Annotated in this window: 59 protein-coding genes, 1 tRNA gene and 1 pseudogene (1 of these 61 running past the window's edge); 22 read left to right on the top strand and 39 right to left on the bottom strand. The window is 36.8% G+C overall.

Features of this window, described 5'->3' with window-relative positions:
• The 17 genes from CUU59_RS02100 to nagA all read right to left on the bottom strand — a co-directional run.
• Positions 1-7, bottom strand: the start of a protein-coding gene (locus tag CUU59_RS02100) for an S-layer homology domain-containing protein (protein WP_169922823.1). Its footprint begins 6,590 nt before the window's first position; the window shows 7 of its 6,597 coding nt (coding positions 1-7); it begins with the start codon at positions 5-7; its stop codon lies off the left edge, out of view.
• Positions 8-213: 206 nt separating this feature from the next.
• Positions 214-1,143, bottom strand: coding sequence for a carbamate kinase (locus CUU59_RS02095; RefSeq protein WP_099950361.1), 930 nt, complete (start codon positions 1,141-1,143; stop codon positions 214-216).
• A 155-nt stretch (positions 1,144-1,298) separates the two neighbouring features.
• A complete protein-coding gene (locus CUU59_RS02090) occupies positions 1,299-1,544 on the bottom strand; it encodes a GlsB/YeaQ/YmgE family stress response membrane protein (protein ID WP_099950360.1) in 246 nt (81 codons plus the stop codon).
• 106 nt (positions 1,545-1,650) lie between these two features.
• Positions 1,651-1,815 carry a hypothetical protein gene (locus CUU59_RS08120; protein WP_157884895.1) on the bottom strand — a complete coding sequence of 55 codons (165 nt, stop codon included), beginning with the start codon at positions 1,813-1,815 and terminating at the stop codon, positions 1,651-1,653.
• A 139-nt stretch (positions 1,816-1,954) separates the two neighbouring features.
• The gene (locus CUU59_RS02075; RefSeq protein WP_099950357.1) at positions 1,955-3,313 is read right to left on the bottom strand and encodes an L-cystine transporter; all 1,359 of its coding nucleotides are present in this window, start codon (positions 3,311-3,313) and stop codon (positions 1,955-1,957) included.
• Positions 3,314-3,322: 9 nt separating this feature from the next.
• Complete coding sequence (locus tag CUU59_RS02070) at positions 3,323-3,868, bottom strand: hypothetical protein (RefSeq protein WP_099950356.1); 546 nt, start codon at positions 3,866-3,868, stop codon at positions 3,323-3,325.
• Between the two features lie 136 nt (positions 3,869-4,004).
• Complete coding sequence (locus tag CUU59_RS02065) at positions 4,005-4,859, bottom strand: PSP1 domain-containing protein (RefSeq protein WP_099950355.1); 855 nt, start codon at positions 4,857-4,859, stop codon at positions 4,005-4,007.
• A gap of 51 nt (positions 4,860-4,910) precedes the next feature.
• Positions 4,911-5,765 carry a hypothetical protein gene (locus CUU59_RS02060; protein ID WP_099950354.1) on the bottom strand — a complete coding sequence of 285 codons (855 nt, stop codon included), beginning with the start codon at positions 5,763-5,765 and terminating at the stop codon, positions 4,911-4,913.
• The gene (locus CUU59_RS02055; protein WP_099950353.1) at positions 5,765-6,091 is read right to left on the bottom strand and encodes a cyclic-di-AMP receptor; all 327 of its coding nucleotides are present in this window, start codon (positions 6,089-6,091) and stop codon (positions 5,765-5,767) included. Before CUU59_RS02055 ends, CUU59_RS02060 begins: the two co-directional genes overlap by 1 nt.
• A gap of 82 nt (positions 6,092-6,173) precedes the next feature.
• Positions 6,174-6,776 carry a dTMP kinase gene (gene tmk, locus CUU59_RS02050; RefSeq protein WP_099950352.1) on the bottom strand — a complete coding sequence of 201 codons (603 nt, stop codon included), beginning with the start codon at positions 6,774-6,776 and terminating at the stop codon, positions 6,174-6,176.
• Positions 6,776-7,690: an S-layer homology domain-containing protein gene (locus tag CUU59_RS02045; protein WP_099950351.1), complete on the bottom strand. Its 915-nt coding sequence runs from the start codon at positions 7,688-7,690 to the stop codon at positions 6,776-6,778. The genes tmk and CUU59_RS02045 overlap by 1 nt, the downstream gene beginning before the upstream one ends.
• The gene (locus tag CUU59_RS02040; protein WP_099950350.1) at positions 7,691-8,143 is read right to left on the bottom strand and encodes a flavin reductase family protein; all 453 of its coding nucleotides are present in this window, start codon (positions 8,141-8,143) and stop codon (positions 7,691-7,693) included.
• A gap of 137 nt (positions 8,144-8,280) precedes the next feature.
• On the bottom strand, positions 8,281-9,333 hold the full coding sequence (locus CUU59_RS02035) for an ABC transporter substrate-binding protein (RefSeq protein WP_075573888.1): 1,053 nt from the start codon (positions 9,331-9,333) through the stop codon (positions 8,281-8,283).
• An 8-nt stretch (positions 9,334-9,341) separates the two neighbouring features.
• Positions 9,342-10,091, bottom strand: a complete 750-nt coding sequence (locus CUU59_RS02030) for an ABC transporter ATP-binding protein (RefSeq protein ID WP_099950348.1) — start codon at positions 10,089-10,091, stop codon at positions 9,342-9,344.
• On the bottom strand, positions 10,084-11,082 hold the full coding sequence (locus CUU59_RS02025) for a FecCD family ABC transporter permease (RefSeq protein WP_099950347.1): 999 nt from the start codon (positions 11,080-11,082) through the stop codon (positions 10,084-10,086). The genes CUU59_RS02030 and CUU59_RS02025 overlap by 8 nt, the downstream gene beginning before the upstream one ends.
• Entirely contained in the window at positions 11,079-12,674 is a 1,596-nt protein-coding gene (gene ptsP, locus CUU59_RS02020) for a phosphoenolpyruvate--protein phosphotransferase (RefSeq protein WP_099950346.1), read from the bottom strand. Before ptsP ends, CUU59_RS02025 begins: the two co-directional genes overlap by 4 nt.
• Positions 12,662-13,774 carry an N-acetylglucosamine-6-phosphate deacetylase gene (gene nagA, locus CUU59_RS02015; RefSeq protein WP_099950345.1) on the bottom strand — a complete coding sequence of 371 codons (1,113 nt, stop codon included), beginning with the start codon at positions 13,772-13,774 and terminating at the stop codon, positions 12,662-12,664. The genes ptsP and nagA overlap by 13 nt, the downstream gene beginning before the upstream one ends.
• A gap of 125 nt (positions 13,775-13,899) precedes the next feature.
• Here nagA and nagE point away from each other — a divergent pair, with 125 nt between their 5' ends.
• Entirely contained in the window at positions 13,900-15,363 is a 1,464-nt protein-coding gene (nagE, locus tag CUU59_RS02010) for an N-acetylglucosamine-specific PTS transporter subunit IIBC (RefSeq protein WP_099950344.1), read from the top strand.
• On the top strand, positions 15,363-15,824 hold the full coding sequence (locus tag CUU59_RS02005; RefSeq protein WP_099950343.1) for a PTS sugar transporter subunit IIA: 462 nt from the start codon (positions 15,363-15,365) through the stop codon (positions 15,822-15,824). Before nagE ends, CUU59_RS02005 begins: the two co-directional genes overlap by 1 nt.
• Positions 15,825-16,084: 260 nt before the next feature.
• On the opposite strand, the gene CUU59_RS02000 is transcribed toward CUU59_RS02005, so the two are convergent.
• The 8 genes from CUU59_RS02000 to CUU59_RS01965 all read right to left on the bottom strand — a co-directional run bounded on the left by CUU59_RS02000 (position 16,085) and on the right by CUU59_RS01965 (position 21,766).
• Complete coding sequence (locus tag CUU59_RS02000; protein WP_099950342.1) at positions 16,085-16,807, bottom strand: hypothetical protein; 723 nt, start codon at positions 16,805-16,807, stop codon at positions 16,085-16,087.
• A 137-nt stretch (positions 16,808-16,944) separates the two neighbouring features.
• Positions 16,945-17,033 (bottom strand) — tRNA-Ser (locus CUU59_RS01995).
• Positions 17,034-17,534 (bottom strand): tRNA adenosine(34) deaminase TadA, encoded by a 501-nt coding sequence (tadA, locus tag CUU59_RS01990; RefSeq protein WP_281254422.1) that lies wholly within the window; start codon positions 17,532-17,534, stop codon positions 17,034-17,036. It lies immediately after the preceding tRNA gene.
• Position 17,535: 1 nt separating this feature from the next.
• Positions 17,536-18,156 carry a YARHG domain-containing protein gene (locus tag CUU59_RS01985; RefSeq protein WP_099950341.1) on the bottom strand — a complete coding sequence of 207 codons (621 nt, stop codon included), beginning with the start codon at positions 18,154-18,156 and terminating at the stop codon, positions 17,536-17,538.
• On the bottom strand, positions 18,153-19,130 hold the full coding sequence (locus CUU59_RS01980; RefSeq protein ID WP_099950340.1) for a beta/alpha barrel domain-containing protein: 978 nt from the start codon (positions 19,128-19,130) through the stop codon (positions 18,153-18,155). Before CUU59_RS01980 ends, CUU59_RS01985 begins: the two co-directional genes overlap by 4 nt.
• Positions 19,120-20,106 carry an LCP family protein gene (locus tag CUU59_RS01975; RefSeq protein ID WP_099950339.1) on the bottom strand — a complete coding sequence of 329 codons (987 nt, stop codon included), beginning with the start codon at positions 20,104-20,106 and terminating at the stop codon, positions 19,120-19,122. Before CUU59_RS01975 ends, CUU59_RS01980 begins: the two co-directional genes overlap by 11 nt.
• A gap of 1 nt (position 20,107) precedes the next feature.
• On the bottom strand, positions 20,108-21,007 hold the full coding sequence (locus tag CUU59_RS01970; protein WP_099950338.1) for a hypothetical protein: 900 nt from the start codon (positions 21,005-21,007) through the stop codon (positions 20,108-20,110).
• A gap of 63 nt (positions 21,008-21,070) precedes the next feature.
• Complete coding sequence (locus tag CUU59_RS01965) at positions 21,071-21,766, bottom strand: phosphatidylserine decarboxylase (protein WP_099950337.1); 696 nt, start codon at positions 21,764-21,766, stop codon at positions 21,071-21,073.
• 74 nt (positions 21,767-21,840) lie between these two features.
• On the opposite strand from CUU59_RS01965, the gene pssA reads away from it, so the two are divergent.
• From pssA to CUU59_RS01920, 10 genes and pseudogenes are all read left to right on the top strand, one after another.
• Complete coding sequence (pssA, locus tag CUU59_RS01960) at positions 21,841-22,377, top strand: CDP-diacylglycerol--serine O-phosphatidyltransferase (protein WP_099950336.1); 537 nt, start codon at positions 21,841-21,843, stop codon at positions 22,375-22,377.
• A 14-nt stretch (positions 22,378-22,391) separates the two neighbouring features.
• Positions 22,392-23,099, top strand: a complete 708-nt coding sequence (gene deoD, locus CUU59_RS01955) for a purine-nucleoside phosphorylase (RefSeq protein ID WP_099950335.1) — start codon at positions 22,392-22,394, stop codon at positions 23,097-23,099.
• Positions 23,087-24,586, top strand: a complete 1,500-nt coding sequence (locus CUU59_RS01950; protein ID WP_099950334.1) for a hypothetical protein — start codon at positions 23,087-23,089, stop codon at positions 24,584-24,586. Before deoD ends, CUU59_RS01950 begins: the two co-directional genes overlap by 13 nt.
• Positions 24,577-26,076 (top strand): NAD(P)/FAD-dependent oxidoreductase, encoded by a 1,500-nt coding sequence (locus tag CUU59_RS01945; protein WP_099950333.1) that lies wholly within the window; start codon positions 24,577-24,579, stop codon positions 26,074-26,076. The genes CUU59_RS01950 and CUU59_RS01945 overlap by 10 nt, the downstream gene beginning before the upstream one ends.
• The gene (locus CUU59_RS01940; protein ID WP_099950332.1) at positions 26,073-26,627 is read left to right on the top strand and encodes a hypothetical protein; all 555 of its coding nucleotides are present in this window, start codon (positions 26,073-26,075) and stop codon (positions 26,625-26,627) included. The genes CUU59_RS01945 and CUU59_RS01940 overlap by 4 nt, the downstream gene beginning before the upstream one ends.
• 284 nt (positions 26,628-26,911) lie before the next feature.
• Positions 26,912-27,100, top strand: a complete 189-nt coding sequence (locus CUU59_RS01935) for a helix-turn-helix domain-containing protein (RefSeq protein ID WP_099950331.1) — start codon at positions 26,912-26,914, stop codon at positions 27,098-27,100.
• Between the two features lie 38 nt (positions 27,101-27,138).
• A complete protein-coding gene (locus CUU59_RS01930; RefSeq protein ID WP_099950330.1) occupies positions 27,139-27,900 on the top strand; it encodes a helix-turn-helix domain-containing protein in 762 nt (253 codons plus the stop codon).
• Positions 27,828-28,712 carry an IS3 family transposase gene (locus CUU59_RS01925; protein WP_146036059.1) on the top strand — a complete coding sequence of 295 codons (885 nt, stop codon included), beginning with the start codon at positions 27,828-27,830 and terminating at the stop codon, positions 28,710-28,712. The genes CUU59_RS01930 and CUU59_RS01925 overlap by 73 nt, the downstream gene beginning before the upstream one ends.
• A gap of 32 nt (positions 28,713-28,744) precedes the next feature.
• Positions 28,745-28,828, top strand: a pseudogene (locus tag CUU59_RS08355) (hypothetical protein); the annotation flags it as partial.
• A 27-nt stretch (positions 28,829-28,855) separates the two neighbouring features.
• On the top strand, positions 28,856-29,077 hold the full coding sequence (locus CUU59_RS01920; protein ID WP_169922822.1) for an IS3 family transposase: 222 nt from the start codon (positions 28,856-28,858) through the stop codon (positions 29,075-29,077).
• Positions 29,078-29,775: 698 nt separating this feature from the next.
• Here CUU59_RS01920 and fusA read toward each other — a convergent pair.
• Positions 29,776-31,836 carry an elongation factor G gene (gene fusA, locus CUU59_RS01915; RefSeq protein ID WP_099950327.1) on the bottom strand — a complete coding sequence of 687 codons (2,061 nt, stop codon included), beginning with the start codon at positions 31,834-31,836 and terminating at the stop codon, positions 29,776-29,778.
• 176 nt (positions 31,837-32,012) lie between these two features.
• Entirely contained in the window at positions 32,013-32,936 is a 924-nt protein-coding gene (locus CUU59_RS01910; protein ID WP_099950326.1) for an epoxyqueuosine reductase, read from the bottom strand.
• Positions 32,937-32,990: 54 nt separating this feature from the next.
• On the opposite strand from CUU59_RS01910, the gene CUU59_RS01905 reads away from it, so the two are divergent.
• Genes CUU59_RS01905 through CUU59_RS01885 form a run of 5 tightly spaced genes read left to right on the top strand, consistent with a single transcriptional unit; the run spans position 32,991 to position 36,053 of the window.
• Entirely contained in the window at positions 32,991-34,130 is a 1,140-nt protein-coding gene (locus CUU59_RS01905) for an FtsW/RodA/SpoVE family cell cycle protein (RefSeq protein ID WP_099950325.1), read from the top strand.
• Position 34,131: 1 nt separating this feature from the next.
• Positions 34,132-34,581 (top strand): hypothetical protein, encoded by a 450-nt coding sequence (locus CUU59_RS01900; protein ID WP_099950324.1) that lies wholly within the window; start codon positions 34,132-34,134, stop codon positions 34,579-34,581.
• A 4-nt stretch (positions 34,582-34,585) separates the two neighbouring features.
• Entirely contained in the window at positions 34,586-35,194 is a 609-nt protein-coding gene (locus tag CUU59_RS01895; RefSeq protein ID WP_169922821.1) for a DUF1700 domain-containing protein, read from the top strand.
• Positions 35,194-35,439, top strand: coding sequence for a hypothetical protein (locus tag CUU59_RS01890; protein WP_099950322.1), 246 nt, complete (start codon positions 35,194-35,196; stop codon positions 35,437-35,439). Before CUU59_RS01895 ends, CUU59_RS01890 begins: the two co-directional genes overlap by 1 nt.
• A gap of 11 nt (positions 35,440-35,450) precedes the next feature.
• Positions 35,451-36,053 (top strand): thymidine kinase, encoded by a 603-nt coding sequence (locus CUU59_RS01885; RefSeq protein WP_099950321.1) that lies wholly within the window; start codon positions 35,451-35,453, stop codon positions 36,051-36,053.
• A gap of 94 nt (positions 36,054-36,147) precedes the next feature.
• Here the strand turns inward: CUU59_RS01885 and CUU59_RS01880 are convergent, their stop codons facing one another.
• The gene (locus CUU59_RS01880; RefSeq protein ID WP_099950320.1) at positions 36,148-37,716 is read right to left on the bottom strand and encodes an ABC transporter transmembrane domain-containing protein; all 1,569 of its coding nucleotides are present in this window, start codon (positions 37,714-37,716) and stop codon (positions 36,148-36,150) included.
• Positions 37,717-37,891: 175 nt separating this feature from the next.
• Between CUU59_RS01880 and CUU59_RS01875 the strand changes: the two genes are divergently transcribed.
• Positions 37,892-38,572 carry a helix-turn-helix domain-containing protein gene (locus CUU59_RS01875; protein ID WP_099950319.1) on the top strand — a complete coding sequence of 227 codons (681 nt, stop codon included), beginning with the start codon at positions 37,892-37,894 and terminating at the stop codon, positions 38,570-38,572.
• Between the two features lie 6 nt (positions 38,573-38,578).
• Here the strand turns inward: CUU59_RS01875 and nrdG are convergent, their stop codons facing one another.
• From nrdG to lplA, 6 genes are all read right to left on the bottom strand, one after another.
• On the bottom strand, positions 38,579-39,073 hold the full coding sequence (gene nrdG / locus CUU59_RS01870) for an anaerobic ribonucleoside-triphosphate reductase activating protein (RefSeq protein WP_099950318.1): 495 nt from the start codon (positions 39,071-39,073) through the stop codon (positions 38,579-38,581).
• On the bottom strand, positions 39,073-41,220 hold the full coding sequence (nrdD, locus tag CUU59_RS01865) for an anaerobic ribonucleoside-triphosphate reductase (RefSeq protein WP_099950317.1): 2,148 nt from the start codon (positions 41,218-41,220) through the stop codon (positions 39,073-39,075). The genes nrdG and nrdD overlap by 1 nt, the downstream gene beginning before the upstream one ends.
• Before the next feature lie 374 nt (positions 41,221-41,594).
• Complete coding sequence (gene brnQ / locus CUU59_RS01860; protein WP_099950316.1) at positions 41,595-42,953, bottom strand: branched-chain amino acid transport system II carrier protein; 1,359 nt, start codon at positions 42,951-42,953, stop codon at positions 41,595-41,597.
• An 837-nt stretch (positions 42,954-43,790) separates the two neighbouring features.
• A complete protein-coding gene (gene lpdA / locus CUU59_RS01855) occupies positions 43,791-45,185 on the bottom strand; it encodes a dihydrolipoyl dehydrogenase (RefSeq protein ID WP_099950315.1) in 1,395 nt (464 codons plus the stop codon).
• Positions 45,186-45,196: 11 nt separating this feature from the next.
• Positions 45,197-46,108: a lipoyl synthase gene (lipA, locus tag CUU59_RS01850; RefSeq protein WP_099950314.1), complete on the bottom strand. Its 912-nt coding sequence runs from the start codon at positions 46,106-46,108 to the stop codon at positions 45,197-45,199.
• Positions 46,109-46,112: 4 nt separating this feature from the next.
• A complete protein-coding gene (lplA, locus tag CUU59_RS01845) occupies positions 46,113-47,081 on the bottom strand; it encodes a lipoate--protein ligase (protein WP_099950313.1) in 969 nt (322 codons plus the stop codon).
• A gap of 174 nt (positions 47,082-47,255) precedes the next feature.
• On the opposite strand from lplA, the gene yedE reads away from it, so the two are divergent.
• From yedE to CUU59_RS01825, 4 genes are all read left to right on the top strand, one after another.
• A complete protein-coding gene (gene yedE, locus CUU59_RS01840; RefSeq protein WP_099950312.1) occupies positions 47,256-48,311 on the top strand; it encodes a YedE family putative selenium transporter in 1,056 nt (351 codons plus the stop codon).
• A complete protein-coding gene (locus CUU59_RS01835; RefSeq protein WP_099950311.1) occupies positions 48,311-48,517 on the top strand; it encodes a sulfurtransferase TusA family protein in 207 nt (68 codons plus the stop codon). Before yedE ends, CUU59_RS01835 begins: the two co-directional genes overlap by 1 nt.
• Positions 48,518-48,535: 18 nt before the next feature.
• Positions 48,536-48,772, top strand: a complete 237-nt coding sequence (locus CUU59_RS01830) for a putative Se/S carrier protein (RefSeq protein ID WP_099950310.1) — start codon at positions 48,536-48,538, stop codon at positions 48,770-48,772.
• A 555-nt stretch (positions 48,773-49,327) separates the two neighbouring features.
• Positions 49,328-50,701, top strand: coding sequence for an MATE family efflux transporter (locus tag CUU59_RS01825; RefSeq protein ID WP_099950880.1), 1,374 nt, complete (start codon positions 49,328-49,330; stop codon positions 50,699-50,701).
• Positions 50,702-51,418: 717 nt separating this feature from the next.
• Here the strand turns inward: CUU59_RS01825 and CUU59_RS01820 are convergent.
• The 5 genes from CUU59_RS01820 to CUU59_RS01800 form a co-directional block, all read right to left on the bottom strand.
• Positions 51,419-52,801, bottom strand: coding sequence for a tryptophanase (locus tag CUU59_RS01820; protein WP_099950309.1), 1,383 nt, complete (start codon positions 52,799-52,801; stop codon positions 51,419-51,421).
• Positions 52,802-53,363: 562 nt separating this feature from the next.
• Positions 53,364-53,765, bottom strand: a complete 402-nt coding sequence (locus CUU59_RS01815; RefSeq protein ID WP_169922820.1) for a type II toxin-antitoxin system PemK/MazF family toxin — start codon at positions 53,763-53,765, stop codon at positions 53,364-53,366.
• On the bottom strand, positions 53,755-54,249 hold the full coding sequence (locus CUU59_RS01810) for a Panacea domain-containing protein (RefSeq protein WP_099950307.1): 495 nt from the start codon (positions 54,247-54,249) through the stop codon (positions 53,755-53,757). Before CUU59_RS01810 ends, CUU59_RS01815 begins: the two co-directional genes overlap by 11 nt.
• A 136-nt stretch (positions 54,250-54,385) precedes the next feature.
• Positions 54,386-55,885 carry a hypothetical protein gene (locus CUU59_RS01805; protein WP_099950306.1) on the bottom strand — a complete coding sequence of 500 codons (1,500 nt, stop codon included), beginning with the start codon at positions 55,883-55,885 and terminating at the stop codon, positions 54,386-54,388.
• Positions 55,886-55,997: 112 nt separating this feature from the next.
• The coding region (locus tag CUU59_RS01800) for a YPDG domain-containing protein (protein ID WP_211286979.1) at positions 55,998-57,671 on the bottom strand (1,674 nt) is incomplete at its 5' end.

The raw sequence follows: 57,671 nt of genomic DNA, 5'->3' as shown, positions 1-57,671 counted from the left end.
TAAGCATTATTCTCATCCCCTCCCAATTGTATCTATGATAATTTTATCTTTTGTTTGTCTTATAGCTTATTATACTACTTACTTATTATATATTATACCACAAATTGTGACTTTGAAGTAGTTTTTATGAAAAATTTTCTTAATTATTTATTAACTACATAAAAAGCCTTTATTTGTTTAAAAGTAGAGGCTTATAAAAGTTAATATTAAATTCTATTTTACAATTAATGTTCCAGTTTCCCCTCTCATGCCTTCGACTAATTTATCTAAGGAAGTAATCAGAGTTTCACGGCCTTCTCCGCTTTCAACAAAGTCTATTGCTGATTCAACTTTAGGTAACATAGATCCGGCTGGGAATTGGCCCTCGTCCATATATTTTTTAGCTTCGTCAATTGTCATCCTATCCAAGTCTTTTTGATCAGGCTTATTAAAGTTGATGGCAACTTTTTCAACGCCAGTTAAGACAACCAGGCTATCGCAATTTGTATCGTGGGCAAGCATAACTGAGGTCCTGTCTTTGTCGATAACCGCATTTACTGCAACGAGCCTACCGTCTTCATTAATGGTAGGAATTCCTCCACCGCCACCTGCGATAACAACAGGAGAATTCTTAAGGCAATCGTTAATAGCCTCTACTTCTACAATTTCAATGGGATATGGGCTGGCCACAACTTCCCTGTAACCACGACCTGAATCTTCAACCATCACCTTGCCTGCTCTTTCAAGCTCTTCGGATTTTTCCTTTGAATAAAAAGCACCGATAGGCTTGGTTGGATTGTCAAAACTCTTGTCATCTTTATCAACTATAACCCTAGTTACCAGAGTTGGAACTTTTTTATCAATTCCATAATTTTTTAATTCATTTTCAATGGCGTTTGACAATTGATAGCCAATAAAACTTTGGCTCATGGCAACGCATTCCGATAGGGGCAGCGATTCTGTTTCGCTCTCCATAGCACCTACATCAATATTTTTCTTTATATAGCCAACTTGTGGACCATTGCCATGGCAAATGACAACTTCATTCCCATCTTCAACTAATTTTGCAATTGGCTTTGCAATAACATTTACACTTTCTAAAAGTTCATTGTACAAAGTTCCCAAAGCATTCCCACCAAGTGAAATTAAAATTCTTTTTCCCATAACTCCTCCTAATGTCTTATATTTTTATAATAATGTATTTATCTATTTTCTAATATTTAGAATGACACAAGGTCATTATAACACAAACATAAAAATTAAATCAACCAGGACAATAAAAAACTCGCCAGCCTAAGCTGACGAGCAAAATTTATTTTTTATCTTTTTCCTCTAATAGCCTTAACTATAAAGATAACGATGCAAGCACCTACAACGCCGCTTACAAGGCTTCCTACTAGATTGTCCTTTGGTACAAGACCTAGTAAACTTAAAACGCCACCTCCGATAGCGCCTCCGACTAAACCAGCTAAAATATTAGCTAAAGCTCCCATACTTTGGTTGGTTCCCATAATCATAGATGCGATCCAACCGCAGAGTGCTCCTATTAAAATTGCATAAATCATATTATACCTCCTTATAAAATATGTTTATCTTTTACGAGGTTTTTATACCCAAAGCATGTTAAAATATAACATAAGTCCATAGGTATCAGCCAATAAAACTTACGAATTAAAAAGCCAAACCTTCTACGATCAGTTTCTCACTGAATAATATCTTCCTATAAGCTACAGTCAACTCTCCGGCTTTAGTGTTTGCTGCAACTGTTACATAAACATTTACTCCATTAACCTCATAGAGGTCAAAGTCGTCAATATTTTCTTTTGGTTTTCCCAAGGTCACGCTTGGATTTGGTTCAACGCCTCAGCTAGCACAACCTTCTATATCAACCGTTATTTCATTTGAATTTTTCTTTTTTAGGTAACCATATACCTTATCTTCTAAAATAACTTTCATTGTTAAATCCTCCTCTTTTTTATTCAGAAACTATTTGAGCTCTGTTATAAATTTCTTCGTCTATAACACCTTCTGATTTAGCAGCTACAACGCCAGCTACAACAGAGTCACTAACATTGAGGGCTGTTCTACCCATGTCGATTAGTGGTTCAATAGCGATGAGTAGACCTGCAAGCTCAATTGGAAGCCCCATACTTGATAATACAACGATGGCTGCAAATGTTGCTCCTCCGCCAACGCCAACAATACCAAATGATCCCAGAGCAGTTACTATAACAAGTTTTGCCAGGAATCCAATTGACAATGGATTTATACCCACTGTTGGTGCAATCATAACAGCTAGCATTGCAGGATAAATACCAGCACAACCATTTTGACCGATACTTGTACCCAAGCTACCTGCTAAGTTTGCAATGCCTGATGGTACACCAAGGTTTTCTTCCATATTTGTAATGGTAATAGGAAGTGTACCAGAGCTTGACCTTGATGTGAAGGCAAACATAAAGTTAGGCATTGATTTTCTAAAGAAGGTAAATGGATTTAGTCCAAATGCTCCGATAATCAAGCCGTGAATGATAAACATAATGATTATTGCTACATAGCTTGCCAAGATAAATGATAGAAGCCTCAAGACTTCTGAGTAATTCGAAGTCGCCATAACATTAGCCATAAGAGCCATAACACCGTATGGAGTTAATCTTAGAACGATCTTTACCATTCTCATAATAACATCTGAGAATGAATTTAATACATCAATAAACAAATCTGCGCTCTTTACGTTTGCACGTTTTAAATATAGGGCTGCAAGTCCCAGCATTGCTGCAAAAAATACTGTTGCAAGGGTTGCGTTTGATCCTTGACCTGTAAGAGCATAGAATGGGTTTGTTGGAATGATTTCCAAAATTTGTTGTTGAACTGGTTTTGCTTCAAAGTTGTGCATGGTTTCCAAAAGTTTTTCCCCACGTTCAACTTCTGCTGTTGAGGATTGTAGTCCTTCTGCTGTTAGATTAAAGACTGATGATGTCAAAGCTCCGACTAGTGCAGAAATAGCTACAGTTACCATGAGTACTGCCATAATTTTTGCTGCTGACCTACCAACATTCTTTTCTTGGTTGGCTATAGCCTTTGTGATTGAAACAAAAACTAGTGGGAATACAATCATCCTTAAGAGCCTGACATAACCGCTACCAACAAGGGTGATCCAACTCATTGCCTTTCCGATTTGTTCTTTTGGTGCGACCAATTGAAGGACAACACCAAAAATGATTCCTATAACTAGGGCTGAAATAACCCTAACATTGAAAGAGATGTTTAGTTTTTTCATGTAATTTACGCCAAACATCAAAAGGGCGAAAATTAAAATAATTAATAAATACATAGCTCCCTCCTATTTAAATTCTATATCCTTATAGCCTTTGGCTTTAAGGTACTCTGTAAGAACGGCCTTTAGCCTATCTGTAACAACTTCTTTGGCTCCGTTTGCTAAGAATTCATTTTCGATTTCTATTTTTTTGTCGCTTACGGCCTTGTTTTGTTCAATAAAGCCTTCATCTGAAGAAGCTTTAACATTTAACTTGTAATCCATTATTACAGGTTCAGGCAATATGACTACTACCGATTGCTTACCGTCGTAATTTACAAATAATGCCCCATCTACTTGCTCTACACTATCGCCGAGTTTCCTGGCAAAAACCTTGCCATCCAAATCGAAGTAGAGCTTAATCTCGGTTGGGTCAATATTTTCATCCGAGTACACATAATCATAGACTATGTTATCCGCAATGTTTGTAATAGCCCTGGCCATCTCTTCATTATATTTCTGTTCTTTTTTCTTGGTGGCAACCATAAAATAAACCACCGAAATGATTAATAAAACAATAATAGCTATAGAAATATATAAGATTCGCTTTCTTTTTTTATCCTTATTGTCCATCCTGGCCTCCTATTTGTATCCCTAATATAATTTTACCCCATTGAAGTTTTTTTAATCTGTTAATTAATTGAAATCTTATAATTTTACTAAATAATTTTAGTAAATAAAAAAGGCTGGTCCAACCAGCCTCCTAAAATTAATTATTATCCTTGTTAGGGCACTTGCAATTTTCGCAATCCCTTCTATTCTTTTTCTTTAAATCACTCACATTAAAAACATGGTATTCAAAGGAATCATTTTTTTCAATTTGAACCTTTACCTCGTCTTTAATTGCATATCTCTCAACGACTTTTCCCTCTCCCTCAGGCGTGATGACAATTTCCTTTAGGTCTGGTAATTCTTTTAGTCTTTCTTCGTAGACATCTTGCTCATATCTCAAACAGCACATCAACCTGCCGCACATACCGCTAATCTTGGATGGAGTTAGCGATAAGCCTTGGTCTTTGGCCATCCTGATAGTAACATTGTCAAAATCTTTTAAGAAACGCGAGCAGCAAAGCTCTTGGCCACATGGACCAAGGCCTCCTAACATTCTGGCCCCGTCTCTTACACCGATTTGTCTAAGCTCTATTCTGGTTTTGTAAATATAAGCAAGCTCTTTTACCAGCTCACGGAAATCCACACGCCCATCGGCAGTGAAATAAAATAATAACTTTTGATTGTCAAATGTATAGGCACAGTCTACGAGCTTCATTTCTAGATTATGTTTCTCTACCAAGTCTTTAAAAACTTCAGAAGCCTCTGAGGCCTTGATAACATTTTCCCTATATCTTTCAAGATCGTATTCTGTTGCAATCCTTATAACGGGCTTTAATTGTCTGCCGATTTCCTCTTCATCACGGTCATAGCTGGCCTCTCTTGCAAAGCCCAGTTCCTTGCCGTGAATGGTTTCAACAACAACACCATCGCCCACTTTTATATCTAAATCAAGACTGTCAAAACTATATATTTTACCGGAGTCGTTGAATTGTATACCTACAACTCTAACCATAAATCCCTCCTTACAAGCTTATTTTATCATATTTTTTTAATAATAACAAATCTAAAAATCACCCATCATTAAGTCTGCAAAAATATTTTTCTTATTAAAATTTCCCATATATAAGCTCATGGCCTGGTCCAATTTAATAAGCAGCCTATCTATAATCTCTGCCCTAATTTTTAATTTATTTTGAAAAATATTGGCATCATGTAAATCCGACTTGCCACCACAGGAAATTTTTCTCATTTCTTTTAAAACACAGATTGCATAGGTAGCCATAACTTTAAAGTCTTCGGCCTCAGGGTCTTTAGTTGTATAATTTCCATCCCTGTACAAAAAAGCCCTTACAAAATCAGTGAGGCCACTCATATCATAATCCATATAATATTTTGCCTTGGACACGCTACCGTCTGCCAGAATCAAAACTTCTGTAGAAAGGTCTCTCCCCACAGCGGTTTTTATTTCATCGTCCGTCAGTTTTTTATAAGAGACTTTAATTAGCCTACTTCTAATTGTCGACAAAAGCTCATCATATTTATCAGTAATTAAAATTATGGTTTGACCCTCAGGTGGATCTTCCAAAATTTTTAATAAGGCATTTTGGCTCTCCGTATTCATGAGATGAGCGTCATTTATCAGAGCAAACTTCCTACCACCCGAATAGGATTTTAAATGCGAAAATTCCAATAGCTCACGAATTTTTTCAAGTTTGATAAGAGAATTAGTCGGCTCTACAAAAAAGAGGTCGGCATGAACTGCCGCCTCATCTGTATTTACCTTTAAAATTTGTCCAATAAGCTCTAGGGCCTTTGATTTTTTCCCCAGACCTTCTGGACCACTCAAACATATAGAAAGTGTGTCTCTTTTTAAAAGTTCTTCTAATATTTTATTTGCCTTTTCGTTACCAAGAATCATTATATTCTAACGAATTGATCTACATCCAGCACAAATACTGTTGCGCCCCCAACCTTTACTTCCAAAGGATATGGTATGAAAGCATCTCCTGGCATAGTAACTGTTAGAAGTGATGTGGTGATTTCTCTTTGCTTGCAATTGTGTTCGATAATTTCAAGTGCATCATCCAGCAAATTGTCTTCAACACCAATTAAAAGAGTTGTGTTGCCTGATTTTAAAAATCCACCAGTACTTGAAAGTCTAGTGAGTCTGTATTTCTTTTCAGTAAGTTCTTCTACAAGAGCATTTACGTCTGCGTCTTGAACAATAGCTACCAATAATTTCATATCTCTACCTCCCATTGTTGTTTTTGAAAAATACGAATTATTTCTTACTTTATTATAACATAGTCATTTAATTTTATCAAGATTACCAGCCCATTTCGCCATCGATAATTTCTACAACATCCGAAAGAACTTCTTCCTTGCTTCTGGATGCGTCGACTACCTTGACCCCTTGGCTTTTAATAAACTTTTTGTATTCGCTTACAACCCTCTTGTGAAAGTCAAGACCTCTTAGCTCAAGCCTATCCAGCTCTCTCTCCTGAATCTTGCGGTCAATACCTTCGTCTGCATTTAACATGAGTAGAATATTTAAATCAGGCCTAAATCCCTTGAGGGCAAAATCGTTAACCATCTCAACATCTTTAACGCCGAGTTCAAGGCCTGCTCCCTGATAGCAGATGCTGGACATCAAAAACCTATCTGCAATTATCAGATCGTAATCTTTCAGATCTTTTTTTAGCATCTCGTAGTTTTCGCTCCGCATAGCTGCAAAGAGCAAGGCTTCCGTTGCCGACGAAATTTGAGTGTCCTTGTTCAAAAGTATGGTCCTAATTTTTTCGCCAACTTCCGACCCACCTGGCTCTCTAAAATATTTTATATTTTTATCTTTGTAAACTCTCTTTAAGCCCTCTATAACTGTACTCTTGCCAGTTCCATCAGGGCCTTCTATAACAATAAACTTGCCCATTACTTCGTATTAACTAAAATATCGTAATAATATCTGTTGCCCTTGTTTACATCAAAAAATCTCTTGTAAAGACCGATTTGTTCATCCATCTTTTGCTTGTCAATTTTAATTTGTCTTACCTTGGTTAAGATAGAAGCTAATTCGCCTCTTGTAATTGGGCGGTCACAATCGCTGATGTTTTCAATGGCACTAATCCAGCCATCCATGTAAGCTCTTTGCATATCACCCTTTGCCCAGTGATTTTCTGGAACCTTTGACATATTGCCTTCCATCTTTGTAAAGCCCTTGTATCTAACAAAAACAGTTACAACTTCAGCCAAAGAAATATTTTTCATAGGCATCATATCACCACTATCATCGCCTTTTAAGTAGCCTCTTGTCTTAGCGTGATTCATGGCTTCTTGGTACCAGTTTTCGCCTGTACCCAAAAAGATTTGATTGTCCATCCTTGCAAGGACCATGGCGAATTCAGCCCTTGTTAAGTTGTTGTCCGGGTTAAAATTATTTTTTTCATCGCCCTTTAATAATGGTTTAGATTGGAGTTCAGAGTCATCTTTTTTAAAGGCAGCAATCGCAGCTTCATAATCTCTTGGGTCTAAAATGTCGCGTGGATTTACAGAGTCCAAGAATTTTTCCAACTTTTGAACAGCCCCATAATATCCTGGCTTACCCTTAAATTGATCAATCATATTTAAAATTTGATTTTGCAATTGCTCAACCCTATATTGTCTGTCGGCTTCAACAGCCCTCCAATAATCTTCCTCTTCTCTTTTTTTCTTTTCTTCTTCGGTCAGTTCGGTCTTTCCACCATCTTCTGCAAAAACATTTGGCATAGCAAATATGATTACTCCTATTATCATCATAGCTGCAAGTAAAATTGCCAAAACCTGTGCCATCTTTCTTGTATTTTTCATTTAGTCCTCCACTTCACCTACAAAGGCCACGTGACCCCTGTTGTCTTCTTGATATTTTTTGTTTATTTCATCATCAATCATAATATAGTCTTTAAAATCAACAGCCATTATCTTTTTTAAGCGTTTGAGATTTGAAACTCCTTCAACATGAAGGATGCCGTCTTTGATTTGAGTTTTAAATCCAGCCTTTGCTATTTTGTCCTCGTCCCTGCCAGAAACGCTGCCAAAATAATCTATCATCTCAGGGCTTGCTGTTCCTATATAAAAGTCGTCGGCCTCTTCCAAAAATTCAAAAGTGTACCTTGACCTCCTTACATAAACAGTAAATACATGCTTATTAAAAAGAATTCCTTCGGTCGCCCAACCGCAAGTCATTGCGTTTACGCTTCCGTCTTTTTTGACTGCAAAAAGTAAAAAATCTTTTTCCAAATACTTGTCTATTATGTGATTCATAAAACACCTCTTCGAAAATAAATTATATCATCTTTTATATAAGTCTTCAAGTAAAGAGCCCCACTAATGATTATACAATTGATAAATTTATTTATTGAAATATGTAAAAAGACTCGTAAAAATACGGGTCTTAAGTGTTATTTTGCATGAATTGTTTTTGCAAGTCTTTCAAGAGCATCAACAGTCCTTACACCAGGTGTAATTTCTGATAGCTTAACTCTTATGAAATTATTGTTCTTAACAGCAGTGATATCTTTTGTTACAGGATTGTCTTTCATTTTTTGAACCTTTTGATCAAAGTCATCTGTGTTTCTAATGCTTACGCCATAGTCAACAACAATAATATATTCTGGATCTTCTTTTACAATTTCTTCCCAGCTTGCCTTATCCCAAGTTTTATCAATGCCCTTGTCAGCAAGAATGTTTTTTGCACCAATAAGTTTTAGAACATTTGTGGTGTATCCTTCATAAACTGTAAATGGGTCTCCGTCTTCTGAGTCATAAATGAAAACTCTTTTTTCTGGTAAGTCCTTTAAACCTTCTTGAACTTTTGTAAGTTTTTCTCTTTGTGCATCAACAAAAGCTTTTGCTTCTTTGTTGTGGTTAAAGATTTTACCATACATCAATAGGTCTTCAAAGTTTGTTTCAAGATTTGCATCTGTTCTCTTCATTGATTCAGGAATGAAAATATTTACATTCTTTTCAATCAAGTTTTTAGCTTCTATCGCTCTCTTGGTAAATGGTACTGGCCAACCTGATGTAAAATCAGGATTTTCAGCCATAAATACTTCTAATGATGGCCACTTTTCGCTTAAAACTTTTACCTTTTCATAATCATCTTTTAAGCTTTCATAAATTTCTTCTTCCAAGAATGCAGTTCCAACCATTTGATCTTTTAGACCAACTGCAAGCATCATTTCTGTTGTTGCTTGTGACATAGAAATCGCCCTTTCAGGAGCATGGTCAATTTTAAATTCAACTTCTGAACCATCAAAATTTTCCTTCCACGAAAGTGGATAAGTGGTTTCATCTTCATCTTGTTTTTCTTCTTGTTTTTCTTCTTGCTTTTCTTCAGCTTTTTGAGTTTCTTCAGCAACTTTTGGTTCTTCAGTTTTTGCTGGCTCAGCTGGCTTTGTACATCCAACAGCTAAAAAGAAAACTGCAAGTAATAAAGCTAATAATCTTTTCATAATTCCTCCTAAAAATAGATTATAAACTCCGGTTCATACAAAATTTTAAAGTCTATATCATAAACTTCTTTTAATAAATCTTTTGTAAGAACATTCCTTGGCTCGCCCTTGGCCAAAATTTCTCCGTGATTTAAAACAATAAGCTCATCACAAAACTTTGCAGCAAGAGAAATATCGTGAATGGATACAATGACCAATTTTTTCAACGATTTTAAAATTTTCATCAATTCGACTTGATATCTAACATCAATATGATTGGTTGGTTCATCGAGCATAATGATATCCGTGTCTTGTGCAAGAGTTTTTGCAAGTATTGCCCTTTGCCTTTCACCGCCAGACAAATTTTTTATAGGCCTGCAAGCAAGGTCTATTATACCAATTAATTGTAAAATTTTCAAAACAATTTCTTCATCTTGACTATTATATGATTCAAATCTTTTTTTATAAGGATATCTTCCCATTATCACAAGTTCTTTAACACTCAAATCATTTTCGATACTATCATTTATTTGATTCATAAAGGCTATATGCCTTGCCATTTCATTATTTGTAAACATTTTTGCCAAGCTTCCATTAATCGTGACCATATCCCGACTTTTAAAACTATTATAAATCGCCTTTAATAAAGTCGATTTGCCACTACCATTTGGACCAATGATTCCATAAATTTTTTGCCCTTCCAGGTCTAAGTTTATGTTTTTTAATATTTTTATTCCATCAATATCAAAATTTAAATTTTTTATCTGTAAACTAGGCATCCTTGTACCCCTTCTTGATCATATAAATAAAAATTGGCGCTCCAACAAAACCAGTGACGACACCTATAGGCAATTCTCGCGGCGCGTATAGGGTCCTTGCAAATATGTCGCATATGACAACAAAAGCCGCACCTGATAAGATCGAATCGATAAACAGTCTCCTATGATTAAAGAAACTAATCTTTTTAATGATATGAGGGACAATCAAGCCAACAAAACCAATAACCCCTACCTCAGATACCAACACTGCAATTGCCATTGAGCTTACTATAACGACCTTTAGTTGAAAGGGCCTTATTTCCAATCCGCTATTTTGTGCCCCATCAAGACCAACAAACAAAAGATCAAGTTCCTTGTGATAAATAAAAACAAAGACAAGCAAGATAATTAAAGCAGCAAAAATATAAATTAAACTTTTGTAATTTGCACCTGTAAGTGATCCCATCATCCAATATGTTGCAGATCTTACTTGGGCTTCATTTTTTGAATTGAAAATAAAAATGGCTGTCATAGCACTAAAAAAACCACTTATACCCATTCCCATAAGAACAAGTCTTATTTGATTTCGATTCCGCCCTTGCAAAAACACAAGCAAAATTGTTGACAAAATAGCTCCCACAAAGGCGCCAATATAAACATTAAATCTTCCCAGCGTACTAAAGAGCCCATATACAATAGTAGAAACAGCTCCGGCACTTGCGCCCGAAGAGATGCCAAGCACATATGAATCAGCAAGTGAATTAGATGTTATAGTTTGCATCAAAAGACCCACACCTGCAAGAATCGCCCCAGTAAGTGCGGCCAATAAAACTCTGGGAATTCTAATTTGTTTTATTATTATACTTGTTTTATCAATATAATCATCGGAGAAAATATTTTTAATATTTTCAATTATATCATTAAAGTCAACTTTAACAGAACCGAAAAATACAGCAATAAAAATCGCCGCCATTAATATAAATAAAAAAAATAAACTCGAATATTTTTTCATTGCCTATTAATTATTTCCTTTTTTAAATCCAAAACCCTGCCCACAGGCACAGACAATTCATCGATGCCGATTTCTATAAAGTAATCGAGTAAGCTAAGATCCGCTCCCGCTGCCCCACAAATGCCAACTTCAATTTTATTTTCGTGGGCCGCAAGAGCCGCCATCTTTATAAGTCTCAAAATCGCCTGGTGGTGGCTGTCCAAGTAGGCTGATAGCCTTGCATTTGTCCTATCGACTGCAAGAGTGTAGGAAGTCAGATCATTGGTCCCGATTGAAAAAAAGTCACATTCCTTGGCAAGCTCATCTGCTATTATACAAGCGGCTGGAGTTTCAATCATAATACCTAGTTCAATATCTCCATAGGCTTTGCTTTCCTTATCAAGTTCACTTTTACATTCTTCTATAAGATTTTTTGTCTGTATAATTTCATCCGCACAAATAATCATAGGCAGTAATATTTTTAATTTGCCATAAACACTCGCACGCAAGAGGGCCTTGAGCTGGGTTTTAAATAAATCTGTTTGGCTCAAGGAAATTCTAATTGCCCTTAAACCCATTTGCGGATTGTCTTCTTTTTCTAAACCCAAATAATCCACTTGCTTGTCGGCACCTATATCCAAAGTCCTAATGGTAACTGGCCTGCCCTTCATGTATTCCAAAGCGTTTTTGTAGGCTTCAAATTGGGTTTCTTCATCAGGGGCATTGTCTTTGCCCAAAAACAAAAACTCTGACCTAAAGAGGCCAATACCTTCTGCCCCATTTTCGTAAGCGTCCTTGGCTTCTTCATCGCTTCCTATATTTGCATAAACAGAAATCCTTTGCCCAGTATGAGTCTTGGCCTCCATATCTCTGTACTTGGACAAATCTTTATTTCTTATTTCATTTTTATTTATTTTTTCCTTGTATTCTTCCAATACTTCATCGCTTGGATCCAAGATAAAAATCCCCTCGCTCCCATCAATAATTGCCAACTTGTTATCGCAGACGACAAAATCATCTATGGCGATAGAAATTACTGCAGGAATTTTTAAATTATTAGCCAGAATTGTCGTATGGCTTGTCACTGATCCATTTATAGTCGCAAGCCCTTTTATTTTTTTAAAATCCATCTCCATGGTCTCAGAAGGATAGAGGTCATCGGCCAGCAGAATATAATCGTCATCAAGGGTCTTGGCTTCCTTGCCTTGCAGGGCCTTTATGAGCCTGGTCATGACGTCTTCTATATCATTGGCCCTCATTCTAAAGTATTCATCGTCCATGGCATAGAAAATTTCTTTTAAATCTTCTTTGGCTTGAAATACTGAATACTCGGCCTTGAAACCTTGGTCAATATAAGAATTAATCGTTCCTATAAGCTCAGGATCTTCCAACATAAGTTGGTGGGCTGTAAAAATTTCTTTTTCATCGCCGCCAATATTTTCTTTTATTTGTTCCAAAGCTTCTGCTGCTTTTTTAAGACCTGCATCAAGACGCTTGTGTTCGACATCAGTATCATCAGTTTTATTTGAATCTATATTTTGCTTTCTATCTATAACATGAATTTTTCCAATGGCGATTCCATCTGATACGCCCCTTGCATTTATCTTTTCCATCTTTCCTTCCCCCTAATATATACGGCTTCAAGATTAAAATCCTCGTCCAAAATTAAAAAGTTTGCAAAATATCCCTCTTCAATTTCGCCCATATCCTTTAAGCCAAGAGTTCTTGCAGGATTTACACTAGCGGCCTTGACCGCCTTTACCCTGTCAACACCCATGGCGATTGCAGTCTGCATGCAGGCAAATAAATTTGTAACTGAACCGGCAATATTTCCCTTGTCAACAATTCTTGCAGTATTGCCCTTTACCTCGACATTTTGTCCGCCCAAATCGTAGACACCATCGCTAAGGCCAGTAGCCCGCATGGAATCAGAAACCAAAATTATTTTATCTCCCATAAGGTCAAAGACCATTCTTACTACGGGTGGATATACATGAACGCCGTCTGCAATTAACTCAATATATTTGGCTCGCTCATAGGCTGCAATTATCGGCCCAGGTGCCCTATGATGGATGCCATTCATGGCATTAAACATATGAGTTAGATGAGAAAATCCATTATCAAAAGCTTCTATTGCAGTATCGTAATCACAATCTGTGTGTGCAATACTAATTATATAATCATCTTTCAGTTCTCTGGCAAATTCCATAGCCCCTTCATTTTCTGGAGCCATGCTAATTATTTTTAAAAGGCCACCAGATAAATTATCCAATCTCTTAGTCATTTCTACATTTGCCTTTGAAATATATTTTGGATTTTGTGCACCAATTTTACTTTCTGCAATAAAAGGCCCTTCCATGTGGATGCCCACAAGATTTGCATAGGAATTATCGTAGGCCCCTAAGCAGGCGAAAATACCAGATAAAATATTTTCACTAAAAGTCATGGTCGTCGGAACAAATTGTGTTATCCCATTTTCCATCATATACTTGGCAAAGGTATTTATGGATTCGATCTTGCCGTCACAAGAATCTGCATTCATAGCCCCGTGGGTGTGAATGTCTGTAAGGCCAGGGATAACATATTTGCCCTTTATGCTTATACAATCTTCACTTGTAAAATCTCCAAAGGACTTAAATTTTTCATTTCCAATTTCAAAATCTATCCTTTGAAATTTATCTTTATAAAAAACGCTTGCGCCGCAAAATTTCATAAGAGCCTCCTTTTAAATAAATTATAACATAAGGATTAAAAATATAAAACTATTTTCTTTTAAATTGTTTATCGCTGTGGTATAATATAATTGACTACTTAATTACTTAATAAGGAGGTTTATTTATGAAGTATTTACAAAAACTTGGCCGCTCTTTGATGCAACCAGTTGCAGTTCTTCCAGTAGCGGCAATCTTATTCGGCATTGGCTATGCCATTGACCCTTCAGGCTGGGGCACAGGAAGCCCTGTAGCTGCATTTTTAATTAAATCCGGCGGCGCAATTATAGATAATCTACCAATAATTTTTGCAGTAGGTGTTGCCTACGGTATGAGTAAGGACTCGAATGGTGCAGCAGCACTTTCAGGCTTGGTCGCCTTTCTAGTTGTCACTACGCTTTTAAGCGAAGGTACAATTACAATGCTAAGAAGTGGACAAGCCCCACTTGATACAGAAGGATTTGGTAAAATCAACAACGTATTTATCGGTATCCTATCAGGTGTAGTTGCATCTGCAGTTTACAATAAGTTCTCCGGCAAAAAATTACCGGACGCTCTGGCATTTTTCTCAGGCCGCAGAATGACTCCGATCATTACATCTTTTGCAATGATCCTTGTATCAGCAATTCTCTACTTTGTATGGCCAGCCATCTACTCAGCCCTAGTTGCATTTGGTAAGTGGATGATTGGACTTGGACCTTGGGGAGCAGGTATTTATGGTTTCTTCAATAGATTATTAATTCCAACCGGTCTCCACCATGCCCTTAACTCAGTTTTCTGGTTTGATATTGCAGGTATAAACGACATCCACAACTTCCTAGGCGGAGCAGAGAAATTGGCAAGCGGAGAAGCAATTGTCGGTGTCACAGGTATGTACCAAGCAGGTTTCTTCCCAATTATGATGTTCGGTCTACCAGGTGCAGCCCTTGCTATGATTAAAACAGCAAGGCCAGAACGCAAAAAAGCTGTCAAATCAATTATGATGGCAGGAATTTTAGCAACTGTTGTAACAGGACTTACAGAGCCAATCGAATTCTCATTTATGTTCTTGGCTCCAGGCCTATATTTAATCCACGCTCTATTAACCGGTATATCTCTAATCATTGCAGCCTTCCTTAAGGCAACAGCAGGCTTTGGATTCTCAGCAGGTTTAATCGACTATATGCTCAGCTTAAAAAACCCAGTTGCAAACAAGCCATGGATTCTACTCATAATCGGTGTAGCAGCCTTCTTTATCTACTACTTCCTCTTTAAATTCTTAATTGAAAAATTCAATCTAAAGACACCTGGCCGTGAAGATGAGCCAAATGAAAAGGAAGGAAAAACTTTTGATGAAAACACAGACTTTACTCAAATGGCAAAGACAATCCTTGCAGGTATTGGCGGCAAAGAAAATATTGACACCCTCCACTACTGCATAACCAGACTTAGATTTGAAGTAAAAGACGAAACAAAAGTAAATGAAAAACAAATCACATCATCAGGCATATCAGGTATAATAAGACCATCACAAAAATCTGTTCAAGTAGTCGTTGGACCTCAAGTTCAATTTGTCTATGATGAAATTATGAAAATAGTTGGTGAAATCTAGTGGCTTTATTTAAAAAGAAAATAAAACTCACATCACCCATGACAGGAGAGCTTGTAGACATAAGTCAAACTTCTGATCCAGTCTTTTCAGGCAAAATGGTTGGAGATGGTGTAACTATAATCCCCACAGACGGAGATGTCCTCGCTCCAATCGACGGCAAAATTATTCAAATGTTTGACACTGGCCACGCCCTGGCAATTGAATCAAATGGTGTACAAGTTCTAATTCACATAGGCCTTGATACAGTTGAATTAAATGGCCAAGGCTTTACAAAAATTGCCCACGAAGGCCAAGAAGTAAAACAAGGCGACTTGCTTATAAAAGTTGACCTTGAAAAAATAAAGGCCCTTGGCAAATCTACAGAGAGCCCAATGGTTATTGTAGAGGCGGCAGGCAAAAGTTTAAATAAAAAACTTGGGACTGCGATTAAGGGACAGACGGTGGCAATTGAATTAAAATAAGCAAATAAAAATTCCAGGTCCAGCCTGGAATTTTTTTGTCTTAAATTTCGTTTTTGCTCTTCTTTTTTAATTGCTTTTTATTTTTCAATCTTAGATGCTTTTCATTTCTTTTGGCTATTTATTTTTATTTGCTAAAGACGTTTGATCTTTATTTGCAAAGAGCTTTTTATCTTTCTTTGATGATTTCCTCTCTATTTTTTTGCGAGTTTATTTTTGTTTTTATTTGCTTATTTATTTTAAATATCTGTTTTAATATTTTTTTATTTTATCTCAATCCTATATACATCTCCAATATAAATTGGCAAAGAGCTTTCAGGCTCTGTGTGCTCAATTTCACCGCCAAAGTAAACTTCAACAGACTTTCCTTCAAGACCTTCAGTAGAAAGAAATTCGTCTTTCTCATGTCTTAAATTATCAACGGGTAAGGCTATCGGCTTGGTCAAAATTTTTTTAAAGTAAAATTCATCGTCTATTTCAGTCGCTTGGACCATGATTGAGTCTTCTTCCACACTTATTACTTTGCCTGTAAAATGACCCACCCATTTAGGGATTTCCTCTTCATTATCTTTAAGGTTAATATCTTTAAAGAGCATCCACTTGTTATCAATTTCTACATTTATATAACCATCTTCCCAGTATTGGTATTCATAGCCCTTACCAAAATTTGATTCATCATCTATCTCAGGTTCTTTTGTGCTCTCAACAGATGTCTCAATCTCACCATCTGCGGTCCCGCATTTAACCATAGCATTTTCATAGCCAGTGTTTTTATAAATTATTCCCTTAACCTTAACCATAGGAGGAAGGACGCTCTCAACTATATCCTCATCATTATCATCGTCAGTCTTTTCTTCTGTTGAAATTGCCGATTCATTTTTTTCTGTACTAGTAGGCGCATTTTCTTTTTCATCTGTGTTTGCCTTCTTACAAGACAGTGATAAAATCATCAGTCCTGCCAAGAAAATTAAAAAATATTTTTTCATCTATAATACCTCCTTTATATACATATAAAGATTCTAAAAATCTGATTTATTTTTCTACTTATATTATAAAATATTATTTTTACAATTACAAGTTTTTTCAAGGCAAATAAAAAAGCGGCATAAAAGCCGCATTTTCTTGGCGGAGAGAGTGGGATTCGAACCCACGTGCGTTTGCACGCAAACTGATTTCGAGTCAGCCCCGTTACGACCTCTTCGGTACCTCTCCTTATTTATTTTTCCTTAAATCCCTCAGCTGGCTAAAAAAATCTGTCAGCATTTGGCTGGCCTCCTCTTGCAAAAGTCCTGCCTCCACTTGCATTTTGTGGTTGCTGCAAGCAGAATCTATGAGGCCTAAATTGGATTTTACCGCCCCACGCCTATCGTCCAAGGCTGCAATCACAAGGCGATTTAACCTGGCTTCAATAATTGCACCAGTGCACATTACACAGGGTTCAAGGGTTGTATACAAAGTACAGTCAGGCAGGCGATAGTTCTTTAATTTCTTGCAGGCTTTTTTAATTGCAAGCACTTCGGCGTGAGCAGTCGGATCATTTTTACTCCTCACAGCATTTTTTGCACTCGCAATTATTTCCCCGTCCCTGGCAACAATTGCTGCAATTGGGATTTCTCCCTGGGCTCCTGCTTTCTTTGCAAGGGCAATGGCCTTTTTCATAATTTCCAGGTCATCATATTTTTTTATTTTACAATAATCATCGCCCTTTGTCAAACTACTCTTCGCCTTCCTCTGTATCCTTATTTTCTTCTTTTTCTTCGTCTTTCTTGTTGTCGTCCTTTAAAAACTTGCCAATCAAATCCAAATTTTTCTTTTCAACATCATTTAATAAGTCATCTGTGTAATTAGGATTTTTTACATACCAGGTCTTTTCTTCAAAATACTTTTGAGTCTCCCTGTCCTTAAAGACAAAACCATGACGAGCATATATCTCATCCCTGATTAATTTTATTTGCCCGATTTCAGTATCCTTTAAAAAAGCCTCAGTCAAAAGTTCGCTATCAGTATTTTTTAAATAAGCGCTTGGCAGATTATACTCTTTGATTTCATCTTCGCTTGTGTCCTCATAAGAATTTTCTTCCTGGTCCTTTGAGTCCACGGTTTGAATTTTAATCTCTTCCTCTTTTTTGCCTGCCTGATCTATTTCGCTGGCGTCTTTTAATATAGACTCCTCCTCTTTGGCCGTATCCTTACTAATGGGGTCCCTGGAAAGTAAATAATATAAGGCCCCTGCCGCAAGTAAAATTCCAATTATAAAAATTATTAGCCACTTATTAATAGGCCTTCTCTTGGAATCGGTCGTGTAATATGGAGGAGGTATTGGAGAAAGTCTCATTTTATCACCTCATACTTGCCATTTATATCTTCAATTGTCCTGGATGAAGATACCAACATATATTTCATAAAATTTTCTATTCGTGAATCCATCTTATATCTTGCATTTTCAAAAGACTCTTGGGCTAATTTCAAATAATAATAAGAGCTAGCCGTCATCTGAGCCCCCAGAGCAAAGGACATAAAGATATCTCTTGCCCTATCTATACCGCCCGATGCGATTACAAAGAGCCCTGAATCCTTGGCATTTAAAATGGATTCCGAAGTTGGGACCTGTGGATAATAAATATCCGCAAAATCATCTGTTAATTCATATTTTAAAATCGACATATTTCTGGCAATTTCTATCTTAGAAAAATCTGTGCCCCCAGCTCCTGAAATATCCAGATTATACACACCTAGTTCTTTTAATATGCGGACACTTTCTTTGGTGAAACCCTGGCCAACTGCTTTGACAATTAAGTTTTTTCCAAAATATTTTGCTGCCTCCTCAATATTTTTTCTTTCGTTTTTAAAAGAAGTGTCGCCAGCAAATTGAAAACATTCCTGCATAGTGTTTAAGTGGATTGACACGTAGGGTGTATTTAATTTATCAGAAACTTTTTTTAAATCGTCAAGAGAGTTTCTGGCAGATAAATTTGCAATAACAAAATCATAATTTAAAAATGGCTCAAAACCCAAGAAATTGTTTTCCTTAATATAGGGATTCAAAGACCCCGTCATTATTGGAGCCTTGAGATATTTTGCCATGGTGACTAACCTCTTGTTAATCTTCTTGGCTAGTTCAGTCCCCCCAGTCATTGCATTTATATAATTGGGAAATTCCAAAGTCCTTCCCAAAAATTCCACGCTCAAGTCCAAGTCATCATAAGACAAATCGCAGGGTTCAATGGTTTTAATTCTGTAATTTTTAAAATCACCTCTACGGTCTAGCCTAAGGCTATAGTAGAGGTGAGCGTTTTTCCTACTGAGCATTCATGTAGTCTCCAAAATTTTCTTTTAGTAAATCCTTTGTATTATTTTCATAATAAATCCAAAAGCTTTCTCCTGCAACATACTTTCCTTCTCCAGGAATCATTGACATTTCAAGATTATTCATATCAACCTTTGGTAGGCTTACAATGGCTTCTAAAATTTGCTTTTCGCCAAAATTTGTCCTTAGGTTTGATTTAATACTTGTGAAAATCTTTGGCAATCTGCCAATATTTTTAAGACTTAAAGCTTGGTCCATGACTACTTTGAGAAACTCTTGTTGCCTATCGATTCTATCAATATCACTGGTGTTTCCCCTGTATCTTAGAACTTTTACAGCGTCTTTACCGTCAATGTGTTGCATACCAGCCTTGATATTAATTACCAGTGGCGGTTTGTCAGTTGGGTCTGTATAAATTAAATCGTATGGGACGTTATAATCAACACCACCAATAGCGTCAACGAAATTTTCAACCAGGGTGTAGTCAACTTTTACATAATAGTCAACATTTATACCAAAGTTATCTTGTATAGTTTTGAGCAAAAGATTTGGCCCACCAAAAGAGTGAGCTGCGTTAATTTTGGTCAGTCCATGGCCAGGAATATTCACACGAGTATCGCGTGGAATATTTACCATGCGAACTTCACCAGTTTTAAAATTAACTTTTGTAAGTATAATTGTATCGGACCTGTAGCCCTTTGATACATCTATATCGTGAGAGTCAGTTCCAAACATGACAAATATAAATTCATCATCTATCATTTGTTCTGGCTCAGGCTCTGGTTCAGGTTCTTCTTCATTTCCCTTATTATTATCATCATCGCCCTTGTTTTCATCTACGATATTGGTCTCTCCCTTAGACTTATCCTTGGAAAAGAGATTTTCGTAAGGGTTCTTGGCCCCCTTAACAATAGCAAAGAGATAGAAAGCCAAAAATACAACAAAAGCTAAGGTAAATGCTTGCTTAAATTTTTTCATATTAATTCATCTCCGCTCTATCCTTGAGGTCAAAAACAGATTGTCTGACAAGAGTTCTGATCTCATCCATTAGTTCATCGTCGAACTTATTATTATTTTTGTGGATATAGTACATGCCATCCAAAAAAGTTTGATCAGCAATGGTCTTGGCTTCCAAATTTTTTTCTAAGTCTTCAAATTCCTTCATTAGCTTGCCATCTTTATCCACAAGCGGACTAGATGCAGTTCCTGTTAAAAGCACATAAAGCCAGGATTGGTATCTGGCAACAAAATCCATATTTCTTGGGAAATCTTTGTTGTCAATAACAAACTTCTCTATCCTGTTAATCCTAGCCAATAAATCTTGTGGGCTCAACATAACTTGGCCCTTAAATAGAGTTGGCTTTTGATTTTCTTCAAGCTTAATACTATAGTAATCGGCCAAGGCCTTGTTGTCCTTGTCTACTAATTTTAAAATCTTTTCATAGTCTACGCCAGGGACAAAGCTATCACCTGATTTGAATACTGTATAGTACATATCATAGATTTTTTGTATTTCATTTTTTATGGAGGAGTCTTCAATTTTTTCAATGTCGGATTCGCTTAATACTTCTCCATCCTTGACAAAGCTAAGTTCAGCCTTGCATTCATCTGAATTTACAACTCCACTTACAATATTTAAATTAGCAACCAAGGTGTCTTCAAGAGTTAAAATGTAAAGCTCCTTTTTATTATTATCCACCTTAGCAATATTTTTATTTATATAATCAATCAAACTTATTGGATCGTATGGCAGTTCCTTAACCGCTTCATCCCTTTCGACAATTGGAGTCACAGGTTCTACAGGTTTTTGAGCTGACTTATTGCAACCAGTGATTAAAATTGCCGCCAATAAAATTTTTGCAATCTTTCTTTTTTTCATACATTCCTCCCAAAGGGTTTATCATTGATATTTTAACAGATAATATAAAAATAATCAACTAAATTAAATGAGATCTTCTCTAACTTTAATCTCTCCCAGCTTCAAACCTTCAATTTCTTCCTTATAAAGAATTACAATTGTCGAGCCAAATCTAAACTCGCCAATCGTGTCTCCCCTTTTAAATTTATCTTTGAAAAATTTAACAGAGTTTACATTTGTGGCCCCAATTGCAATATAAAAATAATCCCTGGTCTCAAGAATTATCCTATAGTTATTCAAAAATGGATTTCCCATTTCAAAGCCAAGGTCATTTACAGGTATACTCTTGTCACCCAGCTCATACTTATCGATGGCCTCATTGTCATCTATGGCATGAAACCTGTGATAATTGTGGGGTGACAAATAAATAACTTGAAAGGCCTTTACATGAGCCTCTTTATTCAAAAGAGTTTTAACATCGACCATCTTGCCCTTGACCTCAAAAGTCATACCAGGAGATATTCTTCCGCGAGCAGTAATCACTCCGTCGCAAGGGGAAATATATTTGCCCTCTCCCATAGGCCTGTAATCCATATTAATTGCCCGAGCAAAGTAATCGTTAAGGGACTTAAATTTTTGTCCCGATAAAATTTCTTGGGTTTTTATTTTATAATATCTCCTAAAGGCGGGAATAAAAATTTTTGAAAATCTTGTATTGACTAAAAAATAAAAAATTTTATTTATAATTTTTAAATTGCAAAATCTGACTAATAACTTCATCGCCGCTCCTATTACTTGATAGTTTTTTTCTTTTCTTGTATAATTAAACTATATTATACCATAAGGAGAAAAAAATGAAAAATAAAAAGTTTTTCCATGACAACGCTGCAAATTTCGTCACATTTTGCAACATGCTTGCAGGTGCAATTTCAATTATAATGAGTTTGAATGGAAAATTTAGAACGGCCATGGCCTTTATAATTATAGCCAGCATAGCTGATAGATATGATGGCAGGGTGGCCCGCAGATTAAATACAGATTCAGAGCTTGGCGTGCAAATGGATTCCATGGGAGATGTAATAAGCTTTGGAGTTGCTCCAGCAATCCTGGTTTATACTTTTAGGATTATGCCCCTTGAAGGAACAATTAGAATTATCGGAGGCATTTCCACTATGATTTACATTTGTGCAGGCGCCTTTAGGCTAGCCAGATTTAATGTAGATGGCATGGACGAGGACAATTCATTTTCCGGCATGCCAATTCCAATTGCTGGACTTATAATTGTAGCCATGCTCATGTTTGGCCACAAGATTGGAATCGTTCCAATAATAATAGCCGAATTTATCTTAGCCATGTTTATGATTAGTAAAATTAAAATAAAGAAAAAATAAAAGGAGGAATTTATATGTCAACACCACATAATGAAGCCAAAAAAGGCGATATTAAAAAAACAGTTTTAATGCCAGGAGACCCACTTAGGGCCAAGCACATTGCAGAAACTTTCTTGGAAGATGTAAAGCAATTTAACTCAGTTAGAAATATGCTAGGCTTCTCTGGCACCTACAAGGGCCACGAATTTTCCGTAATGGGAAGCGGCATGGGCATTCCTTCATTTGCAATATACGCCCACGAGCTCTACACAATGTATGATGTAGAAAAAATTGTAAGAGTCGGTTCATGCGGAGCCTACCAAAAAGATTTGGATCTCTTTGATGTAATCATTGCTCAAGGGGCTTCCAGCGATAGCAACTTTGCCCACCAATTTAATCTTCCAGGCAACCTTGCAGCTCTTGCAGACTTTGATTCCCTTGAAAAAGCTGTCCAAGCTGCTCGCGAAACGGATAAAAAAGTTCATGTTGGAAACATTTTCTCATCCGACATTTTCTATAATGCAGATTCCGACGAATGGAAAAAATGGGAAAAGATGGGAGTGCTTGGCGTAGAAATGGAATCCTATGCTTTATATTTGATCGCCCAATATCTAAATAAAAAAGCCCTAGGCATTTTTACAGTTAGTGACTCCTTCCACAAGAGCGAGATCACAACACCAGAAGAAAGGCAAAAATCATTTAACGATATGATTGAAATAGCTTTAGAATCATGCTTGAAGTAAAGAAAATATTTGAAGAATTATTAAATATTGATGCACTGACCTATGATCGCGGAGAGGTCGACATTGCCAAGGCCCTTTATAATATATATTTGGGCCTGGATTACTTTAAAGACCATCCTGAAAATGTCAAGCTCCTAGCCACAGACGAAGATGAATTTGTTAGATTCAATCAAATGGCCATGGTTCAAAAGGGAGACAGCAAGGATGTTGTCCTTATAATAAACACCATTGACGAACCACAACTCACCGGCAAATACAGCAAATCCGATGTCAAGATAATCAAATCCACTCTTGCATCCAATGTTGTGGTCTTAGATGAGCTTTCAAAGACAGACTTTGATGGCAATGTAATGATTTTAAATATCTGCGACCGCTACGGCAATAACAAGGGCATGGAATCGGCAGTAAAATATATTATGTCCATGAAAGAGGAAGGTTATAATTTTAAGGCTGCCATTACCACCCACTCATTTTTAACCAATGGCGAAGAAGCCATATTTTTTGGTGCCCAGGCCATTATTAAGCCAGCAATTTTTGTGGCAGGCAAAACCGTCCGCACCCTTTTATTTGATGAAGGTTTGGATCCAAGCTATATGCTTTCAACTTTTGCCCGCGACTTAACCCTCAATTCTGTTTTGATGGACAATTATCAAAACGAAGTTTCTGAGCCCATATATGTAAATAGGTTTATCGTACCAGGAGGCACAGAAGTTCAAAGCTCTGCATGGGGTTATACTTCATTTATGACTTCAACTGTCAACCAAGACCTAAAGGCCTATATGAATAATCTTAAAGACTTAGTCATTAATTCTTATAACAAGGCCATAGCAGAATTAAATACCAAATATGCTTCCTACTGCCTAAAGAGAAATATTCCCTTTAGTCCTCTTAAAATTCGACCAAAAGTTTATACCTGGGATGAATATTTAAATGAAATCATCACAGTAAGGGGCAACTCGGTTTTATCTTCTCTTAGAAATGACGCAGAGGACAAAATAAATCGGTCCCCTGACCTACCGCTCTCAGAGCTCAGGTTGCAGCTCGTAAAAAATGTTTACGACAAACACAAATTGGCAGATGAGCCCATAATTATAATTTATTTTGAAGAAGCTCCAAGCCAAAGGGTAGATATAACTGGAACAAACGCCTTGCAAAGGGATTTGATGCTTTCCTTTACATCTGCTATAAATACAGTTAAGCCAACTATAAAAAGAAGATTTTTCTATCCTGACATGAGCTATCACTCTTATTTAAATTTAAGTGAAGACTACAGGGACTTAAAAGAATCCCTCAAATTTATTCCAATGGCAAGGCCTGAAGAATATCACAGGATCAATAATGCGGCCAGGCTTTCGATTCCAACCATAAATGTTGGCGGCATCAATAAAATCCAAGACGGCAAGTTTACCTTTGATGAAAAATACCACTTCGAAACCTACCCTGCTCTTATGATTGAAGGGATTAAAAGGCTTTTTAAATGCAATTAATAAATATAAATACCAGCCTCGACTACGATGACAGGGAAATTCAAAAAGAAATTTCCAAAAAATATGGCATTAAAGTCAAGGATTACAAGATAATACAAAGGAGCCTTGACGCTAGGCGGCAAACTCTTAAATTCAATTTAAAAATAGCAGTAGACGTCGACAAAAAGTTAAAGAACTCCAGCCAAATGCCAGAGCCCTATAGGTTGCCAGACAAAAAATGCGACCTAAAAATTGCAATTGTCGGCGCAGGTCCTGCAGGTCTTTACGCTGCCCATGTCCTAGAAAACACAGGGGGCACAGTCCATATCTATGAGCGTGGTGGCGATGTTGACCAAAGGGTTAGAGATGTAAATGACTTTTTAAAGACCAGAGACCTAAATCCAAATAGCAATATAAGTTTTGGTGAAGGAGGAGCCGGCACTTTTTCAGACGGCAAACTCACCTCCCGGTCCAAGGACGCCCGCAAGGAATATATAAAAGAAATCCTCTTTAAATACGGGGCCGATGAAGAAATAACCATCATGCACAAGCCTCATATCGGAACAGATGTCTTGCGTGAAGTCATCAAGCATTTTAGAAATGATTTAGAAGACGCTGGAATTAAATTTTATTTTAATACAAGAGTTGACAATATTTTAATAGAAAACGGAACTGCCAAGGCTGTTGTTGTCGATGGCAAGCCTATCTATTACGACAAAATTATTTTAGCTATTGGAAATGCAGCCAGGGACACTTTTAAAAACCTTATATCTGATGGCCTACATTTAAATGCAAAACCCTTTGCAATTGGTTTTAGGATTGAACACCTGCAAACTTTTGTAGACAAGTCTCAATTCAAAGACTATGCTGGCCACCCCAGACTTTTTAAAGGCGAGTACAGTCTTGCCTGCGACGGAGTTTATAGCTTTTGCATGTGCCCAGGTGGAATTGTCGTTCCAAGTTCTAGCGAACCCGAGCACTTATGTGTAAACGGAATGAGCTATCACAATCGCGGCCTTAGAAACGCAAACTCGGCCATTGTTACAACTATAAATGATTATACAAAAGCCTTGGACTCAATTGCCTTCCAAGAGGAAATTGAAAAGCGGGCTTTTGAACTCGGCGGCGGCGACTACACTGCCCCAGCTATACACGTCCACGACTTTTTGGATAAGTCAGAGGCAAAAACTTTAAAGGAAGTTCAACCCAGCTATCCACTTGGAGTTCGATATGTACAGATAGATGATATTTACGGGAATCAAATTTCCGACAAACTCCGACAAGGCTTAGTCGATATGAACAATAAGATGCATGGATTTTTAGACGACGCAATCCTAACTGCTGTCGAATCAAAAACCAGCTCCCCTGTCAATATAGAAAGAAATGAAGAATTTATGACCAATATTAAAAACCTCTACGCTTGCGGAGAAGGCGCAGGATATGCCGGCGGAATTGTAAGCGCAGGTTTGGACGGATTGAAATGTGCAGAAAAAATTTTGGAGGTATTATGAAAGAGTTTAAAATTAAAGCAAAACATATTGAATATCCCGAACTATTAAAACATGATCTGGATACAATTACCAGACACGGATATGAAGTCGTTGATGTCAAAGATGGCAAGCTTTTGCTAGAAGAATCAGTCAAGACCTATAATTTTTTAATCGACGAAAACACCCAAGCCCTTCGCGACTACTACCGCAAGGACGGATGTGGCTATGTGGAATTAAATGTTCAAGAAATTCCCCTAAGGGTCATCGGCCAATCAATTACAAAAGTAAAACCAGCCACCAGAGAAAATGCAAATTACCTGCTGGTAAAATCCACCAACCGCGAGCCAGTTTTCAATTACAAAGAAAGCCTATCCGAACTCCATAATGTAAAATCGCAAAACAATCTAGTACTTACAATTATATATGCAATTTTCTTTATATCGGTTCTCGTCCTCCAAGACAGGGCTGTTAGGAATTTGACAATCTACGGATACTACATCCTAAGCTTTGTAATTATAGGACTCCTAGTAAGTTCTTTCTACAAATTCCTTAGACACAAAGAATTTAATTAAGAAAAATCGATCCCAAGGACAATTTATGCCCTTGGGATTTTTTGTGGGTAAAATTATTAAAAACATTTCACGTCCACAAGGGACGATCAATGTTTTTCAGACCACATTCTCCTCAGACTCTTGTCCTCAATCGTTTTTCCCTTAGGTCCAACAATTGAACAAGAAGTTGCGTGAGTCAACGCTTACCAATAGAGCGACGCTAATCGGTTTTGGCTAACATAAAGTGGTATGATACATGCAAAGTAGACAGTCTAATTAATTAAAAACCCATAAAAGGAGAAAAAATGGGGAAAATTAAATTTGACTTAGAAACAAAAATACAAGCATGTAGAGAATATGAAAAAGGAAACAAATCATTTAGAGAAATAGCCAAGGAAATAAATGCAGGAGATACAACTGTCGCCTCATGGTATGTAAAATACAAAGAAAAAGGAGAAGATGCTCTAAAGTNTGGTATGATACATGCAAAGTAGACAGTCTAATTAATTAAAAACCCATAAAAGGAGAAAAAATGGGGAAAATTAAATTTGACTTAGAAACAAAAATACAAGCATGTAGAGAATAYGAAAAAGGAAACAAATCATTYAKAGAAATAGCCAAGGAAATAAATGCAGGAGATACAACTGTCGCCTCATGGTATGTAAARTACAAAGAAAAAGGAGAAGATGCTCTAAAGTCAAGAACTTCAAACGGCAGTTTTTCGAAAGAGTTTAAAATGAAAATAGTTCAAGACTACCTTACAGGAAACTACTCCTACCAGCAACTTGGACACAAATATAACATATCACACTCAACTGCAGGTAAATGGGTTAACATGTGGTATAATGGAATTACACTCAAAGATACAAAACAAAAAAGARAGGAAAATTCCATTATGAAAGCCAAGCAAACAACATACGAAGAAAGAATTGAAATAGTAAAATGGATCCTAGACAACAACAATAATTACAATAAGGCAGCAGAAAAATTCAATCTAAACTATGCACTTGTATACAAATGGACACAAAGCTTCTTAAAAGAAGGAGAAGAAGGCTTAAAGTACAAAAAAAGAGGGCCTAAATTCAAAACTGAAATAGATGAAAGTAAACTCACAGATACAGAGAAATTAAAACTTGAACTTGAAAAAGAAAAAGAAATTAGAAAAAGACTTGAATTAGAGCTTGAAGTTCTTAAAAAAAAAGAAGCTATGGAAAAACAGCTATACACTCAAAACTACGTCAAGAAGCTCAATACCTTACGGTCGACATCTTCAAAGAAAAAGGATACCAAGTAAAAACCACCTGTGAAATACTAAAGATCTCAAGAAGCAGCTACTACAAATACAAAAAAAGAGAAAAACCTGAAAAAGAAAAGCAAGATGAATTACTAAGTAGCTTAATATTTGAATACCATAGAACATATGACGGAATCCTAGGCTACAGAAGAATGACCATGTTCATAAACAAATTAAACCACAAAAACTACTCAGAACAATACATCTACAGACTAATGAAACTCCTAGGAATAAAAGCAAGAATTAGAAGAAAGAAAGTAGTTAGAAAAACAATAGAACCATTCTACACAAGAGAAAACATCCTTAAAAGAAAATTCAAAGCAGAAAAACCAAACGAAAAGTGGCTCACAGATATAACAGAATTTAGCATACCTGGAGAAAACAAAAAGCTCTACCTAAGCGCAATACTTGATCTATACGACAACAGCATCATAGAATATGAATTGTCCTACAGAAGCAATGCAGAGATTGTATTTAAAATGTTTGACAAGGCCATAGACAAATATCCTGATGCAAAACCAATATTCCAYAGTGACCGTGGYTGTCARTATACATCAARAGCATTTAAAAGAAAAGTRGAAGGTCAAGGGATGAAGCATAGTATGTCAAGGGTAGGTAAATGTATAGATAATGGACCAATGGAAGGGTTTTTTGGTATATTAAAGACAGAGATGTTTTATGGTAAAGAGTTTAATTCTTTAGAAGAATTAAAAGACAGAATTATTAATTATATTGAATTTTACAACAACGAGAGGTTTCAAAAAAGATTAAACTGCATGGCTCCGTTGGAGTACAGAGAGTATGCAGTTTAAACTACAGAAGCAATGCAGAGATTGTATTTAAAATGTTTGACAAGGCCATAGACAAATATCCTGATGCAAAACCAATATTCCACAGTGACCGTGGTTGTCAGTATACATCAAGAGCATTTAAAAGAAAAGTAGAAGGTCAAGGGATGAAGCATAGTATGTCAAGGGTAGGTAAATGTATAGATAATGGACCAATGGAAGGGTTTTTTGGTATATTAAAGACAGAGATGTTTTATGGTAAAGAGTTTAATTCTTTAGAAGAATTAAAAGACAGAATTATTAATTATATTGAATTTTACAACAACGAGAGGTTTCAGAAAAGATTAAACTGCATGGCTCCGTTGGAGTACAGAGAGTATGCAGTTTAAATATGTGTTTTTAATTAATTGTTGTGTCTACTTGACAAGGGGCAGTTCAAAAGTTAGCCGCTACGGTCCAATTAGCATCGTTATTACTCGCTCTCTTGGGCAGGGCTACAAGGTAACCCCTACAATTTCCGCCTCGTTTTTTATTGACCTCTTGGGCGTGGCTACAAGAATCACCTATGCATGTAATTTTTCTTAATATAAATACAATCAGAACAATTGAATGTTTTTTGTATTAATACAAAAAATTCTATACCAATAATCTTAAATTAAAAATCGCTTTGCGGCTGTAGGGGCTACTTTATGTAGCCCGAAAAGTCCCGCCCCAAATTGAAGGGAAAATTCGGTCCACATTTTCCTTGAGACTCTTGACAATCAAACAAAATTTTTTGTCCGAAATTCTCCTCAGACTATTATATTCAATCGTTTTTCCCTACGGTCTAACGATTGAATAATAGGTTGCGTGAGTCAACGCATGCCAATCAACTTCGCCTTTTCGAAATTTTAGGCCACATAAAGTTGCCCCTACAGGGAAATTTCGATGCTCGTTTCTTGGGCGTGGCTGCAATCGGACGCTACAGAAATTTTGTTTTCTTGAGAAATCAAACAAATTAATATTATTTAAAAATAAATTTTACCTCCACCTTTCAAATTTTTCTAACAAAAAAGCTACCTCATCGGTAGCTTTTACTTTAATTATTTTATTCTTCAACGCCTGCTTCTGCTTTGATTTTGTCAACCAAGTTTGCAGGGACTTCTTCGTATCTAACGAATTCCATCTTGAAGGATCCCCTTGCTTGGGTCATTGCCCTTAGGTCAATCGCGTAGTCAAGCATTTCTGCGTGTGGAGCTTCAGCTATAACTTTTTGTGTGCCGTCTCTTTGTTGTTCCATACCGAAAATTCTGCCACGGCGTTTGTTCATGTCGCCCATGACATCGCCCAGATATTCTTCAGGGATTGAGATTTCAGCCTTGACAACTGGTTCTAGTAAAACTGGTCCAGCTTCTTCCATACCTTTTTTAAAGGCGAGTTGTGCTGCAATCTTAAATGCCATTTCGTTTGAGTCAACGTCGTGGTAGCTTCCATCGTATAGGACTGCTTTTAGATGAACTACAGGATAGCCTGCCAAGATTCCCTTTTCCATGGATTCTTCGATACCCTTTTCAACAGCTGGGAAGTAATTCTTTGGAACTGCGCCGCCGAATACTTCTTCTTCGAATACAAAGTCTTCTTCACATGGTTCAAAACGAATCCAAACGTCACCGTATTGGCCAGCACCACCTGATTGTTTCTTGTGCTTACCTTGAACTTCTGCTTTTTTCTTAATGGTTTCACGGTAGGCAATCTTTGGTTTTCTTAGGTCAACTTCAACGCCAAATCTGGATTTTAATTTGTCTGAGATAACTTGAATTTGCATATTTCCTTGACCACCGATCAAGAGTTCCTTGGTATCTTTGTTTCTTTCAATGATAAATGAAGGGTCTTCTTCGACCAATTTATTCAAGCTGGTGCCAATCTTTTCGTCGTCACCTTGCTTAACTGGATATACTGCCATAAATAAGGTTGGTTCAGGATATCTGAGTGTTTCATAAACAATTGGATTTTGCTTTTCGCAGAGTGTGTCCCCAGTCTTTGTGTATTGGAGTTTTGAAGTAGCTGCTATATCACCAGCGCGAACGATATCTGTTTCAACTTGGTTCTTACCTCTTAAGAAGAAGAGGCCGCCGAGTTTTTCGTCTTCTTTTCTGGTGGAGTTAAAGATGTGGCTGTTCTTGTCCAAAGTACCACTTATAACTTTAAAGAGAGTTAATTTTCCTACGAATGGGTCAACGATTGTCTTAAAGACTTCTGCTGAGAAGAAGTCGTCGTCCTTGGTTTCGCGTTCGATAATTTCTTCGTTCCAAATACCTCTGTGTGGACCTGATTCTGCAGGTGATGGAATGTATCTGCGAACTGCGTCAAGCACTCTCAAAACGCCCTTGCCTTCTGTGGCAACGCCCACAAATAGTGGAGCCATTTCACCAGTTGCAATAGCAGTTTTTAAACCGCCAACAAATTCTTCTCTGGTAAATTCTTCACCTGAGAAATATTTTTCCATGAGTTCTTCAGAGCTTTCAGCTACAATTTCATTTAGAGCATCTTGGTATTTTGAACAAAGCTCTAATTTATCAGCTGGAGCTTCAACTTCTTTAACATCCATGCCGTCAAATTGATAGCCCTTTTTGTCAAGGACGTCTACATAACCTGTAAAGTTTTCCCCATCGCCAAATGGAATTGTAAATGGAACGATCTTGTCGCCCAATTTTGCCTTCATAAGTTGATAGGTCTTTTCAAAGTTTACATTTTCCTTGTCCATTTTATTTAAAAATATTATACGCGGAGTATTATATTTTTCAACGTTGTTCCAAGCTTTTTCTGTTCCAACTTCAACGCCTGATTGAGCATCGACTACGATAATTGATCCGTCAGAAACCCTCTTGGCTCCGTACCATTCACCAATAAAGTCAAAATAACCTGGAGTATCTAAGATATTAAACTTGTAATCTTTATATTCTATAGGAATAACTGATGTTCCAATTGAAACTCCTCTTTCCATTTCTTCATGGTCAAAGTCTGAGACTGTATTTTTGTCTTCTACGCGACCTTGTCTATTTACGACCTTGGTTGCAAATAAAAGTGCTTCAGTAAAAGTAGTTTTACCGGAGCTCGAGTGTCCCAAAAGTGATACGTTTCTGATTTTATCAGCTGTAAATGCTTTCATATTATTCCTCCTTCAAATGAATTACAATATGTAATTCTTTTTTATAATTTTATCTTACAACTTTATTATAACATAGAAGAAAAAAATTGTACAGTAAAATTAACAAATAATTACAAAAAAGTTTCTGTATCTTTTATTTTTTCAAATAAAAAGGAGATTAGATCTCCCTTAAAAAATTATTTATTTATATTTTTATAATATTCTATGGCCGGGAAAAGATATTTATTTTCCTTGGCCTCTTCCATTTTTATATAATCGTCTATATTTTGCCCCAGATTTGCTGCCCTTAAAATCGCATTTCTCTTTATAATATTTCTCTTCCGCCAAAAGAAGGCCTTATCTCCAAAGATTTTTTTGTAGGCCCTATTTGAAATGGCGAAGAGCTTTTCATAATCAATGTCCTCATCCACTTCAAAAACGCTAAGGCCAGGCGGCGTATCCTTGTTATATGGACAAACTCTCTGGCAAATATCGCATCCATATAAAGTCTTTATATATGGAAAAAATTTCTCGTCGATCTCCACAGCCTGGGTCAGATGGCTGAGGCATAACCCTGCTTTAAATTGCCCTTGGTTGATGGCACCCGTTGGACAAGCCTGCATGCACAAATCACAAGTCCCGCAATCGTAATTTATATTTTCACTGTATTCTTCATAGCGGTCTTCAGTCAACAAATAGGCAATGTAAAAATAAGTTCCACAGGTTTTGTTGATAACAAATTCATTCTTGCCCTTAAAGCCCAAACCAGAAATCAAAGCCGCCGACCTATCAAAAAGCGGGCCCGTATCCGTAAAGGCCTTGAAGTTACCCAGGACTCCTACATTTTTTATGTCTTCTGCCAAGCCCTCAAAGACCCTGTGATAATCGGTCGACAAAGACCCCATAGACATGAGCCTACTTTTCTTCTCATGCTTATAGGGTATGCACATGACAATAATACTGCCAGACCTTAGAGCCGTAAATTCCTCCATGGCCTTTGAGTAATAGCCTTCCATCTCCTTGTAACCCTCAGGTTTTATATACTTATCGGCATCCACTATTGCTATTGGACCAAGGCCCATATTCTTTAATAATTCAATCGCCTTATCATTTTTCTTCATAGTCTTATATTACCATATTTTTTAAAAATATGATATAATAAGGCTGGTGATAAAATGTTTTTTAACAAGAAACGACCATTTCAAAGGGTGGAGTACATCACGATTTTAATCACTCTTGCCCTCCTGGTATTTGGTCTTTTAATATTAAAATCTTCAACAAATTCATATGAGGGTCAAGCGTCCTATATGAAAGGCCAATACGTTGCTACCCTCTTGGGACTGGGAGCAATGTTTGTTTTGATGTTTACGCCTCCAAAATTATTTAAAAAATTGGATTTTCTAATATATTTATTAAGCGTCGGCCTCTTGGTCTACACCCTGGTCTTTGGCGAGGAAATGTACGGATCAAAAAGCTGGGTCGACATTGGCGGATATGTTTTTCAACCGGCGGAATTTGCAAAAGTTGGACTTATCGTCTCCCTTTCAGGCTTTATGAACAGGGCCAAAGACCGTTTTAACGACCTGCCAGTTCTTTTAATTTTAATAGTCCTGGCCCTTATTCCAATTGCCCTTATCTTAAAGCAGCCTGACAATGGTACAGCCATAGTCACCTTTGGAATAATTGCAGTTATGTTTTTTATTGGAGGACTCAACTTCAAATATATTTTGGCCGCCCTGGGAATTTTGGCTGTGGGCATACCAATCTATTGGTCCCGACTGCCAGACTACGCCCGCGATCGTATCTTTGTGTTTTTAGATCCAGAGAGCGATATCTTGGGCAAGGGCCTCCAAGGCTATATGTCAAAGATATCCATCGGCTCCGGCAAATTTTGGGGTACAGGATTATTTAAAGGCGTACAAAACAATTCCAACTACACGCCCTTTAAGCACTCTGACTTTATCTTTGCAGTTATCGGCGAAGAACTGGGGCTTTTTGGTGGCATAATCCTCATCAGTCTCTACGGACTTTTAATTGCCAGGATGATTTTTATTGCAAAAGATTCTGATTACTATTCCAGGGTTTTAATATCTGGCGTCGTTGCCCTATTTTTTATCCACATCTTTGAAAATATTGCTATGACAATGAATCTAATGCCAATTACAGGTATTCCACTTCCCTTTGTTTCCCACGGCGGAACATTTCAAGTAGCAAATTTGATTTGTATTGGCCTAGTATTGGGTATAAAATACCATAAGGAAGTTGAAGTAAAAGTGCCCGGTGCACAAATAGAAAATTTATTAAGCGGGAGGTAATATGAATATAAATTTTACAGAAGCTCTTATTCTAAACTACATGCTTAAGAATATGAATTCAAATGTCAACGAATACCATATTTTTAATAACTTAAAAGATTTTAATATATCTTCTGCAGATGTAGTTGTTGAATTAATTAAGCTCAAAGAAAGAAATATTATAGAAGAATTTGACAATGGAGAAAAAAGGCTGGTCTTAAGTCCTGAGGGGTTAAAGTACGCGAAAAATGTTGTAGAAGGCAGACTTGAATATGTAAACTTGGTCCAAGCTGCATTAAATCCTACTATGACAAATAATAAAACTGAGTCAGCTGATTCAATTCCAGTCGTCAGCCACATCGATGAAGTAATTGACGAAGATGCAGACGGCAATACAGACATACACGTGGATGAAGTCGTGGAAATTATCGACGAAGACCAGCCACAAATAACCGATGGAACAAAGGAGTGATATTATGATTAATGAATTTTTATCCAATCTAGAAAAATCACTGAGATCTGAAACCGTGCCCCAAGCTTATATAGATAATATTCTTAACACTTACAAAAATATTATCAACCAAGCCTTGGCAGAAAATAAAAGAGAAACTGATATTGTTTCCGAACTTGGAAATCCAGTTCTCTTGGCCAGAGACCTGAGGCAAAAGTTTGATATAAAACCAAAGACCATGAGCCAAGACGAGATACAAAAAATCCAAGAAGGCGAAAAACCAACTAGGGTCAAGAGAAGCGCAGGAATTCTTTTCTTATCACTGATTGGCAAAATATTAATAAATATTATAGCCATACCGGTAAGCATCATCGGACTCCTATTAGTCCTTGGCCTCTTTGCAGCACCAGCTGCCTTGGGCGCTGTTGGCCTATCGGGCATTCTCTATCAGGTCGTCTATATTAACGGATACGAACTTATCCTTTCGACACTAACCAGCATTGCCCTAGGCATTGGACTAATAGGACTTGCCATTTTACTCTTAATTGGCCTAATCTATGTCCTAGTTTGGTATATAAAGATGATCACACTTATGTTTTCAAATCTGGCAAGCATTATCAGGAGGTATGAATAATGAAAAAATTAATAAGTATAATAGCAATTATAACTCTCCTTGGCCTAGTTGTAGGAATTATATCCTTCTCCTTTAACGAATTAGGAGCCGCCAAGAAACTCCTGGCTGAATCTTCCTACGGAAACTATGAAGATATAGAATATTATCCTATATACGACTGGATTAAATATACTGGAGACCAAATTTACGAAAATGTAGATAATCTAATCTACAATATAGATTATATAATAAACAACATGTTCTAAGGGAGAATTTAATGCACCAATACAAAGGAAGATTAATTTTACACTGTGGGTCAATGTTTTCGGGCAAAACATCGGCCCTTTTTCGAGAAGTAAACCGCTTTTCAATTGCAGGCTACAAGGTCCTTGCGACCAAGCCCAGCTTTGACAAAAGATATTCCAAAAAAGATATACTTACCCACGACAAGCTCGGCCTGACCGCTGAAATTTTTTCAAGTATGGACGAACTCTTAAGCCTGGTTGAAAAAAATAAGCCAGATGTACTGGCCGTTGATGAAATTCAATTTTTAAATGACCAAAGGGATGACTTTATCGACCTGATAAATGAATTTCTCAAACGTGGACTCACAATCGTCCTGGCAGGACTTGATATGGACTATCTGGGAACGCCCTTTGATGTCACCGAAAGAGTCTTTGCCATTAGCGACTATGTAACCAAACACCACGCCGTCTGCTCCAAGTGCGGATCTGACGCCTGGGTGTCACACAGGACAGTCGACAATGCAGACAGACTTGTCCTCGGCTCATCAGATATCTACGAGCCCCTATGTCGGACTTGCTTTAACAAGGAAAAAGAAAAGCAAGCCACCAACAAAAACCAATTAAAATTTGACTAAAAAAATCCAATCGATTTCTTATCGGTTGGATTTTTTTGCCTTAGATTAATTAATATAGGTCTTTAAATGTATATATCTTTTTTAAGTAGACTAATTATTTCAATTCTTCATTACTAATTGTAAAAACTTGGTCAGCAATATTATCCAATGAATCATCGTGCATAATAACAACGACAAGTTTTTCATTTTTGATTTCTTCAATATATGACTTAAGTTTAACTGATGCAGACTCTTCTAAATTTGAGAAAGGCTCATCCAAGAAAATAACTTTTCTATCCTCTGTAAAAACTCTTGATAAGGCAAGCTTTTGTTGCTCTCCACTAGACAAGTTAACCTTGTCCCCATGTATTTCTTTATTCAAATTAGATAGGTCAAATATATCAATCATGGAATTATTTTGCCCACACATTATATTATCTGAAACACTACCATTAAAGAAAAATAACGGATACTGTAGGACAGAAATATCGTTATAGAATGACTCATTTATCATTATACTCCCATTTTTTACCAGAGATTTTGGATAAATACCAGCTATAATTTTTAAAATTGTAGATTTTCCACTACCATTAGGCCCTTTAATTATATATAAACCCTTATCAGCCATCTTCATATTACAATTATATAAAAACTTATCGCCAGCACTATAAATCTCAGCATCGTTAATATTTATACCATCCACATTGGCAAATATTTCTTTATATTTATTTTCAACATTGGATTCTTTATAATAAAAGCTCTCATATACATCATAGTAAGGTTTCATCGACTTAATTTCTGTTATAATATGAAATACACTTGTTAGTGGATCAAACAGATGAGTAATATATTGACTAAACATAATCAAAGTACCCAGCGTTAAAACGCCACTGTTTACATACCTACCGCCCAACCATAAAATAAAGATAGGAACTCCCATCTGTATAAAGATTGGAAGGCGATTACCAAAATTAAACCAAAAATAGTATCGTTCAGTAGTCTTTATATCATACATTAAATCCTTGTTGAAAATTCTGTTAAAAAATTCATCATTGTCAATCATATGCATATCAACAATATGGTTTTTAAAAATGTTAGCCGTCTTTACAAAACGGTCATTGGATTCTATACAATCTTGATTTAAAACTGATCTTTTTTTAGAATTCCAAACCACAAACATTAAGTATAAAGGACTTGCAACAATCGAAATTAGTGCCAACTTAGGACTTATATAAAATAAAATTGCAAATGTTATTACAACTTGAAATATAAAACCTGGCAGCAAGATATTATAATTAATTAAAGAAGAGGCGAGAGTATTAGAATATCCGTAATATAAATTATGAACCTTACCACTATCCTCTTCTAAATAATCTGGAGAGGACATAGATAAACTCTTTTTAAAAATTCCCCCTACCAACCTTCTCTTATAATTCAGTAATAATTTTTGCACCATAAAGTTGCCAAAATAAAAAATTATAAGCTGAGAAACAAATAATATGGCTATTATTATAACAATCTCACTTATCTCCAAATTTTTATCTGAACTGATAATATTATCGATTATAATCTTATTTAAGTATGGAGTAACCATTGAGAAAAGTGAGGATATTATTATAAATACAATACCCATAAGTCTGATATTAACTTTATTAATATTCTGATCCTTATTAATCCTGTACATTTATCTCCTCCTTGTATAACATTTTTACATAATCATCTAAAAAATATACCTCTGGTATAAACTGAATCATTAACCTCCTTTAAACAAATATTACCATATTAGTATCCATTTTGTAAATTTCATTTTTGCTATTTGAATATTTTATCTTTTATGTTATAATATAAATGGTGATGTTGTGGAAAATTTTGGTTTATATATTAAAAACAAAAGAGAATCTTTAGGTCTAACTAGAGAAGATTTAATTTATAAAATAGAATATTTATCAGAATACTATTTCGCTGAACCTGAATTTATTTCTACATCTACCCTAGCTAGGATTGAACATGATAAAATACTACCTACTCTTAAACAGATAGACCTGCTCTCCCTAGGTTTAAATGCAGATCTTTTACAAATCTATAGTAAATCCAGGGTCCAGGAAGGGAAAAAAATTAAGTCCATTATAAAAGCCATCCCATTTGCCATTAAAAAGAATGATATAAAAAAACTAATTTTATTCAAAAATTTTCTCCTTAATCATCACAACACTAACAGTATGTATATCTACAAAATAATCAATGACCATATTCTGCTCATTGACTCCTACATGTTTTTTTCTAGAAAAGATTATAAAGCTGCACATAAAAAATCATCCAAAATAATATATAATTTGAAATATGAAACAAAACTTGATCATACATATTTAAAATCTGACTATAATCTTATAGCCTACTCTCTACATTTGGCATCTGCTCATTTAATGTCTGGTAATAGTTTTTCATCCCATAAAATGCCAGATAGAATAATTTATAGTAAGGATAATATTTATAAAAAAGTTGCAATTGAAATAATTAAAAGGAGCTATGAAATTTCATAGCTCCTTTTATCTTGGTTCATAGATTACGACTTCCCCGCTTTCCAAGGATTTTTTAATATCGATTATCCTTTGGTTTTCGCTACCACGGAATTTTAATTTAAGATTTTTTAATTTTTCTACAAATAATCCATCGACCAGGATATCGCACTCTTTTAAGAGGTCTAGTTTTTTGGGATCGGCTAAAATTTGTTCATAGGTGTAGCCCGAGTAAATCCAAATATTTTTTTGGACCTCTTTTTTTATATCCCTCATTACCTCTGTGAGCTCCAAATTTTGCATGGGCTCGCCACCCAGTAAAGTGAGTCCCGAAACATTTGGGTCCTTGAGATAGGATATAATTTTATCGGTTGCCTCTTGGTCCCAGTCGTCTCCGTAATTAAAATCCCAGTACTCTTGGTTGAAGCATCCCTTGCAGCCGTGGGTACAACCAGTGACAAAAATCGTCGACCGGATGCCCTCGCCATTGGCCACATCGTATCTTCTAATTTGTGAATATTTCATTATATATGGAGGACTCTTGCACCAATTTCCTTTGTCCTGCCTTCATTCCAGAAATTTTCTCCCAAGTATCCGCAAGTCCTTCTGATAACCGTGAGTTTGCTCTTGTCTTTATTATGGCAATTTGGGCATTCCCATTCATTGTCATCATTGAGCTTTATTTCCCCATCAAAACCGCATTCATGGCAGTAATCGCTCTTGGTATTAAATTCAGCGTAGGTGATGTGGTCATAGATATATTTTACAAGTGTTGCGACCGCTTCAATATTATTGGTCATATTTGGAATTTCAGCGTAGGAAATCATGCCGCCTGTTGATAGCTTTTGGAATTCGGATTCAAAGTCAAACTTATCAAAGACAGAAATATTTTCACGAACGTCTACGTGGTAGGAGTTGGTGTAATAACCCTTGTCTGTTATGTCTTTGATTTCGCCAAAACGCCTTCTATCGATTTGGCAGAAGCGATTGGTCAAACTTTCTGCTGGTGTGCCGTAAAGGGCAAAGCCCAGATGAGTTTCAGCCTTCCAATCATCGCAGGCCTTCCTAAGTCTTTGCATAACCCTTAGAGCAAAATCCTTGGCCTCTGGATCTGTGTGTGACTTGCCTGTCACGAGTTTTGTGGCTTCATAAAGGCCAATGTAGCCCATAGAAATTGTCGCATAACCATTTTGTAAAAGCTTAGTGACTTTTTCGCCCTTCTTTAATCTTGCGATAGCCCCGTATTGCCAGTGGATTGGACTTACGTCGCTGGTTACATTTTCTAGGAGTTCATATCTAAACATCAAAGCTTTTTTGACGAGCTCTAATCTCTTTTCCAAAATTTCCCAGAACTTATCCTCGTCTCCACCAGATAAAATTCCAATTTGTGGCAAGTTCAAGGAAACGACGCCCATGTTGAAGCGGCCATCGAATATATATTCGCCGTCTTCGTTCTTCCATGGGGCGAGGAAGCTCCTGCAGCCCATTGGTGAAAATACATTGCCCTCATAGAGCTCACGCATCTTCTTGGCTGAAATATAGTCAGGATACATGCGTTTGGCTGTGCATTTTGCAGCAAGTTTTGTCAGATAATAATATTTTGAATCCTCGTGGACATTGTGTTCGTCCAGGACATAAATCAATTTAGGGAAAGCTGGAGTTACATAAACATCAGCTTCGTTTTTGATGCCTTCAAGCCTTTGGTTCAAAATTTCCTCTTGGATCAGTGCAGCTTCTTTTTCATATTCAAAGCCAGGCATAAAGTGCATAAAGAGAGTTACGAAAGGTGCTTGACCGTTGGTTGTCATCAGGGTATTGATTTGATATTGCATGGTTTGAATACCGTCTTTGACTTCTTTTTTGGTCCTCTTCCAAGCAATTTCTTCAGCCTTTTCAAGATCAGGTTCCATACCATAAATTTCCCTTTGCTCTTCGGTTACGGCTGATAGATATTTATTAAAGCTCTTTCTAACAAAGGGAGCTAAAATCGTATCGATGCCATTGATGCTTTGGCCGCCGTATTGGCCGCTTGCGACTTGGGCAATAATTTGTGTTGTAACTGTACATGCAACTTGGAAAGACTTTGGGCTGTCAATTTTTTTGCCGTTAATAACAGTTCCATTGGTCAGCATGTCTTTGAGGTTGATCAGGCAGCAGTTAAACATAGGTTGAATAATGTAATCCATGTCGTGGAAGTGAATGGCACCAGAATCGTGAGCCATTACAATATCGGTAGGCATAATAATCCTGCGGGCAATGTCCTTAGAAACTTCCCCTGCAATTAGATCGCGTTGAGTTGAAACAATCTTCGCGTCCTTGTTGGAGTTTTCATCCATAACGCTGGTGTTGGAACGATTTAAGATTCCTACAATTTCATCGTCAATGGTATTTATTTGACGCTTAAAAGCTTGAACAGACCTGTAACTTTCATAGGCCTTGGCAGTTGCAGGGTTATTGTATTGTAAGAGCTTGTAATAAACTTGCTCTTCAATCCCATGAATTGTCATTGGCTCCTTTATAACCCGAGCGAAATCTTCAATTTCACTTGCAATTCTTTCCGCCTGTCCTTCTTCGTATACACCCGATGATGAGTGCATGGCCTTTTCTATGGCAACAACGATTTTGTTCTTATCAAAATCTACGCATTCGCCTGTACGCTTGATAACTTTCATCTTCCTGATCCTCCTGAAATGTTTTATAAGTATCCACAATATCTTGTGGGTAATTTTTTCAGCCACACTATGTTGACTAAGTTTATTTTAGCAGGTCCACAAAAATAAATCAAGTCTTTTTGCCTATATTTTTAAAAAAATATACAATATATTGTGCGTATTTTGAACTATTTTTTATAAAGAGCGGATTACCAAGCCTTTTGGAAGATGAAAATATCAATTGTTAAGATTTCTACATATTGTGCATGGGCCTAAGCGCTATCTGACTAAAATCTTAGACTATAAAAATAAATATTTTTCAAATAAAAAGAGCCGAGCAAACTTATACAATAAAATTCGCTTAGCTCTTAAAATACTTTTTAAATTTTAATTCCTTATAAAACTTTCTTGCCCTTCCTTGCTTCATAAATTGCAAAGGCCACACCAAGAACTATAGCAGGAATAATCCAACCAAAACCTTGAGATGCCAGCGGCAATGATTCAATAATTGAAATTGGCGTGTCAAAGTTTACTCTTTCAGGTGTGATATTAGCAAAGAATGGGCTAACCCTTATCGTTTCTAAAAATCTATTTATACTATCTTCTGCATTTAAAATATTTTGAATGAGAGACATTACAAATGCTCCCAAGCATGCCCCCCTATAAGCGGACTTGTGCTTAATCAGATCGTCAGCCAAACTCATAACTATGAGGACAATCGTTACCGGATAAATAACTGTAAGAATTGGAACTGCAAAGGCAATTAGAGTATCTACGCCATTGATTGCAAAGAAAGCTGAGAAAGCACAGGTAATCCAAACTATTGATTTGTATGAAACCTTGTTGTTAAATACTGCTGCAAAAAAGTTTCCTGCAGTTGCTGTTAAGCCAACAGCTGTTGTGATACAAGCCAAGGAAATTGCCAGGCCTAATATAACTCCGCCCCAAGAACCCAAAATTCCATTTACCAGTTCTATAACGAGCTCAGCCCTGGATAAATCTTTTGGCAAAACTCCAGAAGAAGTTGCACCCAAGTAAATAAAACCGCCGTATACACAGAATAAACCAAGAGCAGCTATAAAACCCGAAATACAAGTCATCCTAACTTGGTCTTTTCTTTTCTCATAACCCTTTTGAGCAATGGATTGAATAATAATAGTTGCCAAAACCAAAGAACCAATCCCGTCCATGGTTTGGTAGCCCTCTTCAAAACCCCTCAAGAAATTTTTTATATTGCCAGTATCAATAGGCGTGCCAATAGGATTAGTAATTCCAACTATAATTAAAATCGCAAGGACTGCAATCAAAATTGGAGTTAAAATGGATCCTACCTTGTCGACTACAGACATAGCATTTAAAGTAAAATATAAAACAATTGCAAAAAATACGACTGCTGAAATAACAGGACTGATACCAAATACAGGTTTAACACCAATTTCATAAGTAACCGCTGCCGTTCTGGGAATAGCAAGTAGTGGTCCAATGGCCAAAATAATTATAAAAGTCATAATATTTGCAGCCTTGGGTCCCAAGTGTTTAAAAACGTCAATGGTCCTACCGCCAGCCTTGGCCGCAGCTATAATTCCCAAAACCGGAAGGCCAACGCCCGTCAACATAAAACCAGCCATTGAGCTGGCCCATTTAGTACCCGCTATATGTCCAAGTGTAGGTGGAAAAATTAAATTCCCCGCCCCCAAAAAAATCGCAAAAAGTGCGAAACCCGTAATCAAAGTATCCTTTTTCTTCTTATTCATTTCACCAGATCCCTCCTCAATATACTATTATAATAGATGTTAACTTTCGATTCAAGTACTTATTTATAGATTTTTAAATTTTTCTTTAAAACTTTTTAAATAAGTAAAGTAATGACGGCGGATGTTATTGGATATGAATTGAATAAAATAGTTTTCCCAATATTGTTCATCCAAAAATTGTTTTTCGATTATATAATTAAAAACATTTCACGCATACAAGATGCGATCAATGTTTTTCGGGCCACATTCTCCTCAGATTGTTGCAGCCAATCAAACAAAATTTTCAGGTAGCGTCCGATTTATTTCGGACAAAAAAATTTTGTTTTCTTGGGCAACAAGTTGCGTGAGTCAACGCTAGCCAATCGTCTTCACGCTTTCGCGTTTGCCTCTTGGGCGTGGCTGCAAGTCGCCCCTACAAACGTTCTTAACAATATCCATAGGAGAAATATGTTCATCCATTATAAAATTCTCTTAATTTTTAAAAATAAAAAATAATCGGTTTTGTCCACGATAAAGTGGACGCTACAGACCGATTATTTTTCATTAATCATATTAATATACTTTTACATCACTCTAAATTCGCGAGGAAATTTCGATGAGATTCGCGGTGAAATAAATTTTTTAGGACGCAGATGATGACATCTAAAAATAATTTTTTCAAATCAAAAAGAGGCCTCTCAGCCTCTTAAATATTTTTATTTATATCTACCGTATTTCGCTGGAAAATTCAATGAGAAAGGCGATGTACAGAAATGTTGCGAATGAGGTGGGCTCGAGTGCCCTCCGCAGTGAGCGACATTTCGAAACAAGCCTTTGTCGCAAATTTAACGCGAAATACTACTTCCCGCCTCCAGGAGTGTTGATACTCTTTCCGTCCAAGATCTGTACCGCATCCATAAACAGTTCCGATACTGTTGGGTGAGCGTAGATCATATCTGACAAGCCTTGAACGCCGATGCCATTATTCATAGCAATTGCTGCGAAGTGAATTAGATAGTCTGAGTAGGCACCAACTATGTGGCAGCCTAGGATTTCCTTGCCATCTTTTGAAGCGAGGATTTTAATAAAGCCTGCGGTTTCATCGGCTGAAACTGATTTTGAGTTTGAAGCGTAGAGGAATTTGGATTTTTCGTATTCGACTCCTTCTTCCTTTAATTCTTCTTCAGTCTTACCGACCATGGCGATTTCTGGGATTGAGAAGACGATTGATGGAACGATTTCCAGATTTGTCTTTGGTTCAAGACCAGATAATTTTTCAACTAGGCTAATACCTTGGGCGCTTGCCAAGTGAGCAAGTTGAGTGTTGCCGTATACAACGTCACCAATTGCATAAATATTTTTTGTTGCTGTCTCAAAGTTTTCATCGACCACAACCCCGCCGCGTTCGAGTTTAACGCCAGCTGCTTCTGCATTTAAACCATCTGTGTTGCAGTCCCTACCCATGGCAACGAGTACATATTCTGCCTCGTATTCTTTGAATTGGTCTTTATCTCTCATCTTGGTTGTAACCTTGAGCATGTCGCCGTCTTGTTCAATCTTTTGTGCCCTTTGCTTGGTCGCAAATTTAAGATTTTCATTTTTCAATACAGAATTTAATCTCTTTTGAATTTCTCCATCAGCAACCTTTAATAAGTTATTGCCCATAACTGTTACATCTGTGCCAAAGCGTGAGTAGATGCTTGCAAATTCAAGACCGATAACGCCTGTACCAATAACTATCATGGACTTTGGAATTTCCTTTAAGTTGAGTAGATCAGTTGAAGATAAAACCTTTGGCAAATCTGATCCTGGTAATTTCTTTTGGTCCTTAGAACCTGTTGCAATGATAATTGCATCGCCAGTAAATTCCTTAACACCATCATCTGTCTTAACTTCAACAGTCTTTTCATCCTTGAAGCTGGCAAAGCCGCGAACGTATTCCAGGTTTTTGTAACCTGAGAATAAGAATTCAACGCCCTTTCTTAGGCCGTCCACAACTTGGACCTTGCGGTTAAAAATTACATCTTCGTCTAAACTGTAGTCACCTGTCATAACGCCAAATTTTCCAGCGTCCTTAACTGCGTCCACAGTTTCAGCAATCTTTACCAAAGTCTTGGTTGGAATACAACCAACATTCAAACATGTTCCACCAGTGTGGCCCTTTTCGATTAATACAACTTCGTTACCCAATTGTGCAGCCCTGATAGCAGCTTCGTAACCGCCAGGACCTGCTCCGATAATAATTATTTTCATCTCTACCTCCTCTAAGCATGTGCCGTTTCATTTAATTTATCTTGTAATTTTTGTTTTTCTGCCGATAATCCTTCACTAGTGTCCTCCAGCATCTCTGCGTGGTAGGAGCTCCTGACAAATGGGCCCGAGCTAACCGACCTAAAGCCCATTTCAAGTCCAATGTCCCTGTACCTGTCAAACTGTTCAGGTGTAACATATTCCTTGACCTCTATATGTTTTCTGGATGGCTGCAAATATTGGCCAATGGTTAGCATATCGCAATCCACTTCCCTCAGCCTTCTCATCATATCTATAACCATGTCTTCTGTTTCGCCAAAGCCGACCATCATGCCCGACTTGGTAATAAAACCCTTTTCCTTTGCATAGCGTAAAACTTCCAGGCTCATATCCAAATCGCACTGTGGACAAATGTAATCGAAATACTCTTCGACCACTTCCACATTGTGGTTTATAATGTCTGGCTTCTCCGCAAAAATAATATCCAGCAACTTTTTATCTCCGTGCATATCTGGAATCAACAACTCAACAGTAGTATGCGGATTTAATTTTTTAATCTCCCTGGTCACAGCCGCAAAATGATAAGCACCGTAATCGTCCTTGAGGTCATCCCTGTCCACAGAAGTTATAACTGCGTGCTTGAGACCTAGTTTTTTAACAGCTATGGCCACATTTTTGGGCTCCTCTGGGTCCAAAGCTTCTGGTCTCTTGGTAGTCACATTGCAAAACTTACAATTCCGTGTGCAATTCTTACCCATAATCATAAAAGTCGCCGTCCGTCTGGCATAGCACTCCATTTTGTTCGGACAATTTGCCTCCTGGCAAACCGTATTTAAAGCAAAATCTCCCAAAGTATGCTCAACTGTATTTGAATTTTGATTGCCCTGGAGTTTAATCTTCAACCACTCGGGCTTTTTTAATGCCATAAAATCACTCCTTAATAGCCTTTAAAATATCATTTATAAAATATTCTTCTTTAAAACCTAAAATATATTTTTCTATATCGAGCTTAGCCTTAGCTAACTCATTTATATTCATACCCCTTAATCCAGATAAAAATTCTTTAATATCTCTTTCTTCAAAAAAATCTCCGGCCATTTTTATATTTTCTATTTGGTCTCCGTCGACCTCCACAAAATATTCCACAAGGCCAAAAGGATATTTAACCGCATAATAGTGTTTGGCCTCCAGGCTCGACTGGTCATTCATCAGATCAGGGAAATCTTTTAAATATTTATTGGCCGCTTCAATTTCAGCCTCGTTCGGCGGACGAAATTCTTTAATATCGTGAAATTCGATTAAATTATCGCGAATATAATTTATAAATTCTTGAACATCCATGTCGACCATAGAACCAATTTGCCCAATCCTAGACGAAACTGACTTAACCGACTTGTCTACAAATTTAATATTCCGAGTCTTGATGGCCCCTTGCAAAAGGTCCATATCCGCCCCAAAGAGCAGGGTCCCGTGATGGATAATCCTATCCCTCCACTTGTACTGGGCATTGCCGCTGACCTTTTTGCCGTCTATTAAAATATCATTCCTGCCAGTAAACTCTGCGTCCAGACCTAATTTTTTTAGGGCTTCAACCACCGGCCTTGCAAAAGTCTGAAAGGAATTTGCCTCGCCTGTATTTTTGCCAATAATTGAATACTGGCAATTATTTAAATCACAATAGACAGTTCCGCCTCCCGACAGTCTTCTTATAATATGAATATTATTCTTAGATGTAAAGTCAGTATCGACTTCTAATTTCAAATTTTGATTGCGGCCAATTAAAATCGTCGGCTCATTTTGCCAAATCATAAAGACCGACTCATCAGTATTTTTTAAAAAGTATTCCTCCAAAGCAAAATTAAAGCTGGGGTCTACACTTTTGTTTTCAATATAAATCATATAATCACCACTAATATTATAACATAAAACTTTATATTTTTGCACAATTAAATTTATTGCCCTTAAAACCTCCCTTGCCCCATAAAATAAATCTATAGGCTCGCCAATGATATAGATAAAATTTATTGGTAATAGGCTAAATTATGATATATAATTAGCTTAAGGAGGTATATTATGAAAACAAAAAACAGAAAACTAACATTACTTATCGCTGGCCTAATCATCGGCGTAATCGGCGGCTTGTTAGTAGTATGGGGAAACCCTAAAAACATGGGTATCTGTGTTGCATGTTTCTGGAGAGACGTTGCAGGCGGACTTGGTCTACACAGAGCAGGAGTAGTACAATATCTCAGACCTGAAATTTTAGGTTTTGTACTCGGAGCATTTATTTCATCTATTATAGGTAAAGACTTCAAATCACGCGGCGGCAGCAGCCCAATGATCAGATTTATCCTCGGATTCTTCTTGATGATTGGTGCCCTTGTATTCTTAGGATGCCCACTTAGAATGTTACTTAGAATTGGCGGAGGAGACCTAAATGCAATCGTTGGCCTCTTAGGCTATATCGTAGGTATCTTAATCGGAATCGTCTTTATCAAAAAAGGATTCTCACTCGGCAGAGCTCACAAACAATCAAAAATTGGCGCGTACATTATGCCAGCCATCGCTTGTGCACTCTTAATCCTATTACTAGCTAAACCTAGCTTTATTTTCTTCAGTGAAGAAGGACCTGGCTCAATGCACGCTCCAGTTATCATTTCACTGATCGCAGGACTAGTTGTTGGAACTATCCTACAAAGAACCAGACTCTGCACAGCAGCAGGCTTTAGAGACGCATTTTTGATCAAAGACTACGCCCCACTAATGGGACTTGTAGGCGTAATCGTAGGTGCACTTATTGTTAACCTAATCGCAGGTAACTTTAACCTAGGCTTTGAAGGACAACCAGTTGCCCACTCCAACCACCTATGGAACTTCCTAGGCATGGTCCTAGTTGGACTTGCATCAGTATTACTTGGTGGATGCCCAATCAGACAAACAATCCTATCTGGCGAAGGCGACCAAGACGCAGCTGTTACAGTTCTCGGACTTATCACAGGTGCTGCATTCTGCCACAACTTTGGACTAGCAGCTAGCCCAAAAGGAGTACCAACTAACGGCATGATCGCAGTAATCATTGGCCTATGTGTTGCCCTAATCATAGCCGCAACATCAAGGAGGGAAGCATAATGAAAAATATCGACGCAAGAGGACTTAGCTGTCCAGAACCAGTAGTGCTTGCCAAAGAAGCAGCAGACGCTGGCGAAAAACAAATCGAAGTACTAGTTGACACAGAAGTATGTAAGGAAAACGTATCCAGATTTTTAACAAACGCTGGCTACACAGTTACAGTAAAAGAAGTTGCTGACGAAGCAACAATTACAGCTAGCAAATAATAGGCGGCAAGGACATAAATGTATATCATAACAGTCCACCAACTGACTGACGCCCTCCTCCTAGAGGAAAAGGCCAAGGCAGTTGAGCCCGAGTTCAGACTCATCCCAGTCCCCAGAGCAATCTCAAGCTCCTGCGGACTCGCTGGTAAAACAGAAATGGAGCCTGACAAAATAAAAGACCTATTAGAAACAAACAAAATAGATGCCGACGGCATCTACAAACAAAACGGAGAGAGTTATGAAAAAATTTCATAACTCTTTTTTTGTTTTAAAACAATATTTGTTTCTTATATTGATCTTCGAATCTACATTTAAAAATGCCTCACGCACTCAAGGCGCGATCGTCATTTTTCGGGCCACATAAAGTCGCCCCTACAAACGTCCTGAACAATAAACATAGGAGAAATGTATTCATACATTATAACGCTTTGCGTTGTAGGGTCCAGTTTATCTGGACCGAAGAGTCCCGCCCCAAATACAAAAAATAATCGGTCTTGCGATAATTAATTTCCGCCCATACACACCAATTATTTTCATTAATCTCTATACCACGATTTACAAGAAAAAATCTCTATCCAATAATTTGTTAGGAAATTTTGATGAGATTTCCTTGCTTGAGACTTTTATCGAATGAGGCGTACTGATGTGTACGTCGCAATGAGATAAAACGTCGAATACAAGGAAATGTCGCAAAATTAACAACAAATTTAATACGAAATGCGAACTATCTTGACAAACATCCCCCCATCCATTACAATATACTAAGAATAATAAAACATACACACGACGAGGTAAATTATGACTGAACAAATTACTTACAAAGAGAACAAAACAGACTTTATAACCCACGGGGACATATCAAAGGTAATCATGAAATTATCCATCCCCCTGATGATTTCCAACCTAATCAAGACCTTTTACGGGATTGTCGACGGCATTTACGTCGCCCAATTATCGGCTGAAGATTATGCTGCAACAGCATTTATATGGCCACTCCAGTACTTATTTATAGCCTTTGGCCTTGGCATTTCCATTGCCGCCACTTCTCTGATGAGCCAAAAACTTGGAGCCGGCAAAAGAAATGAGGCAAAAATCTACGCCAACCACGCCATGGTAATCTCAATTTTGATGGGCCTGGTCTTTTCATTTTTATTATACGCCATTGCACCCACAGCCCTCAGCTGGATGGGAGCCAAGGGCACATTTTTAGAAAAATCTACAATATTTTTACAAATAAATGCCTTTGGACTTTTATTTGATTTAATATTTTTCGCCTATCAATCAATTTTAAATTCCCAAGGCATGACCAAGGCAATTACATCTATTTCAGCCATCTCATCCCTGTCAAATGTAATCTTGGACCCATTTTTTATCTTTGATTCAGTCCTTGGCATCCCTGCCCTCGGCATGGGACTTGAGGGGGCAGCCTACGCAACAGTTTTATCCAAAGTCCTCTTGGTTATTTTGGGCTACATTCATGTTAAATCCAAATCAACAATTGAAGTTAGACTCAAAGGCTTTAGCTTTAATAAGAATGTCGTCGGAGAATTATTTTCCCTCTCCGTACCAGCTTCGCTCGGTTCTTCTGGAGAGGCTATCGGCTTTACAATCCTAAACGGCTTCATCCAATCCTACGGAACCACGACACTCGCCGCCTTTGCCATGGGTAACAGAATTTCAGATATCTTTAACCAAGCCGCCATGGGTATCGGCATGGCCCTAACCTCAATTATCGGGCAAAATTATGGAGCCGGCAACAAGGAAAGAACCAAAGATATTTTTAAAAGAGCAAATATAATCATCACCTACTTTTCAATCTTTGCAGCCACCATACTTATAATCTTCAAAGATCCCCTGCTCTCAATCTTTATAAAAGACAGGGCGGACATAGAACTGTGGAGGCAAGCCAGCGAATACATCTACTACGCTGCTGCAATCACCTTCTTTATGGGCTACTTCTCAGCCATCAACGGCTTTTTTCAAGGCCTCGGCCAAACCAAACTCACCATGTTCTTGTCGCTTGCCAGACTCTGGCTCCTCAGACTACCAATCATTATGGTCCTAAAAACCTATACCAACCTAGGATCCACAGGCATTTGGATAGCCATGCTCCTCTCAAACGCCCTAACCGTCGTGTACGGATTTATAATGTATTTCAAAAGACGACAAAGCATGCTCAGCTAATCATAGACAAACAAAAATCGGGTAAACCCCGATTTTTTTGTGCGTAAAATTAAATTTATAAATACTCTATTTCAATTTTTCACTTTCAAAAGTTGAAAAATTTTCATATCTTGAAAGCAAAACGGCGAATCACTTTCAAAACTCAAATATTTTTAAAGTTTTGAAAGTAGAACACATAATAAATATACAATCTTTTACAAATGGCATTCATTTTTTATATCGCTCTGCGGATTTATATTTAACGTATAATTTAATATCAATCGCCTTCATCTTTTATAACGCTCTGCGTTGTAGGGGCTACTTTATGTAGCCCGAAGAGTCTCGCCCCAAACACAAAAAATAATCGGATTTGTCCACGATAAAGTGGACACTACAGACCGATTATTTTTGTAAAATTTATATTTTATTCATTTCAATTTCGCCGGAAACCTCTCTCCATAATTTACGAGGAAAAATCTCTATATCATAATTTGTTAGGGCCGTAAGATTCAACAATATGTCAATTTCTTGGCGACCATTTCAGGATCGCCGCTACAGGAAATTGACCTCTTACAAACCTCTCTCCTCAATTTCGCTGGGAAAAATCTCTCCATAATTTACGAGGAAAAATCGATGAAAAAGGCGCAGTACAGAAATGTTGCGAATGAGGTGGGCTCGAGTGCCCTCCGCAGTGAGCGACATTTCGAAACAAGCCTTTTTCGCGATTTTAACCGTAAATTATTTAATTGGTTCTAAGTGTGCTTGGAAGTGGCGCAATATCGGTGGCTCCCACACAATCCTATACCCCGGCACATCCTTTGCCCTTTCCTTAATGGCAATTAAGGCATCTACAAGTAAATCTATATGGGCTTGGTTGTATACCCGTCTTGGAATTGCAAAGCGAGTGAATTCAAAATCTGCCTTTAGCTGCTCGCCTGTATCCGGATCATTGCCCAGCAGATAGGACCCTATTTCACATGTCCTGATGCCTGCTTCTATATATAATTCAACTGCTAGTGCGTGGCCAGGAAATTCTGTGTAATCCAAATGAGGAAACATTGCTGCGGCGTCTATAAATACCCCGTGTCCTCCAACTGGTGCTTGGTAGGCAATGCCTGCATCGTCAAGTTTTGATGCAAAGTATTCCATTTGACCGATCCTGTATTTGAGATAATCTTCGTCAATACCTTCGTATAGACCAATGGCCAAGGCTTCCAAGTCCCTGCCTGACAAACCGCCGTAGGTAATAAAACCTTCAAAGGAAATCGTGTTGCCCTTAACCTTTTGAACTAGCTCATCATTGTCCTTGATACCAATCAGCCCACCCATATTGACAATGGCGTCTTTCTTGGCAGACATAGTAAAGGCATCAGCGTACTTAAACATTTCCCTAACAATATCCTTGATAGGCTTGTCCGCATAACCTTCTTCCCTTTGCTTGATAAAATAAGCGTTTTCAGCAAAACGTGCTGCGTCAATATCAACAGGGATGTTGTATTTTTGTCCAATTTCATAAACTTCTTTTAAATTCTTGATTGAAACAGGTTGACCGCCCGCAGAGTTATTTGTAATAGTCATTACAATCAAGGCAACATTTTCTGGACCGTGGTCTTGGATCAACTTTTCAAGCTTAACCACATCCATATTGCCCTTAAAAGGTGCCCTTTTGCTTGGGTCCTTGGCCTCTTCAACTATACAGTCAATAGCCCTGGCACCTGCAATCTCAACGTGAGCCCTGGTCGTATCAAAAAACATATTTGAAATAGCAACCTTGCCCGGCCCCATCATAAGTGGGAAGAGAACCTTTTCAGCAGCCCGACCTTGGTGGACGGGTTGAATATAATTGTAGCCAAAAATATCCTGGCCAGCCTCAACTAATTTAAAATAAGACTTGCCGCCAGCATAAGCCTCATCACCAACCATAACGCCGCCCCATTGGTCAGCGGACATAGCATTGGTGCCCGAGTCTGTAAGCAGGTCAATGTAAACATCCTCGCCTCGAAGATTGAACATATTGTAGTGAGCAGCCTTGATCTTTTCGACCCTCTCCTCACGACTAAGCATCTTGATCGTCTCAACCATCTTAACCCTAAAAGGTTCCGGTACATATTTAATAGCCATAAAAATCCTCCTGTTTTACAAAATTTTTATTCACAATAAATTTAAAAATTTACCCGAATAAATAACTAACCTATGCCTTAATTATAACAATCCCCCAAGCCATTGTCAATAATTATAGAAATGTGATTGCTTTATAATTTGTGTTAAATCTCTTCATTTTTTTATAACGCTCTGCGGGTAGGGTCTACTTGCATACACACTTTATTAATATTGTATTTCTTAATTTTTTATTGCGCTCTGCGGCTGTAGGGGCTACTTGCAGCCCTGTCCAAGAGAGCGAGTGATAACGATGCTCGATCGGTATGCAGGACTCACGCAACCTATTTCTCAAGAAAACAAGCCAAAGGCGATGTTTGATTGATTGAAATAGTCTGAGGAGAATGTAGCCCGAAAAGTCCCGCCCGAAATCTCAGGAAAAATTCTGGATTTTTCCCTATTTATAACAATCTGAGTAGAATTATATTCAAAAAATTCTTGTTTGTGATTAACCACAAGCTCTACGGTTAATTCTCAAATCAATCCAAACAAAAACCGAGACAAGGCGCACGCCTCATCTCGGTTTTTACATATCCAGACCTGAATCAATAATAGTCTTGGAAAAATCTTCAAATGTTTTCAAAATAAATATCGCTAGATCCTCATAATAAATCCTAATATCATCACATATAATATCTGTACAAGCTTTAGAATTAACCGTATATGGCTTATGCACCCTTATATAACTCACATCCCTATCTAAATTTAGAGCAGGATACACAGATTTCTTAATCTCTATATCATACTTAGGATTAAGATTTACTTTATGGGTCACAGATGAAACTGGAAAAACCGTTAAATCTGCATTATGTGAATCATTCTCTTTGTTAAAAACTAAAGCTGGTCTTTTCTTAAATTTTATTCCTCTGCTATATGAGTCGTAATATGGAAATCTAACATTAACAATCGAAAATATATTAATCTGCATCTTCAAACTCATCTATATACATATCATATATATGGTCGTATTGTCTGACCTTCAAAGCATCATTTTGTATGTCAACCTTAGCAATAACCTTATTTCCATTTTCAAATTCTGCAAGTCCTTCCCTTGACTTCAGCCAAGAAGACTCCTTGTGACTAAGCTCTCTCAAATACCAGGGATCATAAATCCCGTACTGACAGATTGTATTGTCAATAACATATCTTTCCTCATCAGACAAAGTTGAAAAATCCATACGAACAACAGACTTATCAGCTTTGTACATCTTCCACAAACTTGGAATAACTGGACCATTTACCCAGCCCTCAAAATCTTCATCAAAAAGAGGTTTGCCATTCAAAGCATAGGACTCTCTTTGAGCAAAATACAAAAGTTTTTGTAAATACAAGGGCTCATTTTTAAAAGCATTACCCGTCACTCTCTCATAAGCAGCGACAAGATAAGATGCATAAGTTCTAACATCCTTCATAAAAACCTCCTCCTTACAATATAATTATACCACATTTATGATAAAAAATCCGTCCCCATCATTACAATTTGAAAACATTTTGTACATAAGAAAACCGAGACGAGGCACACTCCCCCATCTCGGTTTTAAGTCGAGGTTATTTATCTGATTCTTTGTTGTTAGTTTCAGCATTATTATTTTTTTCATCGTTTTTAACTTCTATATCTGATTCTAATTCTTTTTCCAAATATGTTAAGTATTTTATTCTACGTTTTGCTGATTTTAATTTGCATCTACATTTAATCACTGGCAATATTACTAATACTGCAAAACATATAACAAAGATTGAAACAAGATCAATCAATTTTATTTGGTTTTTTATTAGATTAATAGAAAACGTGAAAAAGAAAGTTAATATTAATGCAATTATATTCATAGAATCAAAATGGGAAATATTTTTCAAATAAGCTCTTACATCAATTAAATATTCTTCTTTTGTTGCATTTACTATATTCAAAGTTTTAAGTCTTAGCTCATCACCTTGAGTTTTAATATACTCTACAACTTCATTAATTGTATTAATATTAGCAGCATCTGATTCGTCTTCAATCAATGCGTACATATTAACAAATCCATAACCAAAAAAATCATTGTATTTTTTAACTACATCATCACTTTCTGAATTATTGGTTACTTCACAGCTACTCTTTTCTTGATTATTTTCATTATTGGATCCTTTAAATCTACTTTTTATATTTTCCCACCAATTCTTTATTTTTGAGTTTTTTTTATTTTTGTATTTATCTATATCTATATTAGTACCATTTTTACACCTATAAACTTTTTCATATTTTTTATAGGTGAACTCTTTATCTGTCTTATCTTCATAATAAAAATTATCTAAATCAAGATATAGAATATCTCCACTTGATGTATCGTTTTCAATTTTATCCCCTTTGTAAACTTTTACTGATAAAACCTTTTCTCCATAATCTTGAATAACAATGTATTCATCTCTATCCTGCGAAGCATCATTATTACCTTTTATCTTTGTGTAAATTTCATATTCTTTAATTTTACTAGGATTAAATTTTTGATTTATTAAAGTTAAATATATAGCACAACAAAAATATAATAGATAGGCAATAAAAACAATCATATAAATGCAATGCTCTGATTTAATTTTCTTCGCTATAAAGTACTTTGTTACAATATATACTAAGAAAGTTATTATAAGGCTATAAAAGATCGACATAATCGGACCTACAGGCTTACTAGATAAATATGATTTAAGTAATGTTTCTTTTATAGTTAAGAAATAAATTGTAATAAACGAAAAGAATATAAGAAACACATTTACATGAGTTAAATCAATTTTATTCTTTATAATAAAACTCATTATACCTGAAACAGCCTCAGATATTCCAATCATAACAACCGGAAGAATACAAACTGCTAGAAAAAATACAAGTCTTCCAATAAAGTTTTTCATATTCCTTATTCCAAAGTTTTTCATCGTTATTTTATAATAATTGGAATAATCAATAGCGACTATAAGATCTATATATGCTTTTATAACAATAAATGATGAAGATACCAGAGCAACTAAATCTCCTCCATTCTCCAGTACAAACCTTAAATTAAACCAATTTGGCATATCTTCCTCCTTAATTTGCATATGTAATACAAGGGCATATAGAGTAAATCTATATACCCTTGTAATGTTTGAATTAAATATTAAATTTAATTTCCCTTTATCTCATGCAAGATTATCTTACATATCTTTGGAATTTAACTCTTCTTAATGTTTCAATAACTTCCTTGTCATCTCTTAATGGTCTAATCCATTCAATGTCATCAAGATTTGTAAATTCCCTATCAAGTCCGTTTGAATGATTAATCCATTCACTACCGAAAGTTGCGTAAGTGTTTGTTGCAACAATTACATCATAGTAGAACCAATCATCACGACTTACATCTTCAAATCTTACTAGGCTTTCAATATTATCATTGATGTATTCAACATCATCATGTCTACCAAAAGCTCTATTTAAGATTGCTGCAACTTCTGCTCTTGTGATAACCATATCAGCGTCAAATACAACTGTTCCATTTGTATAAATGTCTAACCATCCTTCTTGGAAGGCTGCTTCAACTTCTGGGCGTGCCCAGTGATTTGGTCTCATATTAAAGATATTGCCATCTTTGTTTATAAGTTCTTGGAATCTTGCAATAGTTGCAATGAGTTCAGCCTTTGTGATTTCACGGTTAGGTTCAAATGTTCCCTTATCTGTACCTCTAAATACGCCAGCTTCTGTAGTAGTAATTACAGCGTCATAGTACCAAGCATTTGCATTTACGTCAGGATATGGGTTGTATTCTCCCCTTCTTTGATAACCATCATAGCGCAGAGCCCTTGCAAAAATTTGTGCAATTTCAGCTCTAGTAATGCCCTTGTTTGGCATAAACATATGACTATCGTCACCAATCATATAGAGACTAAATACATCTAGTTCTCTATGTTCAGGTTCTTTTACTTCTGGTTTGTATTCGTCCTTGTTCAAGTAGTCAGGGCTTGGTTCATACCAATGACCAGGATCGTATGGTTTTTCTGGTTCAGGTGTATATCTACCCTTAACTATTGCTCTTGTGTCTTTAGATTCACCATCTTTAGTTTGAGTTGCTTTAATAACATCTCCTGGTATTAATGGTTTATCTGCAGGTACGTCAACAGTCCAATTACCATTTTCATCAACTGTAGTATTTCCAATTGGATTACCATCTTCATCAGTTACGACTATATCAGAACCTGGTTCACCCTTACCTCTGATTTTATCGTCACCTTCATAAGGTTGATCAATTGTTGGATCCTCTGTCTCATCTTCTGAATCAGTTACAGTAACAGTTACATCCACTGTTTCATTAGAACCATCTGGATAAGTTACATCAACTGGAATAGTTATAACATCTCCAACTTTTGCATCTTGTGGAATAACAACTGTGATAGCTCCTGTATTAGGATCAACAGTTACATTTGTTTGAGTATCATCATTCTTAGCAAATGTTGTTTTCTTAGCTCCATCAGTTGGTGCTGGTACAGTACCTTGTTCACCTTTCTTAGTAAATGTTGGTGGATCTATTTCAACTGTTTCACCAGGTTTTCCAGATTTACCAACATAATGTGGATCGTAATTGTCCTTATCTGCTATAGTAGGTGCTGTGTCTTCAGCATATTGTGCTGTGTAATTTCCTGCTGTTACTGTTGCTGTATCAGCTGGTAATTCTGGCTTCCATGCTGGGTCAGCTACTTTCCATTCTTTTTCAGCTACTGCTGTTGGAATGTAGTCTTTCATGTCTTTCCATGTTGCTGTATTCTTAACATTGAATGCTAATTTATCAGCGCCTGTTACATTTTTACCGTCTTTATCGATTCCAGTTAATGT

Source organism: Ezakiella peruensis (assembly GCF_900215725.1).
Classification (GTDB): Bacteria; Bacillota; Clostridia; order Tissierellales; family Peptoniphilaceae; genus Ezakiella; species Ezakiella peruensis.
The sequence above is the reverse complement of the archived record's forward strand: the minus strand, read 5'-3'. Positions and strand labels throughout refer to the sequence as shown.

What these genes read in the sequence shown, in the direction of transcription:
- CUU59_RS02095 (WP_099950361.1), bottom strand. Translation starts at nt 1,143, where the DNA reads ATGGGAAAAAGAATTTTAATTTCACTTGGTGGGAATGCTTTGGGAACT.
- CUU59_RS02090 (WP_099950360.1), bottom strand. Translation starts at nt 1,544, where the DNA reads ATGATTTATGCAATTTTAATAGGAGCACTCTGCGGTTGGATCGCATCT.
- CUU59_RS02075 (WP_099950357.1), bottom strand. Translation starts at nt 3,313, where the DNA reads ATGTATTTATTAATTATTTTAATTTTCGCCCTTTTGATGTTTGGCGTA.
- CUU59_RS02070 (WP_099950356.1), bottom strand. Translation starts at nt 3,868, where the DNA reads ATGGACAATAAGGATAAAAAAAGAAAGCGAATCTTATATATTTCTATA.
- CUU59_RS02065 (WP_099950355.1), bottom strand. Translation starts at nt 4,859, where the DNA reads ATGGTTAGAGTTGTAGGTATACAATTCAACGACTCCGGTAAAATATAT.
- CUU59_RS02060 (WP_099950354.1), bottom strand. Translation starts at nt 5,765, where the DNA reads ATGATTCTTGGTAACGAAAAGGCAAATAAAATATTAGAAGAACTTTTA.
- CUU59_RS02055 (WP_099950353.1), bottom strand. Translation starts at nt 6,091, where the DNA reads ATGAAATTATTGGTAGCTATTGTTCAAGACGCAGACGTAAATGCTCTT.
- tmk (WP_099950352.1), bottom strand. Translation starts at nt 6,776, where the DNA reads ATGGGCAAGTTTATTGTTATAGAAGGCCCTGATGGAACTGGCAAGAGT.
- CUU59_RS02045 (WP_099950351.1), bottom strand. Translation starts at nt 7,690, where the DNA reads ATGAAAAATACAAGAAAGATGGCACAGGTTTTGGCAATTTTACTTGCA.
- CUU59_RS02040 (WP_099950350.1), bottom strand. Translation starts at nt 8,143, where the DNA reads ATGAATCACATAATAGACAAGTATTTGGAAAAAGATTTTTTACTTTTT.
- CUU59_RS02035 (WP_075573888.1), bottom strand. Translation starts at nt 9,333, where the DNA reads ATGAAAAGATTATTAGCTTTATTACTTGCAGTTTTCTTTTTAGCTGTT.
- CUU59_RS02030 (WP_099950348.1), bottom strand. Translation starts at nt 10,091, where the DNA reads ATGCCTAGTTTACAGATAAAAAATTTAAATTTTGATATTGATGGAATA.
- CUU59_RS02025 (WP_099950347.1), bottom strand. Translation starts at nt 11,082, where the DNA reads ATGAAAAAATATTCGAGTTTATTTTTTTTATTTATATTAATGGCGGCG.
- ptsP (WP_099950346.1), bottom strand. Translation starts at nt 12,674, where the DNA reads ATGGAAAAGATAAATGCAAGGGGCGTATCAGATGGAATCGCCATTGGA.
- nagA (WP_099950345.1), bottom strand. Translation starts at nt 13,774, where the DNA reads ATGAAATTTTGCGGCGCAAGCGTTTTTTATAAAGATAAATTTCAAAGG.
- nagE (WP_099950344.1), top strand. Translation starts at nt 13,900, where the DNA reads ATGAAGTATTTACAAAAACTTGGCCGCTCTTTGATGCAACCAGTTGCA.
- CUU59_RS02000 (WP_099950342.1), bottom strand. Translation starts at nt 16,807, where the DNA reads ATGAAAAAATATTTTTTAATTTTCTTGGCAGGACTGATGATTTTATCA.
- CUU59_RS01985 (WP_099950341.1), bottom strand. Translation starts at nt 18,156, where the DNA reads ATGAGACTTTCTCCAATACCTCCTCCATATTACACGACCGATTCCAAG.
- CUU59_RS01980 (WP_099950340.1), bottom strand. Translation starts at nt 19,130, where the DNA reads ATGCTCAGTAGGAAAAACGCTCACCTCTACTATAGCCTTAGGCTAGAC.
- CUU59_RS01975 (WP_099950339.1), bottom strand. Translation starts at nt 20,106, where the DNA reads ATGAAAAAATTTAAGCAAGCATTTACCTTAGCTTTTGTTGTATTTTTG.
- CUU59_RS01970 (WP_099950338.1), bottom strand. Translation starts at nt 21,007, where the DNA reads ATGAAAAAAAGAAAGATTGCAAAAATTTTATTGGCGGCAATTTTAATC.
- CUU59_RS01965 (WP_099950337.1), bottom strand. Translation starts at nt 21,766, where the DNA reads ATGAAGTTATTAGTCAGATTTTGCAATTTAAAAATTATAAATAAAATT.
- pssA (WP_099950336.1), top strand. Translation starts at nt 21,841, where the DNA reads ATGAAAAATAAAAAGTTTTTCCATGACAACGCTGCAAATTTCGTCACA.
- deoD (WP_099950335.1), top strand. Translation starts at nt 22,392, where the DNA reads ATGTCAACACCACATAATGAAGCCAAAAAAGGCGATATTAAAAAAACA.
- CUU59_RS01950 (WP_099950334.1), top strand. Translation starts at nt 23,087, where the DNA reads ATGCTTGAAGTAAAGAAAATATTTGAAGAATTATTAAATATTGATGCA.
- CUU59_RS01945 (WP_099950333.1), top strand. Translation starts at nt 24,577, where the DNA reads ATGCAATTAATAAATATAAATACCAGCCTCGACTACGATGACAGGGAA.
- CUU59_RS01940 (WP_099950332.1), top strand. Translation starts at nt 26,073, where the DNA reads ATGAAAGAGTTTAAAATTAAAGCAAAACATATTGAATATCCCGAACTA.
- CUU59_RS01920 (WP_169922822.1), top strand. Translation starts at nt 28,856, where the DNA reads ATGAAGCATAGTATGTCAAGGGTAGGTAAATGTATAGATAATGGACCA.
- fusA (WP_099950327.1), bottom strand. Translation starts at nt 31,836, where the DNA reads ATGAAAGCATTTACAGCTGATAAAATCAGAAACGTATCACTTTTGGGA.
- CUU59_RS01910 (WP_099950326.1), bottom strand. Translation starts at nt 32,936, where the DNA reads ATGAAGAAAAATGATAAGGCGATTGAATTATTAAAGAATATGGGCCTT.
- CUU59_RS01905 (WP_099950325.1), top strand. Translation starts at nt 32,991, where the DNA reads ATGTTTTTTAACAAGAAACGACCATTTCAAAGGGTGGAGTACATCACG.
- CUU59_RS01900 (WP_099950324.1), top strand. Translation starts at nt 34,132, where the DNA reads ATGAATATAAATTTTACAGAAGCTCTTATTCTAAACTACATGCTTAAG.
- CUU59_RS01895 (WP_169922821.1), top strand. Translation starts at nt 34,586, where the DNA reads ATGATTAATGAATTTTTATCCAATCTAGAAAAATCACTGAGATCTGAA.
- CUU59_RS01890 (WP_099950322.1), top strand. Translation starts at nt 35,194, where the DNA reads ATGAAAAAATTAATAAGTATAATAGCAATTATAACTCTCCTTGGCCTA.
- CUU59_RS01885 (WP_099950321.1), top strand. Translation starts at nt 35,451, where the DNA reads ATGCACCAATACAAAGGAAGATTAATTTTACACTGTGGGTCAATGTTT.
- CUU59_RS01880 (WP_099950320.1), bottom strand. Translation starts at nt 37,716, where the DNA reads ATGTACAGGATTAATAAGGATCAGAATATTAATAAAGTTAATATCAGA.
- nrdG (WP_099950318.1), bottom strand. Translation starts at nt 39,073, where the DNA reads ATGAAATATTCACAAATTAGAAGATACGATGTGGCCAATGGCGAGGGC.
- nrdD (WP_099950317.1), bottom strand. Translation starts at nt 41,220, where the DNA reads ATGAAAGTTATCAAGCGTACAGGCGAATGCGTAGATTTTGATAAGAAC.
- brnQ (WP_099950316.1), bottom strand. Translation starts at nt 42,953, where the DNA reads ATGAATAAGAAGAAAAAGGATACTTTGATTACGGGTTTCGCACTTTTT.
- lpdA (WP_099950315.1), bottom strand. Translation starts at nt 45,185, where the DNA reads ATGAAAATAATTATTATCGGAGCAGGTCCTGGCGGTTACGAAGCTGCT.
- lipA (WP_099950314.1), bottom strand. Translation starts at nt 46,108, where the DNA reads ATGGCATTAAAAAAGCCCGAGTGGTTGAAGATTAAACTCCAGGGCAAT.
- lplA (WP_099950313.1), bottom strand. Translation starts at nt 47,081, where the DNA reads ATGATTTATATTGAAAACAAAAGTGTAGACCCCAGCTTTAATTTTGCT.
- yedE (WP_099950312.1), top strand. Translation starts at nt 47,256, where the DNA reads ATGAAAACAAAAAACAGAAAACTAACATTACTTATCGCTGGCCTAATC.
- CUU59_RS01835 (WP_099950311.1), top strand. Translation starts at nt 48,311, where the DNA reads ATGAAAAATATCGACGCAAGAGGACTTAGCTGTCCAGAACCAGTAGTG.
- CUU59_RS01830 (WP_099950310.1), top strand. Translation starts at nt 48,536, where the DNA reads ATGTATATCATAACAGTCCACCAACTGACTGACGCCCTCCTCCTAGAG.
- CUU59_RS01820 (WP_099950309.1), bottom strand. Translation starts at nt 52,801, where the DNA reads ATGGCTATTAAATATGTACCGGAACCTTTTAGGGTTAAGATGGTTGAG.
- CUU59_RS01815 (WP_169922820.1), bottom strand. Translation starts at nt 53,765, where the DNA reads ATGCAGATTAATATATTTTCGATTGTTAATGTTAGATTTCCATATTAC.
- CUU59_RS01810 (WP_099950307.1), bottom strand. Translation starts at nt 54,249, where the DNA reads ATGAAGGATGTTAGAACTTATGCATCTTATCTTGTCGCTGCTTATGAG.
- CUU59_RS01805 (WP_099950306.1), bottom strand. Translation starts at nt 55,885, where the DNA reads ATGCCAAATTGGTTTAATTTAAGGTTTGTACTGGAGAATGGAGGAGAT.